The organism is Bacillus cereus group sp. BfR-BA-01316, from assembly GCF_022664195.1.
Taxonomy (GTDB): Bacteria; Bacillota; Bacilli; order Bacillales; family Bacillaceae_G; genus Bacillus_A.
This window is the reverse complement of sequence record NZ_JAKUGX010000022.1, coordinates 1-57,671: the sequence shown is the minus strand read 5'-3', so window position 1 is coordinate 57,671 and position 57,671 is coordinate 1. Positions and strand designations below refer to the sequence as shown.

The following is a 57,671-nucleotide window of genomic DNA, read 5'->3' as shown; positions in this document are numbered from 1 at the left end:
TCTTAACTACGTATTCCAAAATGATAAACAAAATTACACATGGAAAGATTTAGGGGTAGATTATAAAGAGAAGGATATTGTCGACAATATCTTTAAAGAACAAGAAGGGAACGTAATGAATCGTTACAACATGCGTAAGCAAGCTGAAAACGGTGAAGTAAAACGTGACTATAAATTAACACCACAATTAAATACAACAACTTATGAAACCTTTATAAAGGATAAATATAATGAAACATTAAAAAATCCTGTCAACGCCGAATTAAGTGTTGAAGGCTCTACAGTAAATATTAGCCAAAGTCAAAATGGGGAAAAAATTGATAAAGGAAAATTAACCGATTTAACGAAACAGGCTATTACTTCTGGCACATCCGATGTTGCATTACCAGTTACACTAATAAAACCTGAACGTTCTACAGAAGATATACAACAAATGGGGATTAAAGAAGTGATTGCTGAATACTCTACCCCAATGGCTGGCCGTAATGGAAATCAGTCCTATAACGTAAATAAGTCAGCTAATACTTTAAGTGGAGTTATTGTAGCACCTGATGAAACGTTTAGTTTTAATGGCCGTGTTGGCGTAACTGATGCTGCACATGGTTATAAATCCGCAGCAGTATATTCACAAGGTAAAATTATACAAAGTGCAGGCGGAGGCGTTTGCCAAGTAAGTAGTACTTTATACAGCGCAGCTTTAAGGGCAGATTTAGGAATTGTTTCTCGAAGCAATCATTCTATGCCCGTAAATTATTTACCACTTGGGCAAGATGCAGCAGTGGCAGATTATGGTCCGGATTTAAAATTTAAAAACAATACAGGTAAGCATATTTACATTCAAGCATTTTCAAATGGCGGTAGTATTACTACACGTATTTTCGGTACAAATACTGGTAAAAATGTTGAAGTTTCTTCTCAAGTAATTAGTAATACTGGTGATAAAATAACAGCGGTTACGTATAAAAAAGTAACACAAAACGGTGAAGTACTCTCAAATGGACAAATTTCAAAAAGCGTATATAAAAGTGCCCCAAAACAATGAGGTAATATCAAACGGACAAATTTCAAAAAGTGTATACAAAAAGGCGTGATCTACTCACGCCTTTTTCTTTTGCAATAATAGTAAAAAAATTTCCAGATGATCTTTCGTTTCTTCTAAAGACCACACACGATTTCCTTGCTTCGCAGCTAATACGCACGCTTCTTCCCACGCGCTCTTTTTCTTCATATTTACTAATTCATCGCGTAATTTCAAAACAATTTCTTCGTCTTCTTGCTCTATAAACTCTTCCATCACGCTTACTATTTCATCCTCATGAACACTTAACGTACAGTACGATTTAAGAAAGTATTGTAATGTCGTATACATATATACTCCCCCCTTTATTTATCTGATGGATAAGAAGTAATAATCTTAAATCCTAGATCTCCTGATTTATCTCTCGCTAAAACAGTAACAGTCTTTACTAGTTTGTCTTTTACATTCATATTTTTCTTTATTACCGTTTTTCCAACTGGGAATGAATGAGTTGTATTCAATACAAGGCGAGCCTCTTTAGAGTTTTTCAACCAATCCTGAATTTCTTTATCATGTTGTTTTAAACTATCTTTCACAGCCTTTGTCGCTGTTTCCTTATCATAGTATGTACTTGCCGCTGAAACTTTATCTGTCTTCAAACGATTCTTCAAATCCTCTTCTGATTTGCCTACATGCCTTTCAATCGTATGACCATTTTTAGGTGGCCCTTCCATTTCATCTAAAATATTATCACTAATTTTTTCTACTGATGTAGAATGATCCTCTTTTGGTTTTTCTGTTTTTTGTTCTTTTCCTGCACATCCACTTAAAATCAGCATTAGTGCCAATAAACCACTCAAGAAAAGACTACTTAGTCGTTTCATCGTATCACCTCTTCCATGATTATTATCGTAACTCCACTAAAAGTCAATTTCACAAAGAAAAAGTGTATACAGTTTTAAAATCCCTCATTCATTTTGCTATATTTGCCAATCCACTTTCATCAAACCACTGTTTTTCGCCTGCATTAAAATATACCCCCATGTTTTTCGGATTATTTCCCAGATAAAAACGCCAACTAAAACACTCCATAAACCCTTTAAATATAGGATTAATGGAGTGTTTTTTAAACAAACTAAATATACCCCTGATTTTATATACCAAATACCCATAAAGGGTATTGGGTATCGTTCGTATCGACAAATATCTATATTATGTAAATTTACACTTGCCTATACAATTGAAATATGATGTAATTCAAAAAAAGATAAAGGATTTTACACTATGACAGAAACCATTCAAAATTTCTTAACGGAATATTACTCAATCGCAATACCACTTAGTATCTTGATCAATATTGTTATTAGTCTATTAGGTGTTATTCCTAGCATCTTTTTGACGGCCATTAATATACAGCTCTTCGGTGTAACAAATGGCACAATCATTTCGATCGCAGGTGAAGCATTAGGGGCTATTATCTCGTTTTATATTTATCGCATAGGCCTTCAAAAATTCACTCACGACAAAGTAAATAAGTACCCAAAGGTAGAGCGTCTCCTGTACGTAGAAGGCAAAGAAGCCTTTCTACTCGTTCTATCTTTTCGTTTTATCCCTTTCATTCCATCAAGTATCGTTACTTTGTTTGCAGCTCTAGGCAAAATGTCATTACTCTCCTTCAGTATTGCCAGTACAATAGGTAAAATACCGGCCTTATCGATTGAAGTATATTCGGCATACCAAGTTATGAACGGAACAAATGAAGCGAAATGGATTGTAACAATCGCAGGTTGTATCGGATTATTTTATTTGTGGAAAAAATGGAGAAAAAAATAAAGAAGGAGCATATGCTCCTTCTTTATTTTTGAGGTATTTTATTAATAACTATCCTTTAAAGCTTTAGTTTACACCAACAGCACTAAATGATTGCTTAACTGCTGTTACTTCAGCAGAACTCGCACCATATAAATCAGCAGCAGCTTGTACTGCGCCAGCACGAGCTTGACTAAATGTAGTAGATTGCGTGAAATACTGTGTATTTGCACGGTAGTAAATCGCACCCAATTTATCTTTACTGATACCAGCTACAGTCACACCAGAATGCGTACCACCATTTGCTAATAGATAAGCTTGTTTGTTAATAATACCACTGTTTGTATGAACGCCACCGTTATCACTTGAACCAGTGTAACGCTTAGAATAATGATCTGGATCACCATACTTCGCAGGATCACTCATAGAACGAAGTGCATCTCCTGCTTGTCCAGGTGTATAAATATCTTCACCAATCTCCCAATCTGGGTTACGGTTATCATAGAATTCTACTAAAGTACCAAAGATATCAGAAATTGCTTCATTTAATGCTCCTGATTCATTTTGATAAATTAAATCCGAGCTATTTTCCGTAACAGCATGTGTTAATTCGTGTCCAATTACATCAATTCCACCAGATAATGAAGTGAATGTTACACCATCACCATCTCCGTATACCATTTGTGAGCCATTCCAGAATGCATTATTATACTTACTTCCGTAATGAACTGTTGATTTTAATGGCGCTCCTGCATCATTGATAGAGTTTCTGTTAAATGTAGCTTTATAATAATCATATGTTTTACCTGCATAGTAATGAGCATCAACTGCCGCTGCATCATATGCTGCATTAAAAACATTATCTGCATCTGCCCATAATGTTCCTGGTAACGTCGAACGATTTTTCGCATCATATGTGAAAATCGTTGCTCCACGTGTATTATCTTGCAAGTAGTAAGATGATCCCGATAACGTTGTATTAAGCGATTTCGTATCTCCTAATACACCTTTACCAGTTCCCACTTTATTCGTTCCTGTTACAGGCTTTACAACCGCTTTTGCATCCTGTTTAGGAGCATCTTGCTTAACTGGTGACTTATCATCATTCGTTACATGATCAAGTTTATTATATTTATTTAACACTTTACCGCTTTCCGCCTCAATGAAATAATAATAGTTTCCTGGATTTGGCTCTAAGAAGTTTAAATTCACAACATATGCATATGTTGTTTCTTCACCGTTTTGATATACATATAAGTCCGCTTTTGGTTCTACCTCATATTTAGGTGTTACTCCTAAATCTTGCTGCGCGATTTCAATCGCTTTTGCGCCTTCAATCTTATTTTTATTTTTCAACTTTTCCTTTTTGTCTAAATCAGGTGCAACTGTTCCAGACAATACTTTTAAAGAACCATCTTTACTTACGTGAGCTACTTGAGTAGAACCCCATACAGGCACTCCCTCGTAAACTTGTTGCATACGCACTACCGTTGAATCAGTTACTGCATCTTTCTTCACTTGTTTCACTTTGAAAGAATCTTGCGCACTCTTTTCCCCTAGCTTATAATCACCTTTTGCCGCGTTTAAGTAATCAAACACAACAGATTCCGCTTTCTTGCCAGTTGCTCCAGTTAGATCACCAGAAATAAATTCAGGTGACTGCACCGTCTCATTGTACTTCTTCGTAGAGAGTACATTTTTAGAATCCGCAAACGCAGAGCCTGTCCCTCCAAACGTTGTAACTGCCATTCCTGTCGCTAAAACTAATGCTAAACTCTTCCTTTTCATATAACCTTCCCCCTAATAAAAAATTTTTGAAAAAGAGTAATTTTATATTAGCATTATGTTTCCACTATTAATATACTAAAAATTCAAATAATTAATTTCTCAAGTTTTGTAGAATTTTGAGGAACAAATATTGAAAAAACCCCTTTCCGATTGGAAAGGGGTTTTTACTAAGAGTTTACTACTTCAACTACCTTCTCTCCTTGGCCATAGATATCCGATGTCCAAGCATATTGTGGCTCCAATACCACTAATACAGCTACCAAAGCCAAAGCACCAATAATTATTTTTTTCATATTATTTTCCTCCCTTTTCTTCTAATAAATTAATTGCTAATTTATAATAGCTATTACTTTCTCGAAACTCTAATAATTCTTCATGATACTCTGCTAGTTCTAAATACACCCTTTTTAATTCCTTTTTATTCTCTTCGCCTCTAAAAAATGGGATTGCTTCAACTTCTAAAAACTTTTTATAAACATCTTTAGTTTCAAAGTATTTATTCTTAAGCATTAAAAGTATATACAGCATACTTTTATACTTTTCATCCCTCTTCGCGACACCTATCCCTTTACTAATCCAATCTTTCGCTTCTTCAAACTCTTTTAATTCAATACATTGTAAAGCAATCTCATATACTGCATCAATATAATTTAAATCCTCTTCCTTCTTATACTGTAAGCATTGCAAATAATAATCTTTAGCTTTTGCATAATCTTTTAAGTTATAGTACAAGAATCCTAAGTTATTTAAAGCAATAGCTGTTATGCTTTCTTTATCAGCAAAAGAATTCGCTTCTCTCAAAATATTATTATAAATAGATAGCGCTTCATTATATTGTTTTTTTTGTATATAACTCAGTGCAATGAGTAATTGGCAATTTATCACATAACGGAACTTATATTCGTTCTTAAACCCTTCCATTGCCACATTAGCAAAATGTAAAGTCATATGTTCAACTTCTAATTCATTATAAACAAGAGCTAAATTGAAATATATCCCATTTTCATGATACCCTTGTTCCTTCGCCATTATTTCTGTTCGAGCTAAGTACTCTAATGCCTTCTTATATTTATGTTGTAAAAAATAATATAACCCTTTGCTATACGTATATAATAATTTCTGAAATGGTGAATACTTTTTGTACATCTTCTTTAAGCTCTCTAACTCTTCTTCAACAGCAGGAAAATCCCTTTTCATAATTAAATACCGCGTATAAAGTAGTTTATAATAATTTATGATTTCAAAATCTAAAACATGTTTCATTTCACCTTGTAACTCTTCATATATGCGTTCTACCTGTTGCTTGTCCAAATGAATTAATGCATTCAACCACTCGTCCAACTTCACTTTCACATCTTCTTCTACATCTCTCAAATCCGTCACAGCAATTTCTAGTCTTGTGCAGAGCAATTGTAGAATCTCTTCTGATGCTTCTATCTTCCCATTTTCGATCTTACTTAAGTATGAGACAGAACAAATGCCCTGACATAATTCTTCTTGTGTCATTTTTTGCTGTAGCCGCTTATAAAAAACTTGCTTGCCTATTTTTTCTAATGTTTGTTGCATTGTCCTCCTCCATTCTCATTACCCCCATTACTCTAATAATACATAAAATCTGGAGAAATATAAATTGATAAATGTAAATTTTCTAAAAAATATGCATTATTTCATTTTTTTCTCTCTTGACTTCAATCCTCTATTACTTCTTTGCTACGAAGGGTGGAAAATTGGTATACTATAACCAAATTACGGAGGTGTTTTCGCAATGAATCATTATAAAGACGATAGTTATGCCTTACATACAGATTTATATCAAATCAACATGGCTTATACATATTGGAAAGATGGTATTCATACTCGCCGTTCTGTTTTTGATCTATACTTTCGAAAGCTTCCGTTTGAAAATGGCTATGCTATTTTTGCTGGTCTTGAGAAAATTGTAGAGTACATAGAAAATTTCAGCTTTACTGAAAGTGATCTCGCTTATTTAGCAGAGCTGCAATTTGAAGAAGACTTCCTTCATTATTTACAAAACATGAAATTCACTGGCACGATTCGCAGTATGCAAGAAGGTGAAGTTGTTTTTAATAATGAGCCTTTATTACGTGTTGACGCACCACTCGGCGAGGCACAAATAATTGAAACCGCCCTCTTAAATATTGTAAATTACCAAACATTAATTGCTACAAAAGCTGCACGTATGAAGCACGCTGCAAATAATGATAAGCTTTTAGAGTTCGGTACAAGACGTGCTCATGAGTTTGATGCTGCCCTTTGGGGCACACGCGCTGCCTTTATTGGTGGGTTTTCATCTACAAGTAACGTTCGCGCAGGGAAACGTTTTGGCATCCCTGTAGCTGGCACACATGCCCACTCTTTCGTTCAAGCATATCGCGATGAATATGTTGCATTTAAAAAATATGCTGAAACACATAAAAAATGTGTATTTCTTGTCGATACATACGACACATTAAAATCTGGTGTTCCAAATGCGATTCGTGTTGCAAAAGAGTTCGGGGATCGTATCGATTTTTATGGCATTCGTCTGGATAGTGGTGATATGGCATATTTATCAAAGGAAGCAAGAAAACAACTTGATGAAGCTGGATTTACAAACACAAAAATTATCGCTTCTAGCGATTTAGATGAATATACGATTATGCACTTGAAATCTCAAGGGGCAAAAATTGATGTATGGGGTGTTGGCACAAAGCTGATTACATCCTTTGAGCAGCCAGCATTAGGTGCTGTCTATAAACTAGTTGCTATTGAAGATACCGACGGAAAATTAAATGATACGATTAAAATCTCATCTAACCCTGAAAAAATTACAACCCCAGGACTTAAACGAATTTATCGTATTATTAACCGTGTTAACGATCATGCAGAAGGCGATTATATTGCTTTAGAGTCTGAAGAACCTGGTAAAGAAGAACGTCTAAAAATGTTCCATCCTGTTCATACATATATAAGTAAATTCGTAACAAACTTTGAAGCACGCGAACTGCATCAAGATATTTTCGTTAACGGTAAAAGAACGTATGAATTACCTAATATATTAGACATTCAAAAATATAACGAACACAGCCTCTCACTATTTTGGGAAGAATATATGCGAACTTTAAATCCTGAAGAGTACCCTGTAGATTTAAGCCAAGAATGTTGGGATCATAAAATGAATTACATTCAAACTGTTCGAGAAAAGGTTGCGAAAAACACACAAAAATAAACAGAGAAGTTTCTCCTTCTCTGTTTATTTTCAATATTATGTTACCAACAGTCACCCTCAATAACACGGTAAAATAATAAAAATAAGCGAGGGCGTAATCGCGCCCTCGCTTATTTTTATAAATCTTTCACTCTCAGTACACGCATTGCATTTAAAACTGCAAGTAGTGTCACACCAACATCTGAGAAGACTGCTTCCCACATTGTTGCAATACCAAAGGCGCCGAGTAATAACACTAACCCTTTTACCCCTAATGCAAATATAATATTTTGCCATACGATGCTACGTGTACGTTTTGCAATTTTTACTGCCGTTGCAATTTTTGAAGGCTCATCAGTCATAATAACGATATCAGCAGCTTCAATTGCTGCATCTGACCCTAAGCCGCCCATCGCAATACCAACGTCTGCTCGCGCTAATACTGGTGTATCATTAATACCATCACCGACGAATGCAATCTTTTCTTTACCGCGTTTTGCTGCATCAATTTTTTCGATTTCTTCTACTTTTTGGTGTGGTAATAATTCGGCATGAACTTCATCTAAACCTAATTCTTTACCAACAGCTTCACCAACTGATTTTGCATCACCAGTTAACATGACTGCCTTCTTAATACCTAGTTCTTTTAACTTTTGAATTGCTTGTTTTGAATCCTCTTTTACCTCATCAGAGATAACAATATAACCCGCATATTTACCATCTACAGCAACATGAACTAGTGTACCTACTGTATTTGGTTGCTTAAATGTAATGTTTTCTTTGCTCATTAATTTAGCATTACCTGCGAAAATTTCTTTTCCTTGTACTTTTACAACCGTACCATGACCAGAAATTTCACTATAGTCTTCAATAACATTTTCATCGATTGATTTTCCATATGCATTTCGAATAGATTGTGCAATCGGATGATTAGAATATACTTCTGCAAATGCGGCATATTCTAATAGCTCTTCAGCTGTAATACCTTTACTAGGCTCCATCTTCGTAACTTTAAAGACACCTTTTGTTAATGTTCCTGTTTTATCAAAAACGATATATTTCACATCATTCAATGCTTCTAAATAGTTACTTCCTTTTACTAAAATACCACTTTTAGATGCCCCACCAATACCGCCAAAGAATCCAAGAGGAATCGATACAACGAGCGCACATGGACAAGAGATTACTAAGAACACTAAAGCTCTATAAATCCAATCGGAGAATGTAGCACCATCTAAAATAAGTGGTGGAATAAATGCCATTATTGCTGCTGTTATAACTACAACAGGAGTATAATAACGTGCAAACTTCGTAATAAAGTTTTCTGTTGGCGCTTTTTTGCTACTTGCATTTTGTACTAAGTCTAAAATTTTCGATACAGTCGATTCACCGAACTCTTTTGTAACTTCAACAATTAATACACCATTTTGGTTTACAAAACCACTTAATACGTCATTACCAACTTCTACTTCTCGCGGTACAGACTCACCTGTTAACGCTGAAGTATCCATCATTGATGTTCCCTCAACTACTTTTCCGTCTAACGGTACTTTTTCACCTGGTTTTACGATAATATACTCACCAATTTGCACATCTTCTGGTGATACTTGTTTCGTTTCGTTTCCAACTTTCACATTCGCATAGTCAGGACGAATATCCATTAATGACGTAATTGATTTTCGAGAACGATTTACTGCAATACTTTGGAACAATTCCCCTACTTGATAAAATAGCATAACTGCTACCGCTTCTGGATATTGTTGAATCGCGAAAGCTCCTAAAGTTGCAATTGCCATTAAAAAGTTTTCATCAAACACTTGGCCGCGAGTTATGTTTCTTACCGCTCTCCAAACAATATCTCCACCAATTAATAAATACGCAAGGACGAATAATGGAATTGTTATCATTTGCGGTAATCCGGCTAACGCAGCAATCCCTGTCAAAATTCCGCCGACTACTAATCGTCCTATCATCTTTTTCACATTTCCATCACCATGATCATGGCCGTGGTCGTGTCCTTTTTCCTCTTCACGAACAACTTTTACATCAGGCTCTAGCTTTTGAACAACATTTTTTATATTTTGTATAGTCGATTCAAGTTCTCGTTTATTTGCAACTTCTACTCGTAATTTCTTTGATACGAAATCAACAGTCGCTTCTGAAACGGCCGGCATTTCCTTTACCTTATTTTCAATCTTCATTGCACAATTTGCACAGTCTAAGCCTTCTAATACAAATACTTCTTTTATTGATTTTGTTTTTTGCTCTTCTTGCACTTTAATATGCGGCTCTAATTTTGTAACAAGTTGCTTCGCTTCCGTAACAACTTGATTTTCTTTATTTTGCGGTGTTTCTAAAAGCATCGTTTTTGTTGCAAAGTTTACGGAACAAGATGTTACTCCTTCTATATTCCCAACACCTTTTTCAATTTTCATTGCACAATTTGCACAATCTAAACCTTCTAGCATAAGTTTCTTTTTCACTAATGCTTCTGCCATCATTCTCCCTCCTCGCCTTTTTATTCTTCCTCGTTTACGTGTTCAAACGCTTGCTCGAAGATATGAATTACGTGTTGATCAGCTAATGAATAATAAACTACCTTTCCTTCTTTACGGTTCTTTACAAGCTTTGCTTGCTTTAATACACGAAGCTGATGTGAGATTGAAGATTGCGTCATTCCTAATAAATAAGCTAAATCACAAACACACATTTCAGCTTCAAATAATGCATGCAATATTCTCGTACGTGTACGGTCACCTAATACTTTAAATAATTCTGCTACTTTACTTAAACTTTCATCAGTCGGAATTGTTTGTTTTACTTGATCCACGATTTCCTCGTGAATTACCGTTTGAGAACATGCTTCCTGTTGCGTTTCTACTTTATTTTCAGCCATCACAGCTCACCTCTTCATTTGAACATATGAACAATCATTCATATATCTTATACCTTTATTATATGAGCGTCTATTCATATGTGTCAATGAATTCTCATACATTTTTCCGAAAATTTCGTTCACATTTCAAAATGCACCTGTAAATATTCTCAGCATCTATCATGATCTTCATACAAAAAGGATGCACGAAAGCTATCGTGCATCCTTTTCTTATTTATTAACTTTCACTGCATCCACAATTAACGAAGCGAATCCTAACTTTCCATCTTGATTTCTATGGTCAAAGCGCTTCGAGCGATAAATAAAACCTCCTTGCTCATTCCAATCATTATACTGAAATTCTCCATTTTCATCGCAATACTCTAGCAACTTTACTTGAAAACCCGCTACTTCAAACATAGATACAATCGTTTTATAGTTATGTACAATTTTATGACTTGCAGCCGGATGATCTAATGGACCTGGCCCTCCTACTTGCACACCTTGCTGATATTCTTCATTTGGAAAAAATGCATCTGGTACCGCACAACGAATGTAACCATCATCTTGTAAAAATTCATAGCATATTTTAGCTGCTTCTATACCTTCTTCATACGATAAATGTTCCCATACGTGTTCAGCTAAAATTACCGATAAAGAATTAGGCTGAAATTTATTAAGCCACGTTTCTCTTTTTAATAAATTTAATTCTTCTTCATTCGTATGTAACCAACCTGGGTTATTATTATATCCCTCTGCTCCAACGACAACTTTCGTCTCCATCTTTCCACCCCTTCGTATATTCCGACATAAAAATTCGACAACATAACATTGGTCTCCTTTATTTCCCCAAAAGAAAAAGCCTTGCGCGCTCCCTAGACGCACAAGGCTTACTAACTTTATATCCCTTTAATTAGCTTTTTCTAAACTATCTTGCGAACTTCCATCGTCTTTTAAATGACTATGTTTTTTCGAATAAACAAAGTATACAACCACTCCGATTGCTAACCAAACACCGAAGTAAATCCATGTTGTTAATGGTAAATTTACCATTAAGAATAGACAGCTTGCAACTGAAATAATCGGTAAGATTGGTACAAGTGGTACCATAAATCCACGTTGTAATTTCGGATGCGTTTTACGAAGAATGATGACAGTTACACCAACCATCGCAAATGTTAATAACGCTCCAATATTCGCTAAATTCGACAATTCTTTTAAATCGATAAATCCGGCAATTAAAGCACTACCAATTCCTGTTAACCAAACTGAAAATGTTGGTGCTTCTGTCTTCTTGTTAATTTTCGCGAAAGATTTTGGCAATAAACCGTCACGGCTCATAGCGAAGAATACACGTGTCGTAGCGTAGATGTATGCGAAAATTACAGCCATAATACCAATTACAGCTCCAATAGCGATTACACCAGCCACTTTATCTTGTCCTACAACTTCTAATACGTAGGCCATCGCTTCAGGTACATCTAATTCCTTATAAGAAACCATACCTGTCATAACGAGACAAACTACAACATAAATGATTGTACAAATGACTAACGAAGCAATAATCCCAATCGGTAGATCACGTTGCGGATTTTTTACTTCTTCAGCAGAAGTTGCTAATGCATCAAATCCTAAGAAAGCGAAGAATACTGCTGCCCCTCCGGCAAAGACTCCACTTAAGCCGTACGGTGCAAATGGTATCCAGTTTTCTGGTTTCACGTAGAATACACCAACTGCAATGAATAAAACAACAATACCAATTTTAATTAATACCATTATGTTATTCACACGCTTACTTTCTTTTGTACCTCGTGATAATAACCAAGTTATCACCAACGTAACGATAACTGCGGGTAAGTTCACCATACCACCTTGCGATGGAATCGTTAACAATGCTTTTGGAATTTCAAGTCCCAATCCACTCACTAAATTATTGAAATAACCTGTCCATCCGCCAGCTACTGCGGCAGTCGTTACGACATATACGGATAGCAATGTCCATCCCATTAAATGGGCAACAAACTCACCAATTGTTGCATATGAATATGTGTACACACTACCTGAAACAGGAAGTGCAGATGCAACCTCTGCATAACATAAAGCTGCAAATCCACAAACAATTGCTGCAATCATAAATGAAAAAATAACTGCTGGACCAGCATCTCTTGCTGCTACTAATCCCGTTAATACTAGAACTCCTGTACCAATTATCGCACCAATCCCTAGCATTGTTAGGTCAAATGCCCCTAGCGTTTTCGTCAAAGTTTTACTTTTACTTTCCCCTAACAATTGCGTAACGGATTTCTTTTTGAATAGGTTGGCCACGATGAATGCCCCCTTTTACTAAGAAGAGCTAAGAGGTATTATCTCTTAGCTCTTATCATGTTGTATTATATATTGTTCGATTTTTTTTGTATAATGCTGCTATTAGCAAGATACTGTTTCTGCTTCTAATAATTCTTTTGCACCTTTGTACTCTACACCGTGAGCTTCTGCAACTGCTTCGAATGTTACATAACCTTCTAATGTATTAATACCTTTTAATAATGCAGTGTTGCCTAGGCAAGCTTCTTTGTAGCCTTTGTTAGCAATTTGTACTGCATATGGTACTGTTACGTTTGTTAATGCAAGAGTTGATGTACGTGGAACCGCACCTGGCATATTTGCAACTGCATAATGCACAACGCCGTGTTTTTCATAAGTTGGGTTATCATGAGTTGTAATACGGTCAGTTGTTTCGAAAATACCACCTTGGTCAATCGCGATATCTACAACAACAGAACCTTGTTCCATTGATTTAATCATTTCTTCTGTTACAAGTTTTGGCGCTTTTGCACCTGGGATTAACACTGCACCGATTACAAGATCAGATTCTTTTACAGCTTCTGCAATATTGTAAGGATTAGACATTAAAGTTTTTACTTGGTTTCCGAAAATGTCATCTAATTGACGAAGACGTTCTGCACTTAAGTCGATGATTGTTACATCCGCACCTAGTCCAACTGCAATTTTAGCAGCATTTGTACCAGCTTGTCCACCACCGATAATTGTTACTTTACCACGTTTAACTCCTGGAACACCTGCAAGTAAGATACCTTTACCGCCTTTGTTTTTCTCAAGGAATTGCGCACCGATTTGTGCAGCCATACGACCAGCTACTTCACTCATAGGTGCAAGTAATGGTAATGAACGGTTTTCTAATTGTACTGTTTCATATGCGATAGCAACAACTTTCTTTTCAATTAACGCTTTTGTTAATTCTGGCTCTGGAGCTAAGTGTAAGTATGTGAATAAGATTAAACCTTCACTGAAGTGTTTGTATTCGCTTTCAACTGGTTCCTTAACTTTCATAACCATTTCCATGTTCCAAGCTTCTTCAGCTGTATCAACAATTTTTGCTCCCGCTTCAACATACTGAGCATCTGTGAAACCAGATCCTACACCTGCATCCTTTTGAATGAATACTTCGTGATTGTTACGAACTAAATGTACAACACCTGCTGGTGTCATTGCCACACGGTTTTCGTTGTTTTTAATTTCTGCTGGTACCCCAATACGCATAATGAAATGCCCCCTTATAATTAACAGAAAAAAGGAATTCTTTTTTCTTTTTTTAATAATTAATAACTTATGTCCTTATTCTAGCATAACTTAAAAATTATGAAAACGCTAACATACTATTTTTTTAAAGTTTATATATTTAGAATAGTGTAAATATACTAAACATTGATTTTATTGGGTTCTTCGTACCATTTCATCATCTATCACTCTATTTCTATTATATCCATTCAAAATGCATAGTAATTATTTATTATTTGACAATAATGTAACAATGTAAAAAAACTAAGCAATGACGTATACATATACACTTATTACTTTGTACAATACTTTGGAAATATACTCTTTTCATAAAAAAACAGCTACTAGCATTTAGCCAGCAGCTGGATAGATCATAAATAACTTTGAAAATAAATCTTCTGTCGTTTCAGTAATTTTATCAAATATATCACTTTCACGATCTTCTTGCTCTTTTAACATCTTAATTGTTTCACGCGCGTCTTCAGGGTAATCGGTAATGATACCATCCACGTTCAACTTATAATATGCCTTTAAACTTTCCATATCATTTACTGTCCACACGTAAATTGGTTTATTTAGCTTTCGCGCTTCTTTCACTAGGCGTTTATTTAACATATATTCTTCTGCTACATAGAAATCCGCCTGTACATTCTTTAAATTAGCCCTGCTTGCAAACAATACATACCCTACTTTTATATCCGGATTTGCACGCTTAAACTCTTTAATAAGCGGGTAATGTAACGTTTGAATTACACATTGTTTCTCAAAATCGTTCTCTTTAATTGTTTTTAGTACTTTCTGTACGAAATCCTTCTCATTACCGTGAAGTTTCACTTCTATATTAAGTTTTACTTTGCCTTTTGCAAGCTTAATGATCTCATCAAGTGTACTTATTTGTCCCGAGAATCCATCTTGACTAAGAGTAAGCTCCCTTAGCTCATCCATCGTCAAATCTGATACATGCACATTCGCATTCGCAAGACGTTTCAACTTCAAATCATGTATGACCGCTAGTTCGCCATCTTTCGTTTGCAAGACATCTATTTCAGCATAGTCTGCTTTTGCATCAATGGCACCTTGTACTGCTTCTTTCGTATTCTCTACACCTTTTGATATATATCCACGGTGCGCCATAATAATTGGTTCTTTATATGTGTTTGAAATAAAGGTCACAATGAAGGCAACGACCATTCCAGCAGTAATAATCCCCACGATATATACACCAATAAATTTCCAACGGTGTTTTTTGAAGAAACATTTATCTGCTTTTGTTTTTGAATAATCTAATCCTTCTTCTAATAAAACATCTTCAACCGAAACTTTCTGTAAGTATAATCTTGTTAACGCCATAATATAAAACGGCGTCATAATGAAGCTAAATAAATACAATGTACTCGTTAAGAAGACCGAAATCGTCGACTCCGCTAACAGCGCAAATGTCCCTTCTGGGTTTGTAAATTCGTATACTCCCCATAAACAGAGTAAATACACTCCTATAAACAAAAGAAAGACCATTCCTACAGAGATGAAAACTCCTACTAAAAAGAACAACACTTTAAAAAAGCTTTCTTTTACTAAGTTCGCACTTTTACGTGCTGCTATGCGGAATGGTTTTTCTTCTAAAACAATAATAGGTAAAACAAAAATCCAGCGAAGATTTAAATAAGCAACTACAGCAAAGAAAGCATAATAACCAACCTGACCCATTGTCGTCTTAAATAGTTCACCTGTAATAAAATTAGGAATTTGAATTTCAGGAATCAATGCAGATTTATATCCCATACTTAATAGCGGTAATAACACAACTGCATACAACACAAATCCTGGTAAGCAATATGTAAAAAGAGAAGGTAAATACGTTACTGTTTTATACAAAATCGGACGTAATCTTACCTTTTGCCTTTTATGAGCGAAATACGAAATAATAATAAGCACTGCAAATTCTGTAAAAATAAGAAACAATGCTAGTATCGATAAAATTACAATCGCCAAAATCCCATATGGTGTTTTCAAAAATGCTACTAATTCATCATTTGTCGCATTTGCATAACCACCAAAGTACAATAACTTATTGAAAACAATACCTAAGAGGGGGATAAACACAATTGCAGCTAACAATTTATAGACGAGCTGAAATGTTAACACATTCCAAAAAGCAAATTGTACTGTTTGAAAGGAATGTCTCATTACTCCTGGTATAGATAGTCTTTTACGGTGTTGCATATATTCCTCCACATTCTAAAACTATATTTGAGATGGATTCCACATTTCCAATTTAAATCCATCTTTTTAATAATAATATATTCCGCTTAACATGAACACTCCTATACATATAATGAAAAAAGTGATGGCTAATCCCATCACTTTTTTCACTCACTCTATTTTTTCTCTAGTCCTTGGCCAAATGCTTTTAAGAAACTAAAACCGAATGTAATCGCCCTGTTGATATCTGGATCTTTTAATACCTTAAAGAAATCCATCACTTTTGTTTTCTTTCCGTTTTTCAGCTCATCCGTTGCAAATTGTAATCCATTGACTAAACTAGATGTTATTTGTTTCGTTATTTCTGGGTCCACTGAAGACAAAGCCTCTCCTGCCCCCATCATATTGTTTAATGCATTTTTTACTGGTTCACGATTTAATTGTTCAACAGCTATTTTTGAAACATCTTCTTTTGCAGCAAGCAAGCTAATCGCTGCATCTAAAATCCCAGCTTGTTGCAACTGCGCTAATAGCTGCATCGTCTCTTCTACTGCTTCCCGGTTTTTAGCTAGCTCAGTTAACAGTTCATCTGTTAATTGTTGTTTCTTTTCTTCTTCTGTTACAACCTTCTTTTGGATCAACGTAATTTCTTTTGCCACTATCTCCGCCCCCTAATTCTGGTCCACAAGTGATACGTATTGTTTTCTTTGCCACTTTTGCTGAATTTCAACACCATTTTGTGGATGACGTTTTTTATCTCTCGGGTTTGAAAATGGTAATGGGCGTTTTCCCTTTTCACGTAATACGCGCATTTTCACCATTGTTTGTTTATAAGCTGGTGTACACGTATAAATGTCTGTTGCTGTTCCTGTTAAAATATTAATTGCCTCTTCATTTACTGTCGCATGCATCGGTAAATATAACTCATTTCCTGTTACACGGTCTGTAACAAGCGCTTGCACTTTAATCTTTCCGTACGGTGATGCTAATTCTACAAGACCACCATCCTTCACATGGCGCTTCTCGGCAAGTTCAGGCGAAATTTCAACAAACACTTCAGAGATTTTAGATAAAATTCCAGCCGATTTATTCGTCATATTCCCTTCATGGAAATGCTCTAACATACGGCCGTTATTTAATAGTAAATCATACTCATCTGGTGCTACAACTGGCGGTACCCATTCATCTAATGATAAACGTGCTAGTTTGTCTGGGAAGTTAAATCCATCTACATATAATAACGGTGTGTCACTACCATCATGGCTACCCCAACATAAACTATTCCAGCCTTCTAAACGGTCATACGTTGCTTGTGAGTACAACGGGGCAAGCGATGCAATTTCATCCATAATTTCACTTGGACTTCCATAATTCCAATCTCCACCCAGTGCACGAGCTACTTTTTGTAAAATCCACCAATCTGGCTTAGAATCACCAAGTGGCTTCAATACTTCATACAATCTTTGAATACGACGTTCTGTATTCGTAAACGTTCCTTCTTTTTCTAAGCTTGGTGCTGCCGGTAAAATAACATCAGCAAAACGAGCTGTTTTCGATAAAAACATATCTTGAACAACGAGGAAGTCTAAATTCGATAAAATATGTTGCACATGGTTGGCATTCGAATCTACTAAAGCCATTTCTTCTCCCATAACATACATACCACGCAGTTTTCCTTCTTCCGCTGCAAGTAACATTGCGATATTATTTAATCCCGGTTCTTTCGGAATAGTAGTACCATATGCTTCTTCAAATTTCGCACGATGCACATCATCTGAAACTGCTTGATAACCCGGAAGCCAGTTCGGTAATGTTGCCATATCACAAGCGCCTTGTACGTTATTATGCCCGCGTAACGGATACGCACCAGCACCAGGACGACGATAGTTACCTGTAACGAGAAGCAAATTTGAAATTGCTGCTGACGTTGTACTTCCTCCTGTATTTTGAGTTACACCCATTCCCCAAAGTACACAAGTACCATCTGCTTCATATACCATACGAGCCATTTCTTTTAACTGAGCTTTAGAAATCCCTGTAATTCCCTCAGTATAATCAAGCGTATATTTTTCTAGCATTTTGCTATATTCATCAAAATTCTTTACATTTTCAGCTATGAACTTTTTATCGTGCCATTCTTGATCAATAATGTATTTCGTTATCCCAGCAAGCCATACATAATCCGTTCCTTGACTCGGATGAACAAATATATCAGCACGCTCCGCCATTTCATGTTTACGAAGGTCTGCGACAATCAGTTTTTGTTCATGTAATTTATGAGCACGTTTCACTCTAGTTGCAAGTACAGGATGTCCTTCTGTTGGATTTGCACCAACAATAATAACAAGACCTGCCTCAGCAATATCTTTCACTGTTCCAGCATCTCCGCCCATACCGACAGTTTTAAATAAACCATCTGTTGCTGGAGATTGACAATAACGGGAACAGTTATCTACATTATTTGTTCCATATATTTGACGAGCTAGTTTTTGCATAAGATAGTTTTCTTCATTTGTTACTTTTGAAGAAGAAATAAACCCAAACGCATCGCTACCATATTCTAATTTAATATGTTGCATATTAGATGCAACAACTTCAAGAGCCTCTTCCCATGAAGCCTCAACAAACATATCCCCTTGGCGAATTAACGGCTTTGTAATACGCTCTTCACTGTTCACAAAGTCCCATCCAAATTTTCCTTTTACACATGTGGAAATACCATTAACCGGTGCATCTGAAACAGGTTGCACTTTTAAAATTTGACGATCTTTCGTCCATACTTCAAATGAACAACCTACACCACAAAATGTACAAACTGTTTTTGTCTTATTAATTTTCGTCTTACGCATCGCGGACTCTACTTCTGAAACTGCTAAAATACTGCTATATCCAGGCTCTACATCTTTTACAAAATCAATCATTGGATTTAGCACATCTGGTTTTAAACCAGTCATAAATCCAGCTTCTCCTATCATCGTTTTTTCCATTAATGCATTACAAGGACAAACTGTTACACATTGCCCACAGCTAACACAAGACGAGTCATTTATACTCACACCATTGTCCCAAATAACACGTGGACGGTCTAAACTCCAATCAATCGATAAAGTTTCATTCACTTGTAAATTTTGACATACTTCTACACATTGTCCACAAGCAATACATTGATTGGGATCATAACGATAAAAAGGATGAGACGTATCTACTTCACACGCACTTACTTTCGGTTCATATGGATATTTCTGTTCCTCAATTTCCATCATATGTACTGTATTATGGACTTTACAGTTACCATTATTGTTATCACATACTGTACAATACAATAAATGATTCTCTAATATTCGATCCATTGCCTCGGTCTGTGCCTCTTTAGCACGCTGTGATTGTCTTTCAATATGCATGCCCTCTTCTAACCTTGTTGAACAAGCACGCATTAACTTCCCATCTACTTCTACAATACATGTATCACAAGTTTGAATAGGATCTACCTCTGGTACATGACAAATTTGAGGATGTTCTAAATCACTTTCGTTAAATAATTGAAGTATCGTCTTTTCACCTGATGCGAAAAACTCTTTACCATCAACGGTTACACGGACTGTCTGCTCTGTCATAGTTTCCCCTCTCCTTACAACCAACTGTACAACATAGTTATGAATCCGTTTTCAAAACTGCGTTGCTTTACATATTTTTGCAGTGCCATGTTGAAATACTCTTCTTTTGAAGTCGATTCTAGATGTTATAAGGTATAACTACGAAAGCTCGAAAATGTTACTATTCTACAGCTCTATTATATCGTACATATTCAATAATAACCAAAATAATCTGTTATCTTCCTGCTAGTAGATGCTTTTATTTTTTCGATGTTTTATGATAAATATGGAGAAAAATACATATAAAGGGGAATTTAATATGGGGCCTATTCAAGAAACGTATACAATTGTACGCTACCAGTCTGGTACATTTTCAAAACAAACTGATGAGGTTGTTACAGAATCTCCTATTACAATTAAATTAAATAGCGAAGAATACGTAACAGTTGTATGCACTCCTAATTACATTGAAGATATGGTAATCGGTTTTTTAATTTCTGAAGGAATTATTTCTTCTTATAAAGATATTGAAGAATTATGGATTCAAAAAGAAAACGGAATTGTTCATGTAAAATCATCAAAAATTAATCCGCTCTATCAAACTTTATATAATAAACGGTACGTAACTTCTTGTTGCGGGAAAAGTAGACAAGGTTTTGTTTTCGTCAACGATGCAGCAAAAGCAAAAAAGTTACATGATATACATATAACTATTACTCCGGAAGAATGTTTTCACCTAATGACTTCCTTACAACAATCTTCAACTACATTTCGCCAAACGGGTGGTGTGCATAATACCGCTCTATGTGATCGAAAGAACATTCTTTTAGCAAGAATGGATATCGGAAGACATAATGCGCTAGATAAAATATACGGTCATTGTTTACGAAACAATATATCTGTTCAAGGGAAAATCATTGCATTTAGTGGCCGTATCTCATCTGAAATTTTGTTGAAAGTTTCAAAAATTGGTTGCGAAATTGTTCTATCTAAATCAGCTCCAACTAAACTAGCTCTGCAACTCGCTCATGATTTAGGTATTACCGTAGTAGGCTTTATTCGAAATGAATCTTGCAATATTTATACACATCCAGAACGAATTGATGGATACAAAATAAACGATTAAATACGTAACATAAAAAAATGACTCCTTTACAAAGGGGTCATTTTAGTTATAAAAATGTAACATATTAAAAACTTGAATAGTTAATGAAGTTAATATATAATTTCATTACATAAATAAAATGAAAACGTAGTAGCATAATCTTTTCATTCTTTTACAAATTAAGAAAGAATACTCACAGAATATATTTATAAAGTCAAACTACGCTTAATCTTATAACGTTAATAGATTAAATTTGGATTAACCAAGGAGGTTACAACTATGGAAATTCGCTTATTAACAACAGAGGATGCAGAAATATATTTAAAAATTTGTATGGACGGCTTAACGAAAAATCCTGAAGCTTTTAGCTCTTCTTACGAAGATGTTTTGAAACATGAAAACCCTGTCGCTGCCATGGCAAAACGATTAAGCAATCCGGATAAGTATACTCTAGGTGTCTTCAAAGATAATGATTTAGTCGGTATTGCTACTTTAGAAACAAAACCATTTATTAAACAAGAACATAAAGCGAAAATCGGTTCCGTTTTTGTTTCTCCAAAAGCGCGTGGCCTTGGTGCAGGACGAGCTTTAATTAAAGCAATTATTGAAAATGCCGATAAATTACATGTAGAACAGCTCATGCTCGATGTTGTTGCTGGAAACACTGCTGCCAAAAAATTATATGAGTCCCTTGGCTTCCAAACTTACGGCGTACAAGAACGTTCCTTAAAGCATAACGGCCAATATTGGGACGAAGAACATATGGTTTTATTCTTAAATAATTAACAATTCAATATAACTTTTCAAAAGCATCTTCTTATTAATAAAGATGCTTTTTTTTATTACAATAATGTAATTTTCATGTCACCTTTATCGATCGTTCCAATCCTTCCCATTCGTTATACTAAAAATATAAAGTGAAACTTTACTCAGGGAGGAGGAACCATCTCCCGTTGATTATTAAATGAACGTATAGCATGCAATTGATATGTAGAGGAGAATGTAACATGAAACAAAACAAACAAGCTATCTTTTTAATATTTGCTGCAGCAATTGTAACTTCTGGACTGGCAATTCTACCTTGGTTTATTATATAGAACACATTAAAAAAGCTTATTGCTTCTTAAGAAGCAATAAGCTTTTTTTCTATTATAAAATCCCGAAAAATTTATTTACACAACTTATCATAATAAGCATAGATACCGCAACACACATTACAATCGCATTACGATCTTGCTTTTCTTTTTGTAAAAGTTCTACTTTTTTACTCATGTGTACAATCCCCTTTATATTAAAAAAAGTGTGAGATAGGAAATTTTTCTTATCCGATGCGAGGTGAATACGAAAACCCTCTCTATCTCACATACACAATAGAATGGAATTGTCATTTTATAAATAAAATGACATGACGTTATGTCGCAACATAGGGTATTTGTGTCGCTACGTTTTCTATTATAAAAAATAGTTGTGCAAAACTAGTGCATTTTTTATGTCAATTGCCCTGATTGAAAAAATCAGCCATCCATTCAATCACATAAAAAGAGTTTTTTATTATTTTCATGTAAACTATACAAGTAGAATGAATAGTTTGGGGTGCACAAGATTATGGTGAAAATTTTATTAGTAGACGATGAAGAACGTATGTTACGATTATTAGATTTGTTCTTAAGCCCTCGTGGCTATTTTTGTATGAAAGCTACTTCTGGCCTTGAAGCGCTAGAATTAATCGAACAAAAGGACTTCGATATTATTTTACTAGATGTTATGATGCCGAATATGGATGGGTGGGATACTTGCTATCAAATCCGTCAAATTTCCAACGTTCCAATTATTATGCTAACAGCTCGCAACCAAAATTATGATATGGTCAAAGGCCTGACCATGGGAGCAGATGACTATATTACAAAACCATTCGATGAACATGTATTAGTCGCGCGAATCGAGGCTATATTACGTCGCACAAAGAAAGATGGCTTTGTTAGCTTCAATGGTATTGAGTGGGATAAAACAAAACATACTGTTATAGTTTATAATGAAAAAATCTCACTAACTCCTATTGAATTTTCGTTACTCGGACTATTTTTACAAAATACAAACCGTGCCTACAGCCGAGACGATTTAATCGAAAAGATTTGGGGCTATCAAACAGACATCGAATACAGAACTATCGATTCACATATTCGTAATATACGGGATAAGTTACGCAAAAAAGGATTTCCAGTTGAAGATTACTTAGAAACTGTCTATAAAGTCGGATATAAATGGAAAAATGAATAATTACTTTATATGAAATAAGGTATGGTGAGAAAATGAGCAAACTTTCCCTTAAAGTTGGGACATACTTTTTAATATTAGCTTTATGTATTGAGACAATCGCTTTCGTATCTTTTTATAAAAGTCTTTCAAAAATGCGTGTTGAAGAGGAAACCGTTGCTCTTTTAGAGAAAGGAAATCGCTATCGTGATACGATTGAACGGCGTGCAAAATGGAGCAAATACGGCAAATACGCTGAGAAAAAAAAACGTACTGAACATCTCAACCGTCCTGCCTCTTCCGGCTTCTCTATTGAAGATGCCGCTGAAGATTTAATGGAAACAGAAGCACTTACTAATTCTGATATAGCCATTGTTATAACTGACAGTAATGGAAAAATCACTTCGGCCTCAGAAACAGTAACAAAAGATATGCAAAAACAACTTCATTGTAAGCTCCCCCCCATTAAAAAGGGTGGATTAATCGTAGAAAAGAATTGGAAAAACTCAAAATTCATCTCAACAGTAACACCAATTGACACAAAAGACTTTCAAGGCAAATTACACATGTTCTTAAAAACATCCTTCTTAGAAAATATGCTCCTTAAACTCATGAATCAATTCATTATCGTGAGTATTTTAACACTTATTTTAACAACTATTTCTGTCTTTGTTTTTTCTCGAGTTATTACAGATCCTCTTATAAAGATGAAAAGAGCAACAGAAAAAATGTCAAAATTAAATAAACCAATTCAATTAGGGATTAAACGAAATGATGAACTTGGAAGTTTAGCCAAAACCATTGAAGAACTGTCTAGTGAGCTTACGTATATGAAAAAAGAGCGAAACGAATTTCTTGCCAGTGTAGCGCACGAGTTACTAACTCCACTAACTTATATGAAAGGTTATGCAAAAGTGGCAAAGAGGGATTCTTTAACGAAGGAAGAACGTGAAGAGTATTTACAAATCATCGAGGATGAAACCGATAGTGTAACTGATCTCGTACAAGATTTATTTATGCTCGTACAATTAGAGCAACATCAATTCGTTATTAAAAAACAAAAAATGCTCCTTAGGCCATTTTTAGAACGAATGGTTGAAAAAACAAAAACAACATTAACCAACAAACAAATAGAAATTCATGTATACTGTAAAAATGATTTAGAAGTTTGTATAGATGACAGGCGTATGGAACAAGTGTTGTTAAATTTATTGCACAACGCTTATCAACATTCACCAGAAAACACTTCTATAACAATACGTGTACTATCGAGTACGAATACTTTTACAATAAGTGTACAAGATGAAGGTGAAGGTATTCCTGAAGAAGATATCCCACATGTTTTCGATCGCTTTTACCGTGTCGATAAATCCAGAACACGAGCTACAGGAGGAAAAGGTATCGGACTGGCTGTTGCAAAAGAAATTGTAGAACTTCATAATGGTTCTATTGAAGTTAAAAGCGAATTAGAAGTCGGAACAGAATTTATAATTGAATTACCATTTGAATAATATATGCGTGAAATCACCAGTAGTAGTCAACACTACTGGTGATATTTTATTTATAAAACCAACTATTATAAGCTAAGCTTTTGAAATTATTCTTATTTCAATATAAAATATAAATACATTTGTCAAAGAATTGGAGGGTGATACAATTGGATATCCATGTATTAACAAAAGACGAAGCAGAAATTTACTTAGAACTTCGAGTAGAAGGATTAAAACAAAACCCGGAAGCTTTCAGTTCTTCTTATGAAGATATTATTAATAAAGAGTGTGCTATTGAATATAAAGCCCAAAAATTAGCACAAGATGAGAACTATACACTAGGTGCATTTAAAGATGGAAAATTAATCGGAGTTGCAACACTGGAAACGAAACCATATGTAAAACAAGAACATAAAGCGAAAATTGGTTCAGTATACGTTTCTCCAAAAGCACGCGGACTTGGAGCGGGAAAAGCACTTATTAAAGAATGTCTTGAGCTTGCTAAATCTTTAGAAGTAGAGCAAGTTATGCTTGATGTTGTTGTCGGAAACGATGGTGCAAAAAAACTTTATGAGTCATTAGGATTTAAAACATTTGGTGTGCAAGAACGCTCATTAAAATATAACGGACAATATTGGGATGAAGAGCATATGGTTCTTTTCCTAGATGAAGAAAAATAACAAAAAAACATCCTCCATTTATGAGGATGTTTTTTACTTTCTTGTAAACCATGCTGTATATAATAATTGAATGGCCTCTTCAATTTCTTCCTCTAATAAAGTCGCAAATCCAAGTAATACTGTACTTTTTGGAGAAGTCCCTTCCTTATAATACATCGAAACAGGATACACTTTAATACTCCTTTCAGCTGCAGCTTCCATTAATTCTTTCTCTTCCATCCCATTATGCACTTTTAATAAAATATGTAGGCCGGAATCTTCCCCTATTACTTCAATGCGATTAGAAAAATATTTTTCTATTACCGAAACAAGACGGTCTCTCTTCTTTCGGTACACAACACGCATTTTATGAATATGCTTTTCCCAATGCCCGTCATTTAAAAATTTCTTAATGATCTCTTGATCCATTCTTGAAACGCTTTGTGTGTAAAATAAATATTGCTCTTGATACTGTTTAATGAGCTGTTTTGGCAACACCATATAACTCATCCGTAATGATGGCAATAGCGCTTTAGAGAGCGTCCCCATATAAATTACTTTCCCATCTCTATCTAACCCTTGCAGCGCCGGAATCGGCTTTCCTGAATAGCGGAATTCACTATCATAATCATCTTCAATAATATATCTTCCTTCTTCTTTTTTCGCCCATTGTAAAAGCTGCATTCTTCTCGTAATTGGCATAATCATCCCGCAAGGAAACTGATGCGAAGGTGTAACAAATACAACATTTGCATGGCTATCAGTTAACTGTGACATACAAATTCCATCTCCATCTAAAGATAACATTTGGACATTTTGTTCCCCTTGCTCAAAAACAACCATTTTCCGATGGTACCCAGGATTCTCAACCGCATAACGACTTCCCTTTAACAGCTGAAATAACATTTTTACTAATATTTGCGTACCCGCTCCTATTACAATTTGACTAGCTACGCATCGTACACCTCTAGATTCATACAAATAGCTCGCGATTGCTTCTCGTAAACTTACCTCCCCTTGCGGATGTCCAATAAAAAGTAAATCTTTATTTTCAAATTGCCATACCTCGTTCATAATTTTTCGATATACACGAAACGGAAAAGTATTAGTATCAACACCCGTTTGAGTGAAATCAAATTTATACTTCTTATCTTGAAAAGGCGCTTCTCCTATTACCTCTTCACTGCCTTCCACATGAATCATTTGCTCGACTTCACATACAAAATAACCTTTTCTAGAAATCGACTCAATATATCCTTCGGCAAGAAGTTGCTCATAAGCAGCTTCAACTGTATTTTTACTCACTTGTAAATATGTCGCCAGCTTCCTCTTAGCCGGTAATTTCGTAAAGGCTGGAATCGTTCCATCTTTAATCTCTTTTTTTATATACTCATACAATTGTACATACAATGCTGTCTTACTATTTGCATTCAAATTAGGCGTTAGTTCTAACACAACATCTGACCCCTCCTAAAAACACATAACTGATACTTTTTACAGTATCAGAAGTTCTATATAATTCCTTTTATCATGTAACACATTAATAATCAAATACTAGAGAGGAGATGCATGATAATGAACAATGGTAGACGCCTTGGACTTATGATGATTATTACAGGAGCTACCCTATGGGGATTATCTGGTCCCATGATTCAGTGGCTATTTCAACATACTAACGTATCATCAATTGATTTTTTAACAATTCGCCTGTTACTCGCAGGAATATTCATTTTATCTTTCTTGCTTATTAAAAACCAAAACATATTTCACATTTGGAAACATCCTAAACACTTTATACATCTTATAATTTTCTCTATTCTTGGCATGCTTGGTGCGCAGTACGCTTTTATCGAAACAGTTCATATTAGTAATGCCGTAACGGCAACACTATTTCAATTTCTAGGTCCTGTTCTTATTACTATTTACGTTGCGTTTGAGCAAAAGAAATTCCCTGCTTCTATGCAAATACTCGCAATTATAACTGCTCTAACAGGGACATACTTTATTATTACAAACGGTTCAATTGAAAATATTATTTTATCTAAAGCAGCTATTACTTTCGGCCTATTAACAGCGATTGGCTTTGCGTTTTATACCCTTCATCCGGCTTCTCTTATTAAAGACTGTGGAACAACTATAGTAATAGGCTGGGGGATGTTAATTGGAGGGATTGCACTGCTTATTTGTAATCGTCCTTTTGGATGGAATCAGATTTCACAGACTTTCACACTTCAAACTTTTTCTATGCTTATTCTTATCATTATAAGTGGCACTCTTTCTTTCCTTCTTTATATCGGGAGTCTTAAATATTTAGCAGCAACAGAAACAAGTATTTTATCTAGCATTGAACCACTTGTAGCTGCCATCGTTTCAATCGCTTGGCTTAATGAATCTTTTGGAGCATATCAATTATTAGGCGGAGTATGTATCGTTCTTTCTGTTATTTTCTTAACAATGCCTCAAAAAGAGAGAGAACCAACCTTTTCAACTGAACAAATATAGAAAATGTCAAAAGAGGTCGTACAAAACTTACGACCTCTTTTTATGATTTAAAGGAATTGTCTCGTCTTCTAGCAAATACAATTACACTAACAATAAAAATTAGGAGTGTGGCACCATGAAAAAAATCGGAACTATGCTACTTTTCTCCTTCCTCATTACTGGCTGCGCGCAAGTGCAGCCAGATTCAAATGTACCTAAAAAAGAAGTACTAGAAACGTCATCCTCTCAAATTAACGCACCTTCCTTTTTTCATCTTAGTGTCTTAAAAGATGTAAATTGGGAAGAAGCGCCATCATTCGTAGAAGGAAAAATACCGTTAAAAGGCATTGAAGGAAAAATTGCAATGGCTGATAGCTCTATTATCGCAAATGAACAAAATGAAATAATGTGGTTCTTCCTAGATCCTGAAATGCCAACTGGAAAACTATCTATTATCGCGTTAAAACAAGGAACTACAACTCCAACACCAGTACTCTTTCAAAAAGAAAATTCCAAACAAATTTGGACTACTTCAAATACAGTCGATACAATCATAAAGGAACTCCCTCTCGTAATGTCACTACCTTCATCTGGATTATGGGTATTAAACTTATATGTGAATGAAAGATATTATGATCAATTTGTAATCAATGCCGAGTAAATACACTTCTTCATTATTTTGATTTCTTATCTCCAAAAAAGCAGTGCCTTAAAGGCACTGCTTTTGACTATTTATAACTTGGCATTTTCGTAATTTGCGCCACCCCTGATTCAATGGCTGCTTTTGCTACTGCTTCTGCAACACTTGGAACAACTCTTTTATCTAATGGATTTGGAATTACATAATTCGCATTACGCTCTTCGTCCGTAATGATGTTAGCGATTCCATATGCTGCCGCTAATTTCATCTCTTCTGTAATATCTGTCGCACGTACATCTAACGCACCTCGGAATATACCAGGGAACGCCAATACATTATTTACTTGATTCGAATAATCAGAACGCCCAGTTCCTACTACAGCCGCCCCTGCTTCTAATGCATCCTCTGGAAATATTTCTGGAATTGGATTCGCCATTGCAAACACAATTGGTTTCTCATTCATCGTCTGTACAAGTTCTTTCGTTAATACGTTAGGGGCAGATACACCAATGAAAATATCAGCCTGATGAATCGCTTCCTTTAATGTTCCACGTACGTATTCTCGATTTGTCTTCTTTGAAACCTCGATTTGTGCTTCGTTCATCCATGTTTCACCTTCACAAACAATACCTTCTAAGCTAACTAACGTAATATGTTTTGCACCAGCTTTTAATAATAATTTTCCAATTGCAATTCCTGCCGAACCCGCACCGTTAATACCAATTTTCACATCATCTATTTGTTTACTTACGACTTTTAATGCATTAATAACGGCTGCTAAAACGACAATAGCCGTCCCATGTTGATCATCATGGAATATAGGAATATTCGTTTCTTCTTTTAAGCGCTTTTCAATTTCAAAGCAACGTGGTGCTGCAATATCTTCTAAATTAATTCCTGCAAATGTAGGTTCTAAATTTTTCACAAGGGTAACGATTTCATCCACATCCGTCGTCCCTAAACATAACGGGAAAGCATCTACATTCGCAAACTTCTTAAATAAAATACTTTTCCCTTCCATAACAGGCATAGCCGCTTTCGGTCCAATATTCCCTAAACCAAGTACTGCTGTTCCATCTGAAACAACTGCAACCATATTTCCTCTTGCTGTATAGTCATACGCTGTTTCTTCATCTGCCGCAATTGCTTTGCAAGACTCAGCTACCCCTGGTGTATAAGTCAGGCTTAAATCATCCGCTGAATTTACTTCTACTTTACTTGTAATCTCAATTTTCCCCACTAATTCTTTATGCAATAATAATGATCTTTCATTAATTTGACTTTCTAACATACTTATAATCTCCCCTTAATTTGACAAGCTAGCTATACGAATATAGCTAGCTTGTTTGATCATGAAAACATTTTCAATAAAATTGTTGCTGTTACGACCACTGCTGCCCCGCCTAAACGCGTTGAAATTTGCGCAAACGGCATTAATTCCATACGATTTGAAGCTGATAAAATAGCAACATCGCCAGTTCCACCTAAACCACTATGACACCCAGTTACAATCGCTGATTCAACTGGATACATTTTCATCACTTTCCCTACAAGAAAACCTGATGCTACCATTGTAAGAACAACTGATGCACAAACAACAACATATCCTACAGAAAGAACTGCTGCTACGTCTTTTAACGGAATATATAGCAATCCTAAACCGACCATTAATGGCCAAGTGAAGTTCTTTGAAATAAATTTATATAAGTGGAATGCTCCTTGCTCCATTTTTGCTGGCATTAATTTAAAGTATTTCACAAGTGCTGCTGAAAAAATCATAATGATTGCTCCTGGAATACCAATAAACTTAGAAGCGAATCCTCCGAAAATAAAGAATGTACATGCAATCAATAACCCTGCTCCCATTAATGAGAAATCAATTGGTTTTTCTACATTTTGCCCTTTTAATAACTCTGCTTGATTATCTGTTTTTACTAATACACCATTCCCACTAAGTTCAGGTCTCTTCTCCCCTAAACGTTTCATATAGCCTGCGCTTACGATCGCAAACATATTCCCGATAATAGCCGCAGGAATAAGCTGTGATACAAATGTTGCTGATGATTCGTTTAAAATATCACCGTAAGCTAGCGACAATGGTAAAATTCCTTCTCCAATACCACCACTCACAATTGGTACGATGATAAAGAAGAATGTCTGCTTCATTTCAAACCCAAATAGTGAACCTACTAATAAGCCTACTGCGATAGAAGCTAATGTTCCTACTACTAAAGGAATAAACATGCGAACGAAACCTTGTACTAGCACTTTACGATTCATTCCCAAAATACTTCCTACTACTAAACAAGAAATATATAAATATAAAAAATTCGATTTTTTCATTAACATAGTCGCAGCTTCCATTGAAGCTGGATTCATCCAGTTGAAAAATACAAGTAACGATGGAATAAATAATGAAAGAATTGCTGGGCCACCGATGTTTTTTAGAATTGGAATTCTCATCCCAATGTCACCTAAGAAAATACCCATAATCATAATAACTGCAAATCCACCAATCATATCTGCTGGTAATTTATTATATACAGATGCCCCATAAATAATAGCAGCCAATACTACATATAACGGTAAAGGTATTACACCGATTTTTACATTCATAATTTTAGAAGCGAACGATTCTCTTTGTACCTCATTCCCCTCAGAAAATGATACCGCTTCCACATTCTTTTGAATTCCCATATGGCACCTCCTTGTTTTCTTAATAACAATATTAAAACGCTTTCAATAGTAAAAATAGTTTTTGTAAGTTTTGTAACTACTTTTGTAATTAAAAAAAGTATAAGCGACCTATAATAAGTCGCTTATACGTAAAAGTCTATTTTGTTTTGGTCAATACACCTTAATTTACTTACAGGCCTTCCAACATGCTGATACACCATTTCATTCTCTAACACTCCAATTTCAGTCAAAAACATTACATATTTTCGAATAGAAACTCTTGAAACCCCTACTAATTTCGCCATTTCATCTGTTGTAAATGCTTGTCCATGAAGCGATTTGATTTGCTGCCAAATTAGTTGCAGCGTTTGCTTTGTTAATCCTTTCGGAAGCTCTTTATAGACAGAGGACTCTCTTTTTTCTTTTTGTAAAATTAGCGAATCTAATTCCGATTGACTAATTTTTTGTTGATCTTTCATAAAAGTAAGTTTTTCTCGATATACAGTTAATGCCTCTTTAAAGCGTTCAAATGTAAATGGTTTAATTAGATAGTCTACAACTCCATATTGTAATGCTTTTTTGATACTTCCCATATCATGCACAGCTGAAATCATCATAATATCAATTTCTTTTTCTTGATTCCGAATATACATTAAAAGCTCAAATCCAGTCTCCTCAGGCATAAAAATATCAAGTAATATGAAATCTACTCGTGACTTCTCTAATACTTCTATCGCCGATTTTACTGAGTTAACTGCATGGACAAGTTCAAACCCTCCCACTTGCTCTAAATAATGCGTATTTAACATCGCAACCATCGGATCATCTTCTACAATCAAAACTTTGATCATCTTATCTCTCATCCCTACTTTTAGGTATTTCAATCGTTATTGTCGTTCCCGTTCCTAACAATGAATGAACATAAATTCCCCCATTTATTCGCTGTATGCTTTCCTTTACGAGATGCAAACCATACCCCCGATTATCACCCTTTGTGGAATAACCTTTTATAAATAATGCATCAATTTCATCTTCTTTTATGCCTTTCCCTGTATCTTGTACTGTAATAATTAATGTATCCCCATATTGTATTCCAACTTCAACCTGTTTCTTCTCACAATTCGTCACTGCATCTAATGCATTATTAATTAAATTTCCGACAATGGTGATCAGTTCATGAATGATACGTTCATCATATATTTCTGGTAAGTAAGAATCTTCTTTTATAATTAACTTTATATTCTTCTCTCTAGCATAACTAAGTTTACCTAGTAAAAATCCAGCAAATACTGGGCTTTTAATTTTTTTCATAACCCCCCCAATTTCATATTGATGCTCTGATACCATACTACTTACATATTTCTGCAATTCTTCATACTGTTTCATATGTGTTAACCCTAATACGACATGCATTTTATTCATAAATTCATGAGATTGAGCCCGTAATGCTTCCGCATATAGCCTAATACCAGTTAATTCTTCTGCTAATTTTCTAATTTCTGTTTTATCACGAAATGTTGCAATCGCGCCAACTATTTCTCCTTTTACATATAAAGGAACACGATTAGTAACAATCGTAATTCCATAAATATTTTGTTCTTCGTTTAATTGTACCTCTCCTGTTTGCAACACTTCTTTTATACGTGAATTTGGCATATACAATTCAACATCTTTACCAATAAAATCTTCTTCAAGTCCACTTTTCTTAAATAATCGTTTTGCCTCATTATTTATTAAAGTTACATTCGCCTCTTTATCTACAGCAATAATACCTTCTTTCACCGAAAGCAACATCGTATTTCTTTCTTCAAGAATTTTTGCTATCCTATGCGGCTCAAGACCAAATAAACTTTTCTTTATATGTCTAGCTAGCAATATCGCCCCTATAATGCCAACTAATACTCCAACTCCAACACCGATATACATAATATATCTACTTTCCTTAACTCGCTCTTTTACATTATCTGCTGAAATTCCAACCGCAACCGCTCCAAGTTGTTCCCCTGTTTCAGAAAAAACCGGCACAAATACTCTCATAGAGATCCCTAAAGTTCCTTCTGCTAGCGACACATGTTCCTTTCCCTTCAATGCCGTTCCTTCATCTCCTCCAATGAAATGTTGCCCTATTTTTTGAGGATTGGGGTGAGATTTCCGGATTCCATTCATATCCATAACTACAATAAATTGAACATCTGTACTCTTTAATAGCTTATTTGTATACACCTGAATCAAGGAGGTATCTACCTTCCCCGCCAACCCATCAATTACAATAGAATCATTCGCCACAATACGTGCAATCGTTTTTGCCTTCTCAGCCTGACTATCTTCTGTCGCCCGTTCAACATTATGGCTAATTAAAATATCTGTTACGAGTAAAGAAAAAATTACAACTGTACACACTAATAATGTAATCGTTTTCCATAAATTCCATAGTTTTTTTCTTTTTCTCATTCCTTCAATTGCTCCCCTAGTTATTAAATAGAAAAATAAGTAAGGTGGTATCATTTTCACCTTACTTATTTGCTGTTATTATACTTTAAATTTACAGTCATTTCTTATAGTTCTTTTCTTCTTCCATCAAATTAACTTATTCTTCTACAGCCGCTGCACTCTTCGTTATTTCACCAACTTAGGAAACAATATATAATAATAACATGTATTATTTTGCTCAATTATGCATTTCTGCATATTTAGTTATTTTTAAAAAGATTAACTTACAGAATAAGAGAACCCCATATAGAAGTTCTCTCGTTTCATATCACTTTCGCTTCTTAAAAACACCTTTTACAAAACTTTCTTTATGATCCATGTACTTCTTTATCCCGACTGAATGCTTCTTAGCATAATCTAATTTTAAATTTTTGTACTCCACTTTCGCTTCCTCATTGGCATTCAAATAATCTCTGAAGAAGATTAAATCATTCCAAATCCCTTTTTCATACTCTACTAAATGGATATAATGTGTGCGTTTTTGAAAAGTAGAATCAGTAAACTTTTCAAAGACAATTTCACCAGGTCGTTCCACCTTTAATTGTAAAAATCCTATAGATTTAAAACCATCCGTAATACACTTTTCTACTGCATTAAAATCCTCTACAGCTACTAATATGTCTATAACTGGCTTGGATACCATACCTTCAATAACTGTACTACCAATGTGTTCTATACGATTCGCCTCTATATGCATATTTTCTTGTATTTCATGTTTCACTTTAGAAAATTCTTTTTTTCCATTCATCTGTATAAGTCACTATTTTAATTTCGTCACCCGTTATGCCTAATTTATTTTGAGCTTTTCACATAACTAATCGCTTGGCTCCCCATTTGTACCCACGCCTTTTCAAAATCCGCTCTCGATACACTAATATTCGGGCGTTCATTAAGTGGATCTTGAATATATACAGACTCCTTATCATATCCAACAAGAACAACACAATGTTCATTATAAGTAATAGAAACATCCCCACTATTTGTTTCCCATATAGTAAATTCATCCTCATCTAATGGGGCATATGTTGCATTCGTAATCATTACTACCGGTTGCCCATTATTTACACTCTTATAAAGTTCTCCTATACTCTTCCCTGTTAAGTCCACAGCTTCACTCGGTAAATATTTTTTCGCTAATTGAAAAAGTGGTCCATGATATACACCATATCCCGATTCAGAAAACGTATAAATGTTCCCAACAAATCCTTCATTCGGATTTCCTCTTACACCATCGTCTAAAAAATCAACTTTTTTTATTTCATTTGCCAATTTCATCTTATCTACAGAAACACCTGCGTATTGTAACATCATCGTTAAACTTGTTACTTCGCAGCCTCTATCTAGCTCTGGTAATTGCTGAATTAAAGGCACATTTGATAACATGACTTTTTCATCTTTATTAATAAACTCTATTCGTTTTTGACTTTGTATACTTGAGAATAGTAATCCCTTTATTTTCTCCACATACGCTGTAATCCCATTTGTATATGCACCCCATATTCCTATACATAGGACGGCCATACATATATACCACTTCCATTTTCGTATCACTCTCACGCCCTTTTTAATTCGTTAAATACGAATAAAATGCATCGGCATCTGTTTGAACCATAGGAACAAACTTAAGCTCTTTTCCCTTTTCAGGTTGTTCAAGATTTATCTTCTCCGCTAAATCTTGAATATTCAAATTCGCTCTATCCATACCAAGCTCATCTGCTATTTCTATTACCTTTTGCTCATTTATTTCTCTTAATACTTGATATATATCTTTGCCATATAAATCAATATGATATTTTTTTGCTTCTTCCTGCACTTTTTGTTCGTACACTTCTTGTGCTAACTCTTCCATATCTTTTCCTTGTTGAGCAATACCTAGCTTTTCTGCTTCTTCTCTAACTTTCGTTCCGTAGATTTCTTCCTCAATCTCTTCTATTTCTTTTCCTTCAGTTGAAACACCAAGCTTTTCTGCTTCATTATTAATTTTAATCTTATTAATTTGATCAATTAAACTTACAATCGACGTATTCTCTATAGATATTCCTAATTTCAATGCTTCTTGCCTCACTTTTGTTTCATAAATTTCTTCTGAAAGAATTCCAACATCTTTTCCTTCTGCCGAGATACCTAATTGATCAGCTTCTCTTCCTACTTCCGTCTCATGAATTTCTTTTTCTAACGTAATTTGTTCTTTACCATCCGTTTCAATGCCTAACTTTTCCGCCTTTTCTTCTGTATGCATTGCATGTATTTTCCCATCATTTAATTGTTCTTTACTACGCTGCGTGTAATCTGTCTTTCCTTTTGTCATTCCAGAAGGAGAGGCACCCCCTAATATACTTAAACTCATTACTCCAATAGCGAATACCGTCATCATTTTCTTTTTCAAGACTTCTTCCTCCCTCTCACGCTTTCTTTTTCCATCTTCACCATAATTTTTCCAATACTATACATCAACTTCATCACTGTTAGAAATAACAGTATGATTCATCTAATTCATTCAAAAAACATCTACTCCAGCGTCTCTTTCTATTACAAGTTTCCATGATGTAATACATGCTACAAGTTATTCCTTAACTTTCCCTTAAAAAAGACGACCTTGTAAAAACAAGATCGTCTTCTCACTTATAATCTTTGATTTTTTGGGAAAATCACTTCAAAACAAGTTCCTTCTCCCCATTTGCTCTCTGCCGATATTTTCCCATAATGCTTTTCTACAATCCAATTAGCGATTGAAAGACCTAATCCCGCTCCTTCTGATGGACTTCTCGCTTTATCTCCTTGATAAAAACGATCAAATAACTTTGGAATATCCCCTTCTTTAACTCCTATCCCGTTATCTTTCACTTGTATGCGAATTGAACTACTCGTTTGCATACAATTAATTTGAATATGTCCACCTTCATTCGTATACTTCATCGCATTATCTAGCAATATAACCATCAATTGATGGATTCTCTCTCTATCGCCAATAAACGATATGTCACGTTCTACTTTTAATAGCATCTCTTTTTCTTGATAAGAAGCAATTTCTTTATATGGATCTATTATTTCTTCTAACAATTTATCCAATTCAAATATTTTCTTATCCATCTCGATTTGATTAGAATCCGAACGTGCTAACAATAATAAATTAGCTACGAGCTTCGATAACCGTCTACACTCCTTTGAAATCGTAGAAATATCCATCGCTTTTTCTTCTATCGTAGCGGATGGTGATTGGAATAACACATCCGTTTTTGATTGAATAACTGCAAGCGGTGTTCTTAATTCATGTGATGCATCTGAAACGAATTGTTGCTGTTTTTCCCATGAATTTTGAATAGGTATGAGCGCTCTACCAGCTAGGAAAAAACCGATACCAATTGCACATAGACTTCCTATGCTACAGCCAATAACGAGAATTAAAAATAAAGTATTTAGCATCTCTTCTTCAGCTGTTGTATCACGTACGATTTGAACTATTTTCCCATCTTTTTGAAACGAAAATGTTCTAAAATATTTGCCTTGCACTTCGATATCTTGTACGGATTCTAACTTTTTGGGATAAAACTTCTCTAAATGTTCTTCAAAAGTGGGACGAAGTTTACGATTATCAACATCTACTTCTACCGTTTTTCCAATCCAAGTTAACTGGACTACCCGCGGATCTCCAACCGGATTTTTTTCCATAAATTTCCTACGAGGAATTTTATCATCTAATCTTTCTCTATATTGAACCGTTTTTTCTATAGATCTATTTACTTCATTATAAGTACGTTTATATGTGTATGCATAAATAATACTGCCTAAAACTCCTATTAATAGGATAAACACTAACGAATTTAATATAGTCAGACGAATGCGTGTTTTTTGAAACATACTTCCTTTTTTCATTGTTCTTTTAATATATATCCAATACCTCGAACGGTTTGAATATCTTTCTGATAACCGAATGGTTCTAATTTTTTACGTAAATGATGCACATACACTTCTACAATCGCTACTGTCGTATCTGAATCAAATCCCCAAACACGATCAAAAATTTGTTCACGCATTAAAATCTTACCGCTATTCTGAATGAGGTACTCTAGAAGTTCATACTGTTTTAAAGTCAACTTAATTGCTTGTCCATCTACTTGTGCATCTTTATCTTTTCCAAACAGTTCGATCCCTTTATAACGAATTGTCTGCTTTGTTGTTAAACTACCACTTCGTCGTAATAAAGCACGAATTCTCGCTTTTAATTCCGGTGCTTGAAATGGCTTAACGAGATAGTCGTCTCCACCAAAATCCAATCCTTTCACCCGGTCTTCCAAAGAATCCCTCGCTGTCAAAAACAGGACTGGCGTTTCAATCTTTTCATCACGTATTTTTTGAATCACTTCAAATCCGTCCATTTCTGGCATCATCACATCAAGTAGGATTGCATCATAAATGTTTTGCAGTGCTAAAAATAATCCATCTTCTCCATTCAACGCTGTATCTACTTCAAACTCATCACGTAAGATTTGGACAATAGACTCTAATAAAGAAGCATTATCTTCTACTACAAGTAAGCGCATATTCTCACCTTCCACAATCTATTTCAACTCTATTTATTATTACATTTCTTCTCTTCATAACGAAAGAATGTAATCATATTATGTAATTTTATTTTCGAATATTTCCTTCTAAGGTTTTGCTTGATATAGAATTTTGAACCTTTATTATAAAAGCTCTTTCTTAAATTTTGCTTAATAAAAAATTGAAAGAAATAAGATTTCCCTTATCTCTTTCAATTTTTTACTACATACACCTTTTTACTCGGCAACTCCAAACAATTTAACTGCCCACCATACACAGACCCGCCATCAATTCCAATAATACGATTACTACCAAAATATACTCCGCAATTTCCATTACCATGAAGCGTCTTCGTTTCCGTATGGCCAAATACAACAACCTTTTCGCCACTATATCCACTATGAAACTCATTACGGATCCACATTAACGTGTACGGTTCAGATTCAGAAACTCGTTTCATCGGCTCAACACCAGCATGTACAAATATATACTCTTCTGTTTCAATGTAATGATCTAGTTCTTGAATAAACTTTACATGTTCTTCTAATACATGAGATTGTAAAACCGGCTTTTGGAAGTCCTCCTCATTAACCGCAATATCTTCTTCTAGGAATCCATAGCTATATAATGTTTTATCGCCACCATTTCTTTTTACCCAATGATTCCATGAACGTTCCTCATCTGTCGTTAACGCTTTAATCATCATATCCTCATGATTTCCCTTTAAAACGAAAGCTCCCTCTTTTTTTAACTCTTTCACCTTTTCAATTACAGCACATGCATTTGGACCCCGGTCCACATAATCCCCTAATAAAATGAGCTGATCCTGTTTCGCGTCGTATTGAGCTTCTTTCAATAATTTCTCGAACTTTTCTATTTCTCCATGAATATCACTAATAACAAGTATTCTCCTCATTTCTTCCCCTTCTTTCTAAACCACTCTCTTTCTAATTATAGATCAAACCAGCAGAAATTTCTGAATCCTAATCCGAAATATCATTTCTTACAAATAAAGCTATTACCCTTACAACAATGTAAGTCTCTTGTCATCCAATTCGATAGTTGTAATTACTACATTTCCTTATACTTAAGGTAAGAAATGAAACAAAAAACAAGGAGAGATGAGATATGAAAAAAGTGATGGAAGTTGTAGTAGCGGTGGCAGAGGTTTTCGTAAATGGCAAACAAGTTGCAATGGAGTTAAACAAATAATGAAAAAGACAAGATTCATTCTAGACCCTTTACTCATATAAAAGAGATAAGAGTTCCTCATTTCTTTGATCCCTTATCTCCCTGTAAAGAAAGCCGTATCCTTTTTAAGGATACGGCTTTCTTTTATTTTTGACTTGTACGAGTTGAAATACTAATTGCTCTATCTGTTGCTTTTGCAGCTTCATCTAATGCTTCTTTACTATTTTTCCCGTCATACATTGCTTCTAATGCTTTTACAACGGCATCTCGTGATTCTGGAAATACACTAATTAATGCCCCTTGAGTTGCTGGAGATTGCTTCGTCGCTTGTAGTTGTTCTACCGTTACTTTTAGCTGTGGATATTTTTCGTATTGCTCTTTTACTAACGGCTCATTATATGCATCTGGATTAATTGAGAAATACCCTGTTGCTGTATGCCATTTCGCTTGTACGTCTGGTTTCGTTAAATATTTCATAAAGTCCCAAGCACCTTGCTGCGTTTCTTCTGAAACCATATTCGTCATCCATAATGATGCTCCGCCAATTACAACACCATTTTGTTTCGTATCTTCTGGATATGGAATATATGCAACACCAACATTAAACTTAGATGCATCAATTAAATCACGAACACCAGCTGAAGAATCTAAATACATAGCAACTTGTCCAGATTGGAATGCGGCACGAATATCATCCCAACTTGCTCCATACTTTCCGAGTGTACCGGCCTTATTCAATTCATCTAACATCCCAAATACTTTTTGACCTTCTTTTCCGTTAAATACTGCTTTCGTAGCTGCATCTTTACGTCCATTCTCTTTATCTACATATAGACCGCCTTGTGTCGCCAATAATTCTTCAAAGAACCAACCATAGTTCAGCATAGAGAATCCATATTGTTTTACATTTCCGCCCTCTTTAATCGTTAACTTCTTCGCTGCTTCTTTTAATTCTGCATATGTTTTTGGAGCTTTCTCCGGATCTAACCCAGCCTTTGCGAAAGCATCTTTATTATAAATTAATACTGGTGTAGATGAATTAAATGGCATAGAGTACATTTTTCCATCAACTGAATAATAATTCGTAATTGCTTTTTCTAATTTTGATGTATCGTACTTATCTTTTTTAATCCAGTTATCAATAGGCGTAATCTTTTTGCTATCAATCATATATTTCGTTGTAATTTCACTTGATTGAACAAGAGCTGGTGCTTCTTTCGTTGCAGCTATCGTTTTGAACTTCGTTAAAGACTCTTCGTATGTTCCTTGAAACTCTGCCTTTATCTCGTATTTATTCTGTGACTTATTATAGTCTGCAACAAGCCCATCTAGCACACCTTGTGTTTTTCCACCCATCGCATGCCAGAAGCGAATTACAGTTTTATCACCATTTTTTTCAACAGGAGCTACTTTTTCCTGTGCTTCAGATTTCCCCTCTGTTTTACTACTTGAACAAGCTGCCCCAGTTAACGCCATTGTGGCTGCCATCAAAAGAACAGCACTTTTTTTCAATAAACTCATCTCAATCCCACCTTTTTCCTATGTATGCTTATTTAATTGCACCTTTTGTTAATCCTTGTTGCAATTGCTTTTGTCCTAAAAATAATAAAATCAATGTTGGAATGACGATAACAGTAACACCAGCCATTACACTTCCCCAATCAGTTGCAACTTCTTGAGACTGGAGCTGCTTCACACCAATTTGAACTGTTCTTACTTTTTCATCAGTGGTCACTAAAAGCGGCCATAAATACATATTCCATGTTGTTAAAAAGCTATATACTCCAAGCGTAATAAAACTCGTTTTACAATACGGAATTACAACACTGAATAAAAATCTTACATTTCCAATCCCTTCAATAAAAGCAGCTTCTTTCAGTTCATTTGGAAGTGTCATAAAATGCTGACGTAGTAAAAAAATACCGAAAGCTGTTGCAAAAAATGGCACTGTCATCCCAGCAAAGCTATTGATCCATCCGAAGTTTTGAATCGTTAAAAAGTTTGGTACCATCGTCGCTTCCCACGGAATGAGCATCGTTGAAATAAACAAGAAGAAAATAAAGTTCCTTCCTTTAAACTGAAGAAAGACAAAAGCATAAGCTGCTAAGCTTGATACGATAAGTTGTCCAAACATAACAACTGTCGATACAATTAAACTGTTATATAAATATGTAAAAAGCGGTACTTTTTGAAAAATATTAATGAAATTATCAAAAGTAAATTGAGTTGGAAATAACCTTCTCATTTGAATATCGTCTGGTGTCATAAAGCTTATTAAAAACGCGTAGAGTACAGGAAAAAATACCATCATCGCACTAATGATGAGCAACATATATAAAAGAAAATTTTGTTTCCATTTTTTCACGATCATTTATAATGCACCTTTCTCTCTGCAAACTTGAATTGAAGTAATGTAGCAATGAAAATGAAAACAAATAATACCATTGCTTGTGCACTTGCCGTTCCAAATTGATGATTCACAAATGCCTCTTTATAAATCGAGTACACAATTAAATTCGTTGCATCATTCGGTCCACCATGTGTTAAAATATCAATTTGCCCAAAGCTTTGAAATGCACTAATCAACGTTACTGTCACGATAAAAAATAAAGTTGGTGATAGCATCGGTAATGTAACGCAGCGAAGCTTATATAAATAACTAGCACCATCTATAGATGCACTCTCATATAAAGACGTATCAATATTTTGTAAACCGCCTAATATAACTAAAAATGCAAATCCTGTATTCACCCAAACAGTTGTAACCGATACAGAAAATAATGCCCAGTCTGGACTCGTTAACCATGCAATTGCAGGGAGATTCATAGAGGCTAATATATTATTAAATAACCCTACGCTTGGATGGAATAAAAATAACCAAATCACTGCACTAGCAGCTACCGATATCCCCATCGTTGAAGAAAAGAGCACCCGGAACAATCCAATACCTTTTACTTTCTCATTTGCAATTAATGCAAGAAATAAAGCAAATACAATACTAGTAGGCACTGTATATACAACAAATAATAAAGTTGACTTTACGCTCTTGTAGAAAGCAGGATCAGAAAATAAATATTGATAATTTTCTAAGCCAACAAAAAGGTTAGCTTCCCCGTGTATATCTGTTAAATAAAAACTATAATAAATCGTCCTAAACAATGGATAGAAAAGAAAAATCGAAAACAATAAAATAGATGGTGCTAAAAATAATAATCCTATTCTTAAATCTTTCGTTCTTCCCCATAATGCCTTCTTTTTTGAAACTTTTGTTTGAGTTGGTAATTTCCCTACCTCAATCATTATTTCGCCACCACTTTCAGCTCTTCTTCAGCTACCACTTTTAATCTTTCATTCGTATTCTGGTGAAAGAAGCATAGTTTTTCTTGCGAGAATAATAATTTTACTTTGTCACCTTTGTTCAGGAGTAATTGTCCGATGACTTTCGCACTCCAAGTTGTTCCATTTACCGCAAAGTTTAATATAGATTCATTCCCTAATACTTCTACAGATTGCAGCGTCACTTCTTGTCCTTCCTCAGACAATGCAATATGCTCAGGACGCATGCCTATTCGAATAGTTCCTTCTGGTAATTGCTTTAGCTGTCCAATAGATAATGGGATTTGCAATTGCCCTATATGTAATATGCCTTTTTCTTTATCCACTTCCCCATCATTCATATTCATAGACGGAGAACCTATAAAACTTGCAACAAATTCGTTTGCTGGTTCGTTATATATGTCAAGCGGTGTTCCAACTTGTTGTATACTTCCTTTATTTAAGACCATGATACGATCTCCCATAGTCATTGCTTCTATTTGATCGTGAGTAACGTAAATCATCGTAATTCCTAATCGTTGCTGAATTTCTCTAATTTCAATCCTCATCTGTGCACGTAATTTCGCATCTAAATTCGAAAGTGGTTCATCCATTAAACAAATCGGTGCTTGACTCACAATCGCCCTAGCAAGCGCAACACGCTGTCTTTGTCCACCTGATAATTGCCCCGGTTTCATTTTCACATACTCTTTCAGTCCTACCATTTCAACAGCTTCCATTAATCGTTTTTGCCGCTCTTCTTTCTGTACTTTTCTTACCTTAAGTCCGAATAAAATATTTTCTTCTACAGATAAGTGCGGATATAACGCATAGTTTTGAAATACCATTGATAGATTACGATCTTTTGGCTCTAAATCATTTGCAACACGTTCATTAATAATTAAATCTCCCGAAGAAATTTCTTCTAAACCAGCCAGCATTCGTAATAATGTACTTTTTCCACATCCCGAAGGTCCAACTAAAACAAAAAATTCTCCTCTTTTAATATGAACTGATACGTCTTTAACTGCTGTCTCTTCCGCATTTTTATATACCTTTGAAACATTTTTCAATTCAATCACAAGGTTGCACTCCTTTTTTCTTCTTGTATCCACACTTCATAATGGCTCGTTGAAATTGCACTTGCTCCTGCACGAATTGCAATTTCCGCATCTTCTCTCGTTTGAATTAGTCCGCCTGCAATAATAGGAAATTCTATTTCCTCTGCTAGCTGTTTAATAATAGAAGGCATAATACCAGGCATAATCTCTACTGCATTCGGTTTAGTCGTTTTACAATTTTCAATTGATTTTGTAAGAGATAAAGTATCAACGATAAAAATACGTTGAATCGTTTTCAATCCAATTTTATTGGCATTTCGAATTGTCGATCCCTTTGTCGAAATAATACCTTGTGCTCCGATAACATCTTGAATATATAAAAGTGCTTCCTCTGTGTTCGTATTTAAGCCTTGTATAAAATCACAATGAAGAAATACATCATGTCCATGTTTCTGTAATTCATATACACGCTCTGGTAACTCCAGCATTGAACCAGTCATAAGAAAAACTGTTTTAGGTAATTTTTTGTATGTTTTATACCCTTTCCAATTTTTTATCATCGCGATATAAGGTTATTTAAACATTGATTCCACCTAGCTTTTCTATTTTTATCCAAACTAAAAACACCTACTTACATAGAACACCTTTCTCCTTATTTGAACTCTAGGGAATAGAGCACACCTAAGAAAGTGGCACGTTATATGTAAGCGGGTGTTCTCAAATGTTCTCTACCCTAGTTATTTTGTTACCTTTACTATATTACGTATTTATTAAGTCAGTTTTGATAAATTGTTAATTAGGTGTTAACCGAATGTTAATATTCAACATATTCCTTTTACAATAATCTAGATATAAGAATAACCCCACACAGAAAACAACTATGCTTAAAGCTCAAGTGATATGTAAATTCATTCCATAGTTAATAAGTTTTAGTTCTCTTGCCACTGCTTGTGAAGCAAAATTATCCCAAGCCGTACTATACAGTGGAATGTGTTTTTCTTCTTGTATTGATATCGCCCAGGCCGTAACAACATCCGAACCATACCCTTTCCCTTGAAACTCCGCTAACGTTTCCACACTCGCTCCAGCAGCCACTCCTGTACTTCTTGCACTGCAACATATAGAAACTACTTGTTCATTTTCAACAATTGCAAAATAAGGTTGCCTCCATTCCATATTACTGGGTATATAGCCCCCATATAGCAAAACTCCATACAAAAAGATTCATACTCTATTCCTCTTTTCTAAAACAAAAATCCCATTTAGATAAACATCACTGAGTCCATCCTATCGAATGATTTCCTCGTTCTGTCTATCTAAATGGGATAATTTCGCGACCGTTATTTTCTTAGTCTCTTATCGTACTCTTGTATTATTCTATAGGTTGCTGCTGCATAACTTCATTTGCCCCAGCTTGCCTCAACATATTTGCAATATCTTTAAAACCTCTTTTTTCAGCATATTGCAGCGGCGTAGTCCCCTCACTGTTAGCCGTATTTACGTCAGCTCCATGCTCAATAAGCATTTGAATTACCTTTTTATGATTTTCGCTACCATTTCCTAATACAATCGCTTCTAATAATGCTGTTCCACCACGATTATTTTTGTAATTCACATCAATATCTGTTTGCTCTAGTAATTCTTTTACGACCTCTACATGACCACGCTCAGATGCAGAAGTTAATGCTGTTCCACCTGACCGAGTAGTTTCTTTCGTATTAACTCCTGCATTAATTAATAGTTTTACGATATCCTTGTAGCCTTCTCTACTAGCGTAAAGGAATGGATTACTTTGTTTCTCATCTTGAATTTCAATATCAGCTCCCGCATCAATTAACGCTTTAACTGTCTCTACATGATTCTGATACGTTGCTGCAAGGACAGGTGTTTCTCCGTTATCACCTTCTACGTTAATATTCGCTCCGTCTTTAATCAACTTCATAGCCGTTTCTGTATCACCTAGGGTCGCAGAAAGCAATAATTGCTTATCCATTAAATTTATACCAGTCTCTTCTTTATCTTTTTCCTTTTCTTTATGCTTTTCTTGCTTTTTTTCGTTTTTCACGTGAACCGGTTTCGATTCAGGTTCTTCTTGCTTATCACAAGCCACTACCATCATTAAAAGTCCTAATAATGTACATAATAAAATTTTTTGTTTTCTCACAACTACAGCTCCTATGAAAGATAATGTTTTCTTAACCATTCCTCCATCACATGCAATAACTCTTCTTCAATAGATTTATCCATAAGTACCTTATATTCCTTCTTCAATTGTCATAGTATACTTATGCTCATGTTTTCTCAACATATAATTCATGTTTGGAATGATATGCCACCCAGCTCCATCATTAATATTATGGAGCAATTAGTTTAGCATGTTTCAGCGATACTTGTACATCTTTGTTACCCTTAATTACTCAAATACACATAGTAATCACTCTGAATATGTCACTATATTATATTGTAACTGTTCTTCTAACTATTTTACACCTTTTATCTTTCCGTTTTTCATCTCATCAGCCAAAGAAAAGGACAACCTTAGATGGTTGTCCTTTATGTAACTACTTTTTCGGATTAATGAGAATGTCCTCCGCTATTCCCTTTTTGCGGTTTCCCCATCATCTCTTTATTCATTTCCCACTTATGCTCTGATAATTCTTTGTCGGAAAGGACCTTCCCCTTATATTTAGATACAAAACTTTCCGCATCTTTTTTATCTTTAAACGAGATCACGTTATAAGCCATAGGTGTTGTTATTGTTTTATCATATACGTAAGTTGCGTCCTGTAATGGAACCCAATCTTTCGTATTATAGTCTCGTACAAACTTTTCTTTCGTCTTCTCATTTTTATTGTTATCCATCCATTTATACATACAGCCAATATCATCAAACTTTAAGGCTTTTCCATTATCTAAAATAATTTCTGTTGCAAATTGATTATCCATTACCCCTATTTGACAAATATCACACTTATCATTTTTCTCATCAACCGCAATAGCTTCTATGTCCCTTTTCCCACATCCTACTATTGTAAATACGAAGCATAAACATATAACAAGCACAGCATACTTTACTCTCATCCCTATTTCCTCCCTATTAATGACAATACATTACTCCTAAAAATTTATTCATTGTACTCAACTAGGAGAATATCAAAAAGTTGTGTGAGATTTGTGAAAAAACATTGTTCTTTTTGTAATATATGGAAAAAAAGAGATGTGCAGTTATTTCTACACATCTCTCATCATTCACAACCAGTAATTAACAAATCATCTTCTATCTTAACTAATAATGTATCCGCACTAATTTCCTGTCCAACTTCTACATTTACTAATCTTATATTTCCACTGATCCCAACCCCGATTTTTTCAAGCTCACCATCGTGCTTTCGGATCATCATTAATTTTTCCCATTCATATACGTAAGAGGATTCATTAATAAAAATCTCTTCTACTCTTCCTTTACACGAACTATAAATCTCTTCTATTCTTGTTTCCATTCAAAATCTACTCCCTACTTCACGCGCTTCTCGTTTTCACCTTATTCTACCATTCTTGTGCGAAGTAAATTATCTTTTTAAAAATTCAAAATTACCTTCATGAACAAAATGATCAAAATAAAAATTATGCTTCTAATGATGTTATTTTTCAAATTATTTACCATTTGAATGAATGCTTTTATTATAAACAAAAAACCTTTTTCTGAATTTTTATTCTATTTCGAAAGCGCAATCATTCTTTTGAGGGGGAGATTACATGTTAGCACTACTTGGATTTACGATGGTATTTGTCTTTATGTTTTTAATTATGACTAAACGTATGTCAGCATTAGTAGCATTAATATTAATTCCAATTACTTTCGCATTAATTGGTGGCTTTTATGCAAATATGGGACCTATGATGCTAGAGGGGATTAAAAAGCTAGCACCTACCGGTATTATGCTTATGTTCGCCATTTTGTATTTTGGAATTATGATTGATAGTGGTTTATTCGACCCTGTCATTAGCAAAATTTTGAAATTTGTAAAAGGTGATCCTTTAAAAATTGTTGTTGGTACGGCTATTCTTACTATTATCGTTTCATTAGATGGGGACGGAACAACAACGTATATGATTACTGTTTCCGCAATGTATCCACTATATAAACGTCTTGGAATGAATCCACTTATATTAGCTGGGGTTGTCATGTTAGGAGCTGGGGTGACAAATCTTACACCTTGGGGTGGACCAACCGCTCGGGTTATGAGTGCACTTGGGCTTGAAGCTTCCGAACTATTTACACCACTTATTCCCGGAATGATTGCTGGTGCAATTTGGGTAGTTTTCGTTGCCTACTATCTTGGAAAAAAAGAAAGAAAACGTTTAGGAATTATGGATGTACAATATTTAAAACAAATGCAAACAATGGATGAGCAAGCTGCGACAGTTGAAGCTGAAATACATAAACGCCCGAAACTACTATGGATTAACTTTTTATTAACTGCTTCCCTCCTCGTTTGTCTCATACTAGAGATTATGCCGTTACCTGTTTTATTTACAGTCGCTTTTGCTATTGCTGTTATGATTAACTACCCTAACTTAGAACAACAGAAAGAGCGTATTGCGTCTCACGCTGGAAACGTATTAGCGGTTGTTTCTCTCGTCTTTGCTGCTGGAATTTTTACAGGTATTCTATCTGGAACAAAAATGGTAGATGCGATGGCTCAAAGTGTTGTTACTCTTATACCAGATGCACTTGGCCCCCAGCTTCCAATTATTACAGCTTTACTAAGTATGCCGTTCACATTTTTCATGTCTAATGATGCTTTTTACTTCGGCGTATTACCTATATTAACGAAAGCTGCTGCCGCTTACGGAATTAGTGCAGCAGAAATGGGACGTGCCTCGTTACTCGGTCAACCTGTTCACTTACTGAGTCCCCTCGTTGCTTCCACTTATTTATTAGTCGGAATGGCCAAGGTTGATTTTGGTGAACACCAACGATTCACTTTACTTTGGGCTGTTGGAACGACAATGGTTATGTTGATTACTGGAATTGCAATTGGAATTATTCCAATATAAGATAAAACTAGGAAAAACAGTAGAGGAAATGTAATAATCCTCTACTGTTTTTATTGTTGTAAAAATCCCCTATGAAGAAACGCGGAAATACCTTCTTTCTGGCCTTCCCACACTTCCGTATATAAGCTCCGCATGCACTTTCTTTCCAGAAATCAAATACTCTAAATAGCGTCTCGCAGTTGATCGGCTTACACCTACCATTGAACTTAGCATCTCTGCAGTAATTCCCTCTTCATTAATAGTTAGCATATGCTTTTTTATTTTTGCTAACGTTAATGGGTCTATCCCTTTCGGGGCGTATTCTATATGATTTGCCTGCACTCCTCTTTGAGACCATAGATGTTCAATTTGTTCCGGGGATAATTGAGCGCTTTTCTTTAATTGCGTAATCTTTTTTTGATAATTTTCTAAACTTGTTTTAAATCGATCGAATGTAAGTGGTTTTACGATATAATCTGTTACTCCGCCTCGTAAAGCATGTCGTACTACATCTGTTTCCGACGCAGCTGTAATCATAATAATGTCTGTATCATGTAAATGATGCCTAATATATGTGACAAGTTCCGTTCCTTGCATATCAGGTAAGTACACATCTAATAAAACAAGCTGTGGCTTCACAAATTCTAACCATTCCTTCGCCTGTTCTCCGGTCGTTGCCGTCCCAATCACTTTAAATCCCTCAATTTTTTCAGTAAAACGCCGATGAATCTCTGCAATCCGGATATCATCTTCTACAATCAATACTTCAATCCCCTCAGTCATTACAATTCGCCTCTCTCTTTCGGTAATGCAATGATAAATAACGCACCACCTAAATCCCCTTTTTCGATTGCAATACTTCCATTTAAATCTTCCACTAGCTCTTTCACTTTTGCTAATCCATATCCACGTTTTCCTCCCTCTTTCGTCGAAAAACCTTTATAGAATATGCTAGTAATTATTTCATCATGAATCCCGTGTCCTGAATCTTCCACTTCAATTAATATTTCTTCACCAATATCCGTTACAAACATTCTAACTCTCTTGTCATACTCTTGATTTTTTTCAATTGCTTCAAATGCATTCGTAATTAAATTTCCCAGTATAGAAACAACATAATTACTATCAATATGCGGACTTAACTTTTCTAAACTACTTTCTCGATCTAACACAAAATCAATCTTCAACTCTCGTGCTCTATTGTAAAATCCAATTAAAATTCCACCTAACCATGGATTTTGAATTCGTTTCATAATAAATTGAACGAAATCTTGATAGACTGCCGTTTCCTTATGAATAAGCTCTAAAGCATCTTCATATGACTCTAACTGAATAAGACCTGAAAGCGTATACAATAAGTTGTTATATTCATGTGTTTGTGCCCGTAACGCCTCTGTATATTGCTTCGTCTGAGACAATTCTGCTGTTAACTGATCCATTTCAGATTTCAAACGTAAACTAGATACGACGCCAGTTACTTTATTGTTAACTTTAATAGGTAAACGATTGGCAATAACGGCCTGTCCCTTTATATTTAATTGCCGATCAAACTGTTCCTCACCGTTTTGAAGTACCTCGAGTATCGATGAATTAGGGATAACATTTAAAATAAATTCTCCAATGATACTTCGCTGTTTATTTAAAGAAAGAATATCGTATGCCGCTTGATTGACTAAACTAACCATTCCATTTTTATCAATTACGATAATCCCTTCACGTACAGATTGAATCACAGTACTATGTTCTTCGTATAAGGAAGAAATTTCTTCTGGTTCCATTCCAAACATCATCCGCTTAATACTTTTTGCTAAATATACAGAGCCAATTATCCCAATTAACAGACCTGTTATTGTAATCCAAAACACACGCTTTCCATACACTTCTATCGCTCCATGAATATCATCCATTGAAAAACCAACAGATACTACGCCAATAATTTCATTATCCTGATTACGGATTGGAACTTTTCCGCGTAAGGACGGTCCTAATGATCCCGTTGCTTTCGAAACGTAAGATTTCCCTTCTAATAGAACTCCTTTGTTATCTCCACCAACCATTGCTTCTCCTATTTTATCTTTCTTAGGATGTGCATAACGAATACCATCTTTATTTCCAACTACAATAAAGTCAGCATCTGTTTCGATTCGAATTTTTTCTGCAATTGGCTGAATAATAGAAGCCGGATTTTCTTTTTGAAAAGCTTCCCCGATTTCTGGTATAGCAGCAACTGTTTTCGCAACATGCAACGCCCTTTTTCCAATTTGCTCTTCTACTGTTTCAGATAATATATAGTAAAATAAATAACTCGTTAACAGCAGTACAGCAAGAATAAGTGTACTAATAGTTAATGTAATTCTCGGTTGCAGTTTCAATTTCTTCAATTTCAAAATCATTCCCCTAACATTACTGAAGATAGAATTAAAAGAATATACAGACTTTTCAACTTAATCATACCACATTTATTTCTTTACTTTTATATCATTATTCACTACTCTGTCGGGGTGTTAGCAGAGAGGCCTATAAACACACAAAAGCCCCTCTAGTATCTATTTACTAGAGGGGCTTTTCACCTTACTATTCCTTATCTTTCTCTACTTCTTTTTTCTCACCTTCTACTACAGATACGACAGGTTTATCGTTGGATAGTTGCTGCACGGCACCTTTTCCAGCGAATCCTTCTAGTAATTCTTTTAAATCAATACCAGAAGAGGCTTTTAAAGTTTCTTGCATTGTTGCCATTAAATCTGTCGCATACCCTGCAACTTTCCCGGCGCCGCTATTCTTTCCGCCACCGCCTGTATCAACGACTGTAATTTTATCAATGTTACTAAGTGGACCCGCAATTTCTTTCGCATAACTTGGAAGCATTTTAAGAACCATATCCATAATTGCCGCTTGCCCATATAATTCAAATGCTTCTGCAATTTTTTGTTTCGCTTCTGCTTCTGCTAAACCTTTTAACCTGATAACATCTGCTTCCGCTGTACCTTGTGCCTTTTGTACTTCTGCCTTTGCCTGACCTTGTGCTTTTTCAATTTCTGCTTTTGCTAAACCTTCTACACGAACTTCTTCTGCACGTGCTCTTGCTTCTGCTTCAATTTTATATTGATCCGCATCTGCTTTTTTCATTTGTTTTACTTTTTCCGCTTCGGCTGATTGTTCAACAGCATAGCGATCTGCATCTGCCTTTTTCTTTACTTCTGCATCGTATTGCTTTTCACGACGCGCAATCTCTTTTTCTTCTAACTCAATTTGCTTTTCACGCTCAATGATTTTAACTCGCATTTGCTCTTCTGTAACACCTTGTTGCGCTTTCGCTTGTTGTAATTCGTAAGAAAGATCTGCATCTGCACGAGCTTGTTCTTGGTCTCTCTTATAAGATTGTACTTTTAATTCCTTATGTTTTTCAGCTTCAGCGATTTGTGCATCACGTTGATATTCTGCTTCTTTCGCTTCTTTCTCAGCACGAGCTTTTTCAATTCGTGCCTCTTTTTCACGCTCTGCATTCGCAACTGTTGCATCACGCTTAACCATTGCAATTTGCGGCTGACCAAGTGCATCTAAGTAGCCGTTTTTATCCATTATTTCTTTAATTGTAAAGGAAACGATACGAAGACCCATCTTCTTCAAATCAGTAGAAGCTACTTCATGTACCTTTTGTGCGAATTGCTCTCTATTACTATAAGCATCTTCTACTGTCATAGAAGATAATATAGCACGTAGATGCCCTTCTAAAACTTCTTTTGCTTCTACTTTTAACTCTTCCGTTTCTTTTCCTAAATATTGTTCAGCTGCTGTAGAAACTTCTTCAATTGTCGATCCTACTTTAATAATAGAAACACCGTTTACTGTAATCGGTACACCTTGTTTCGTATACGTATCACGTGTTCCAACTTCTAATTTGTAGTTTAATAAGCTAAGAAGTTCTGCTCGTTGCATAATTGGCACAACGAAAGTACCACCACCGCGGATAATCTTAATCTTCTTTCCATCATCAGTGGTAACAACATTCTTTCCACCACCAAGCCAGTTCCCTGTTACAATTAATGCTTCATCTGGACCAACTGTACGATACTTCGTAATGAATACTAAAATGAGTAGAATTAAAATTGCGAGTAAAACTCCACCGATAATTAATGGAATCGTCATGTAAATTCCCCCTTATAATTTTGGTTTCTTTAAAGAATAAGCGATGTTTTGTACAAGCAAAACACCATCTTGAACTCCCTCAATAATAACCTCGGTTCCTTGTGAAATATCTTTTTTCCCAATTGTTTTCGCTGGTATTGCATTACTTCCAAATTGGGAGGAGATTAACACTTCACCAAATCCTTCTGTAGGAATTGTCGTAATGACTTCTCCCTTGCAACCAACAAATTCATCCATACGTTGCACAGTGTTTTGTTCTGCTTCTGCAATCGGTTTTAAAATTAATATTTTCATAATAAATACACCAATAAAAGATATAGCGAATGAGGCCCCGAAAATAACGAGACTATTATAGGAATATAAATACTCTCCTATATAACTAAGTCCACATAACATGGCGAAGAAACTAAGTAGTAAAGTAACAACGGATACAGATCCGCCCCCAAAACTAAATATTGATTCAAATATATCTCCAAAGAAAATATAAATAACAGTGAGTATAGTAGCGATAATAAATCCATATAAATAAATTGTTTCAAGTGGATAACCAAACAAGACCATTTCTTATCCCCCTTTCTTAAACAATCCCTTTTTTTGTTATATGTATGCCCCACCTCTTTCAAAGATTATCGTTCTTAATTTTCAGTTATTTACCTTTTAAAGAAAAGCCTGTAAGACAGGCCTCTAAAAAAGAACAGGAGAAACCTATTGTGACAGGCTCCTCCTAGTAAATAACCGATATATTGTATATCTATATAATATACTATTTTCCACAAAAAGTAAAGTTAAACATACATTGGAAGAACACTTATTTTACTGATAATGCGTACGCTCCATCACCATTATCATATTTATATACATACAAGTAATACTTACCTGGTTTTGCATTAAATTTTGCTTCTATATGATTTCCATTAGCTTGACCGTAAGCTGCGTAATTTTGCATATCTGATTCATGGTGAAGTACCCATGTCATCCCGATTCCATGCTCATTTAAAACAGAAATATCGATATATTTCGCTGATGCCACATTAAATGTATAAACATCGGTGTGATCCACGCCAATAAGGCTACCTTTTATAGTAGTATTTAGCCCGATACGATTTGATTCCTCTGGACGATTATTTGGTTCAGATTCTGTTAAACTTCCATCTTTAATCGTAACAGTTGTTTCATTTCTACTCTCTTTACCTTTATCATCTCTTACTCTTAACGCTACTTTATAAGTTCCTTCTCTTTCATATGCATGTACTGGATTAACTTCTGTACTTGTACTTCCATCCCCGAAGTCCCATAAATAAGAAACGATTTTTCCATCTTCATCGTTTGATCCATCACTTTTGAATGGAATTCCTTCTTTTACAAGCCCATTATAAGGACCATTTATATTAACAATTGGAGCTTTATTTTCTTTATCATCTTTTGCGACACCATGGAAGACTACATCATATTCATATTCATTTGATGCATTAATACGGTAATTCACGAAGTATGCCGTAACAGTTTTGTATCCACTCCATTCCTTTGTCGCTAATTGTTCTAAAGCTTCATTTACTTGTTTACTCATTGCTTTCCAGTCTTCTGATTCACCTTTTGTTACACTACCTGTATACGTACCTTCTAGTGTAAATGTATTAAAGAATTGAGATGTGTGCTTTGTTATTGTTGCATCTTTCATATGCAACGTATCGTTAATTTCTTTCTTTACTTCTGTTAATGATTTTGATGCATGTTCAGTTAAATAATCATCTGCTACTTCCGGCACATTATACTTATCTTGATTATCAATTAACTGCTGCATATAAGCTTGGTACTCCTTATTTAACTTCGGATCTTTACTTAAAGTTTCACGATATGTATCATAATTTTTCACGTCATTCGCACGAATTAAATCTTGAATTTTATCAAACGTTTCAAATTGATGAGTATATAAGTACGACTGCAATGCAAACGAGTAGTTATAGAAATCCCAAGAGCCATATTTAGCAAATAGTGTACGCTCTGCCGTATAGCGGCTTGCAGGATCAGATGATAATCCACTAATTATGCTCTTTCTCGGTACAACGTTATTCGTACGAGTAGATCCTGCGAAAAATTCTGCATTCCCTTCTTGGAACCAAGTTAATCTTTCATTTTGATACATATCTCCTCTTCCAAATAAACCTGGAACTTCATATCTCCCTTGAAGATAATGAGTAAACTCATGACGGAATAACTCTTCTAAACTATAAATACTTTGCTCTGGCGTACGCTCATATGTAAAGAATGTGCCTGTCTCTTCAATATAAATCCCACCGTTGTTTGTCTCATATCCGTACAGTTGTCTATTTAATTGATATTCATCTGGAGTGTTATAGATTACTATCGTTAATACATCGTCTGCATTACCTTGTTCTAAAGCTTTATCATTACCGATTACACGGTGATATTGCGCCTTTACTTCTTTCGCTGCCCAATACAATCTCTTAATTTTTTCCTCTGATACTTTGTCCCCTGTTTTAAACACAATGGATCCATCGTCAAATCTGTACGTTTTTGGTAAGTATTGCTCTTTTCCTTCTTTACGTATCTTCTCTAAGTCTACCGTATTCCCGCTATAATCTTTCCCGTTATAGTTTGTTGTAATTTGTTCTACTGCAACAAAATACGATTCACTTAAACGTGGATACATATGCATCGCTTGTGTAACAACCTCTAATCCTTTATTTGGATTGCTATGAAACTTCCCTAAACGGCTAGCAAAGTAAATTCCATTATTAACGAGCCACTTATTTTCTGGCGTTACTTCATTTAGAAGAGCAATACGATTAATCTCATTAATAAATCCATCTACTTTTCCATACCACATTGTATCTTTTGCCTCTTTACGAGTTTCAAATAAATAAGATTGCATATCATAATCAATACCTTGCATAAGATCGTATACAGCTTGTCCTTTCATACGATCGTCTACATATGCATTAAAATTATCATTATATTGTTTTAAAATATTGGCTGCGTATTGCACTGTTTCAACATCACTTGAAGCATTACTAATTAATTTACCGTATGCAGATACTACTGCATCTTGCTCATTTGTTCCAAGCTTAAAGTTTGGATTTTTTGCGATTGCTTTTAAAGCAGGTAAACATTTGTCCTGGAAACTTCTTTCATTTAAGGCGCCTAATTCATTATTATAAAATGCAAGATAAAAAGCTGAACGTAACACTTCAGTAAACGTTTGAATTCCTTTTGAATCATCTTTCGTAAATGTACTACCTCTATGAGCTAATTCGTCTATAATTACTTGCATTTTTCCGTTATCTTTATAAAAGGCTTTTGCATCTTCATTAAACTGGAATAAGTCTGTAATTTGATTCCACTTAATACTTCCTAACGTTTCAATCAATTCTGGATCATTCATTTTGTTTAAATCAGCCATTGAATAACTTTCTTTAACCTGTTTTACTTCTGAACTCTTCATAATAGATGCTGGTCGCTGTGAAAAATCTCCTACTTTTAAACGTTCTTGAAACGATAATGTTTCCTCGGCTTTAGAAACGTGTCCAATCTCATCTACTGATTTTTCAATTCCAACTGGTTTCGAATGCAATACATTATATGGTACTTTTTCTTCCGCTGACACATGAGTTTGAATTGCTCCTAACGATAGGGCCATTGTGCTAATACTAAGCATGACTTTATTGATCTTTGATTTCTTGTTCATATCATTTCCCCCTATGTAAATATTCCATTCACGAACTTAACATGTTATCCAAATGAAATGATATAAAATGCAATATTTCATATTATTTCTTCATACATTTTGAACATATAGTGAACGAAAAGGACTTACAATTTTTGCTACAGTCGCTCCATTATTGAAGCGATCGAAACATCCTCGTATTAATCCTTCCCCTATTCAAAAAGACCTGATCATAAGCATATTTCAACATGAAATTGCTATGACAAGGTCTTCTCAGAAACTCATATAATCATTTTATATAATAATAAGATAAAACGTTTTTTATTTCTTAAATAATCTCTTTCTAAATACAAACATACTCAATGCTGAAAGCACAAATGCTATACCTGCAAGTAATGCTGATGTATTAGCTTGTCCACCTGTTGCTGCTAGCGATTTTTCATTTTCTTCTTGCTTATTAACAACTGGTTTACTTTCTTTCATACTTTGATTCCCTACTACTTTCTCTTTCACAACCTGATTATTTATATTTTGTTCTTGAACTGCTGACTGATTTATTTCTTTTTTCGATTTTTCGATTTCTTGTGCTACTTCTTTTTCTTTTGGTCCTTCAACTTCTTTTGTCGGTTCTTTTACTTCTTCTTTTGCTCCCTCAACTTCTTTTGTTGGTTCTTTTATTTCTTCTTTCGATCCTTCAACTTCTTTTGTCGATTCTTTTACTTCTTCTTTTGATCCTTCAACTTCTTTTGCTGGTTCTTTTATTTCTTCTTTTGATCCTTCAACTTCTTTTGCTGGTTCTTTTACTTCTTCTTTCGATCCTTC

50 protein-coding genes and 2 pseudogenes (1 of these 52 running past the window's edge) are annotated in these 57,671 nt (G+C 35.0%); 11 read left to right on the top strand and 41 right to left on the bottom strand.

Annotated features, from left to right (window positions below):
• On the top strand, positions 1–1,042 hold the 3' portion of the coding sequence (locus tag MR071_RS16765) for a VanW family protein (protein WP_242237040.1). 221 nt of this gene lie to the left of the window's left edge; the window shows 1,042 of its 1,263 coding nt (coding positions 222–1,263); the start codon falls outside the window, past its left edge; it ends in the stop codon at positions 1,040–1,042.
• A 54-nt stretch (positions 1,043–1,096) separates the two neighbouring features.
• On the opposite strand, the gene MR071_RS16760 is transcribed toward MR071_RS16765, so the two are convergent.
• The 3 genes from MR071_RS16760 to MR071_RS16750 form a co-directional block, all read right to left on the bottom strand.
• Positions 1,097–1,369 (bottom strand): hypothetical protein, encoded by a 273-nt coding sequence (locus MR071_RS16760; protein ID WP_242237037.1) that lies wholly within the window; start codon positions 1,367–1,369, stop codon positions 1,097–1,099.
• A gap of 14 nt (positions 1,370–1,383) precedes the next feature.
• Positions 1,384–1,902 carry an RNase A-like domain-containing lipoprotein gene (locus MR071_RS16755; protein WP_105586146.1) on the bottom strand — a complete coding sequence of 173 codons (519 nt, stop codon included), beginning with the start codon at positions 1,900–1,902 and terminating at the stop codon, positions 1,384–1,386.
• Positions 1,903–1,990: 88 nt separating this feature from the next.
• Positions 1,991–2,152, bottom strand: coding sequence for a hypothetical protein (locus MR071_RS16750; RefSeq protein WP_242237035.1), 162 nt, complete (start codon positions 2,150–2,152; stop codon positions 1,991–1,993).
• A gap of 150 nt (positions 2,153–2,302) precedes the next feature.
• Here MR071_RS16750 and MR071_RS16745 point away from each other — a divergent pair, with 150 nt between their 5' ends.
• Entirely contained in the window at positions 2,303–2,851 is a 549-nt protein-coding gene (locus tag MR071_RS16745; protein ID WP_105586147.1) for a TVP38/TMEM64 family protein, read from the top strand.
• A 63-nt stretch (positions 2,852–2,914) separates the two neighbouring features.
• On the opposite strand, the gene MR071_RS16740 is transcribed toward MR071_RS16745, so the two are convergent.
• From MR071_RS16740 to MR071_RS16730, 3 genes are all read right to left on the bottom strand, one after another.
• A complete protein-coding gene (locus MR071_RS16740) occupies positions 2,915–4,615 on the bottom strand; it encodes a M4 family metallopeptidase (RefSeq protein ID WP_242237032.1) in 1,701 nt (566 codons plus the stop codon).
• Positions 4,616–4,782: 167 nt separating this feature from the next.
• Positions 4,783–4,908 (bottom strand): NprX family peptide pheromone, encoded by a 126-nt coding sequence (locus tag MR071_RS16735; protein WP_131798947.1) that lies wholly within the window; start codon positions 4,906–4,908, stop codon positions 4,783–4,785.
• A 1-nt stretch (position 4,909) separates the two neighbouring features.
• Complete coding sequence (locus tag MR071_RS16730) at positions 4,910–6,181, bottom strand: helix-turn-helix domain-containing protein (RefSeq protein ID WP_070140831.1); 1,272 nt, start codon at positions 6,179–6,181, stop codon at positions 4,910–4,912.
• Between the two features lie 199 nt (positions 6,182–6,380).
• Here MR071_RS16730 and MR071_RS16725 point away from each other — a divergent pair, with 199 nt between their 5' ends.
• Positions 6,381–7,844 carry a nicotinate phosphoribosyltransferase gene (locus MR071_RS16725; RefSeq protein WP_105586149.1) on the top strand — a complete coding sequence of 488 codons (1,464 nt, stop codon included), beginning with the start codon at positions 6,381–6,383 and terminating at the stop codon, positions 7,842–7,844.
• A gap of 116 nt (positions 7,845–7,960) precedes the next feature.
• On the opposite strand, the gene MR071_RS16720 is transcribed toward MR071_RS16725, so the two are convergent.
• The 8 genes from MR071_RS16720 to fdhF form a co-directional block, all read right to left on the bottom strand.
• Positions 7,961–10,321: a heavy metal translocating P-type ATPase gene (locus tag MR071_RS16720; RefSeq protein WP_242237029.1), complete on the bottom strand. Its 2,361-nt coding sequence runs from the start codon at positions 10,319–10,321 to the stop codon at positions 7,961–7,963.
• A 20-nt stretch (positions 10,322–10,341) separates the two neighbouring features.
• Positions 10,342–10,719: an ArsR/SmtB family transcription factor gene (locus tag MR071_RS16715; RefSeq protein WP_002010461.1), complete on the bottom strand. Its 378-nt coding sequence runs from the start codon at positions 10,717–10,719 to the stop codon at positions 10,342–10,344.
• 210 nt (positions 10,720–10,929) lie between these two features.
• On the bottom strand, positions 10,930–11,481 hold the full coding sequence (locus MR071_RS16710) for a class I SAM-dependent methyltransferase (protein WP_105586151.1): 552 nt from the start codon (positions 11,479–11,481) through the stop codon (positions 10,930–10,932).
• A gap of 126 nt (positions 11,482–11,607) precedes the next feature.
• Positions 11,608–13,023 carry an amino acid permease gene (locus MR071_RS16705; RefSeq protein WP_105586152.1) on the bottom strand — a complete coding sequence of 472 codons (1,416 nt, stop codon included), beginning with the start codon at positions 13,021–13,023 and terminating at the stop codon, positions 11,608–11,610.
• Positions 13,024–13,125: 102 nt separating this feature from the next.
• Positions 13,126–14,259 carry an alanine dehydrogenase gene (gene ald / locus MR071_RS16700; RefSeq protein WP_002010453.1) on the bottom strand — a complete coding sequence of 378 codons (1,134 nt, stop codon included), beginning with the start codon at positions 14,257–14,259 and terminating at the stop codon, positions 13,126–13,128.
• A 369-nt stretch (positions 14,260–14,628) separates the two neighbouring features.
• A complete protein-coding gene (locus tag MR071_RS16695; RefSeq protein ID WP_242237025.1) occupies positions 14,629–16,500 on the bottom strand; it encodes a glycerophosphoryl diester phosphodiesterase membrane domain-containing protein in 1,872 nt (623 codons plus the stop codon).
• A gap of 155 nt (positions 16,501–16,655) precedes the next feature.
• Positions 16,656–17,138, bottom strand: coding sequence for a helical membrane plugin domain-containing protein (locus MR071_RS16690; RefSeq protein ID WP_105586155.1), 483 nt, complete (start codon positions 17,136–17,138; stop codon positions 16,656–16,658).
• Between the two features lie 12 nt (positions 17,139–17,150).
• Positions 17,151–20,093, bottom strand: coding sequence for a formate dehydrogenase subunit alpha (gene fdhF / locus MR071_RS16685; protein WP_242237022.1), 2,943 nt, complete (start codon positions 20,091–20,093; stop codon positions 17,151–17,153).
• A 298-nt stretch (positions 20,094–20,391) separates the two neighbouring features.
• Between fdhF and fdhD the strand changes: the two genes are divergently transcribed.
• Positions 20,392–21,198 carry a formate dehydrogenase accessory sulfurtransferase FdhD gene (gene fdhD, locus MR071_RS16680; RefSeq protein WP_105586157.1) on the top strand — a complete coding sequence of 269 codons (807 nt, stop codon included), beginning with the start codon at positions 20,392–20,394 and terminating at the stop codon, positions 21,196–21,198.
• A 258-nt stretch (positions 21,199–21,456) separates the two neighbouring features.
• A complete protein-coding gene (locus MR071_RS16675) occupies positions 21,457–21,963 on the top strand; it encodes a GNAT family N-acetyltransferase (protein WP_242237020.1) in 507 nt (168 codons plus the stop codon).
• Positions 21,964–22,326: 363 nt separating this feature from the next.
• Here the strand turns inward: MR071_RS16675 and MR071_RS25495 are convergent, their stop codons facing one another.
• Positions 22,327–22,449 carry a hypothetical protein gene (locus tag MR071_RS25495; protein WP_002010441.1) on the bottom strand — a complete coding sequence of 41 codons (123 nt, stop codon included), beginning with the start codon at positions 22,447–22,449 and terminating at the stop codon, positions 22,327–22,329.
• Positions 22,450–22,782: 333 nt separating this feature from the next.
• Here MR071_RS25495 and MR071_RS16670 point away from each other — a divergent pair, with 333 nt between their 5' ends.
• From MR071_RS16670 to MR071_RS16660, 3 genes are all read left to right on the top strand, one after another.
• Positions 22,783–23,454 carry a response regulator transcription factor gene (locus MR071_RS16670; protein ID WP_242237017.1) on the top strand — a complete coding sequence of 224 codons (672 nt, stop codon included), beginning with the start codon at positions 22,783–22,785 and terminating at the stop codon, positions 23,452–23,454.
• 32 nt (positions 23,455–23,486) lie between these two features.
• Complete coding sequence (locus tag MR071_RS16665; RefSeq protein ID WP_242237014.1) at positions 23,487–24,941, top strand: HAMP domain-containing sensor histidine kinase; 1,455 nt, start codon at positions 23,487–23,489, stop codon at positions 24,939–24,941.
• A 146-nt stretch (positions 24,942–25,087) separates the two neighbouring features.
• Positions 25,088–25,600 carry a GNAT family N-acetyltransferase gene (locus MR071_RS16660; RefSeq protein ID WP_105586161.1) on the top strand — a complete coding sequence of 171 codons (513 nt, stop codon included), beginning with the start codon at positions 25,088–25,090 and terminating at the stop codon, positions 25,598–25,600.
• A 33-nt stretch (positions 25,601–25,633) separates the two neighbouring features.
• On the opposite strand, the gene pdxR is transcribed toward MR071_RS16660, so the two are convergent.
• The gene (gene pdxR, locus MR071_RS16655; RefSeq protein ID WP_242237012.1) at positions 25,634–27,034 is read right to left on the bottom strand and encodes a MocR-like pyridoxine biosynthesis transcription factor PdxR; all 1,401 of its coding nucleotides are present in this window, start codon (positions 27,032–27,034) and stop codon (positions 25,634–25,636) included.
• A gap of 120 nt (positions 27,035–27,154) precedes the next feature.
• On the opposite strand from pdxR, the gene MR071_RS16650 reads away from it, so the two are divergent.
• Entirely contained in the window at positions 27,155–28,081 is a 927-nt protein-coding gene (locus MR071_RS16650) for a DMT family transporter (protein ID WP_105586163.1), read from the top strand.
• Between the two features lie 115 nt (positions 28,082–28,196).
• Positions 28,197–28,721: a DUF4871 domain-containing protein gene (locus MR071_RS16645; protein WP_242237010.1), complete on the top strand. Its 525-nt coding sequence runs from the start codon at positions 28,197–28,199 to the stop codon at positions 28,719–28,721.
• 67 nt (positions 28,722–28,788) lie between these two features.
• Here the strand turns inward: MR071_RS16645 and MR071_RS16640 are convergent, their stop codons facing one another.
• From MR071_RS16640 to MR071_RS16550, 19 genes and pseudogenes are all read right to left on the bottom strand, one after another.
• Positions 28,789–29,991 (bottom strand): NAD(P)-dependent malic enzyme, encoded by a 1,203-nt coding sequence (locus MR071_RS16640; protein WP_242237008.1) that lies wholly within the window; start codon positions 29,989–29,991, stop codon positions 28,789–28,791.
• A gap of 59 nt (positions 29,992–30,050) precedes the next feature.
• Positions 30,051–31,397: a 2-hydroxycarboxylate transporter family protein gene (locus tag MR071_RS16635; protein ID WP_105586166.1), complete on the bottom strand. Its 1,347-nt coding sequence runs from the start codon at positions 31,395–31,397 to the stop codon at positions 30,051–30,053.
• Between the two features lie 122 nt (positions 31,398–31,519).
• Positions 31,520–32,227, bottom strand: a complete 708-nt coding sequence (locus MR071_RS16630) for a response regulator (RefSeq protein WP_242237006.1) — start codon at positions 32,225–32,227, stop codon at positions 31,520–31,522.
• Between the two features lies 1 nt (position 32,228).
• The gene (locus MR071_RS16625; protein WP_305037872.1) at positions 32,229–33,827 is read right to left on the bottom strand and encodes a sensor histidine kinase; all 1,599 of its coding nucleotides are present in this window, start codon (positions 33,825–33,827) and stop codon (positions 32,229–32,231) included.
• Positions 33,828–34,134: 307 nt separating this feature from the next.
• Positions 34,135–34,651 (bottom strand): annotated as a pseudogene (locus MR071_RS16620) (GrpB family protein).
• Positions 34,652–34,658: 7 nt separating this feature from the next.
• Positions 34,659–35,387, bottom strand: coding sequence for a C39 family peptidase (locus MR071_RS16615; RefSeq protein WP_242237003.1), 729 nt, complete (start codon positions 35,385–35,387; stop codon positions 34,659–34,661).
• Positions 35,388–35,430: 43 nt separating this feature from the next.
• Positions 35,431–36,252 (bottom strand): transporter, encoded by an 822-nt coding sequence (locus MR071_RS16610; protein ID WP_105586170.1) that lies wholly within the window; start codon positions 36,250–36,252, stop codon positions 35,431–35,433.
• Positions 36,253–36,488: 236 nt separating this feature from the next.
• Positions 36,489–37,739, bottom strand: a complete 1,251-nt coding sequence (locus tag MR071_RS16605) for a sensor histidine kinase (protein ID WP_242237001.1) — start codon at positions 37,737–37,739, stop codon at positions 36,489–36,491.
• The gene (locus MR071_RS16600) at positions 37,736–38,407 is read right to left on the bottom strand and encodes a response regulator transcription factor (protein WP_105586172.1); all 672 of its coding nucleotides are present in this window, start codon (positions 38,405–38,407) and stop codon (positions 37,736–37,738) included. Before MR071_RS16600 ends, MR071_RS16605 begins: the two co-directional genes overlap by 4 nt.
• Positions 38,408–38,619: 212 nt before the next feature.
• Positions 38,620–39,324, bottom strand: coding sequence for a metallophosphoesterase family protein (locus tag MR071_RS16595; RefSeq protein WP_105586173.1), 705 nt, complete (start codon positions 39,322–39,324; stop codon positions 38,620–38,622).
• Positions 39,325–39,743: 419 nt separating this feature from the next.
• The gene (locus MR071_RS16590) at positions 39,744–41,120 is read right to left on the bottom strand and encodes an ABC transporter substrate-binding protein (protein WP_242236999.1); all 1,377 of its coding nucleotides are present in this window, start codon (positions 41,118–41,120) and stop codon (positions 39,744–39,746) included.
• Between the two features lie 28 nt (positions 41,121–41,148).
• Positions 41,149–41,970: a carbohydrate ABC transporter permease gene (locus MR071_RS16585; protein WP_105586175.1), complete on the bottom strand. Its 822-nt coding sequence runs from the start codon at positions 41,968–41,970 to the stop codon at positions 41,149–41,151.
• Entirely contained in the window at positions 41,967–42,899 is a 933-nt protein-coding gene (locus MR071_RS16580; RefSeq protein WP_105586176.1) for a carbohydrate ABC transporter permease, read from the bottom strand. Before MR071_RS16580 ends, MR071_RS16585 begins: the two co-directional genes overlap by 4 nt.
• The gene (locus MR071_RS16575; protein WP_242236997.1) at positions 42,899–43,996 is read right to left on the bottom strand and encodes an ABC transporter ATP-binding protein; all 1,098 of its coding nucleotides are present in this window, start codon (positions 43,994–43,996) and stop codon (positions 42,899–42,901) included. Before MR071_RS16575 ends, MR071_RS16580 begins: the two co-directional genes overlap by 1 nt.
• Entirely contained in the window at positions 43,993–44,535 is a 543-nt protein-coding gene (locus MR071_RS16570) for a glycerol-3-phosphate responsive antiterminator (protein ID WP_242236994.1), read from the bottom strand. The genes MR071_RS16575 and MR071_RS16570 overlap by 4 nt, the downstream gene beginning before the upstream one ends.
• Positions 44,536–44,866: 331 nt before the next feature.
• A pseudogene (locus tag MR071_RS16565) lies at positions 44,867–45,151 on the bottom strand (GNAT family N-acetyltransferase); the annotation flags it as partial.
• A gap of 196 nt (positions 45,152–45,347) precedes the next feature.
• Positions 45,348–46,178 (bottom strand): ankyrin repeat domain-containing protein, encoded by an 831-nt coding sequence (locus tag MR071_RS16560; RefSeq protein WP_242236991.1) that lies wholly within the window; start codon positions 46,176–46,178, stop codon positions 45,348–45,350.
• A gap of 371 nt (positions 46,179–46,549) precedes the next feature.
• Entirely contained in the window at positions 46,550–47,056 is a 507-nt protein-coding gene (locus MR071_RS16555) for a nitrous oxide reductase accessory protein NosL (protein ID WP_105586179.1), read from the bottom strand.
• Positions 47,057–47,220: 164 nt separating this feature from the next.
• Positions 47,221–47,475, bottom strand: coding sequence for a hypothetical protein (locus MR071_RS16550; RefSeq protein ID WP_105586180.1), 255 nt, complete (start codon positions 47,473–47,475; stop codon positions 47,221–47,223).
• Positions 47,476–47,731: 256 nt separating this feature from the next.
• On the opposite strand from MR071_RS16550, the gene MR071_RS16545 reads away from it, so the two are divergent.
• Positions 47,732–49,036 carry a CitMHS family transporter gene (locus MR071_RS16545; protein WP_242236989.1) on the top strand — a complete coding sequence of 435 codons (1,305 nt, stop codon included), beginning with the start codon at positions 47,732–47,734 and terminating at the stop codon, positions 49,034–49,036.
• Between the two features lie 69 nt (positions 49,037–49,105).
• Here MR071_RS16545 and MR071_RS16540 read toward each other — a convergent pair whose 3' ends face one another.
• From MR071_RS16540 to MR071_RS16515, 6 genes are all read right to left on the bottom strand, one after another.
• Entirely contained in the window at positions 49,106–49,798 is a 693-nt protein-coding gene (locus MR071_RS16540) for a response regulator (RefSeq protein WP_242236986.1), read from the bottom strand.
• Entirely contained in the window at positions 49,798–51,408 is a 1,611-nt protein-coding gene (locus MR071_RS16535) for an ATP-binding protein (RefSeq protein ID WP_242236984.1), read from the bottom strand. The genes MR071_RS16540 and MR071_RS16535 overlap by 1 nt, the downstream gene beginning before the upstream one ends.
• A 181-nt stretch (positions 51,409–51,589) precedes the next feature.
• On the bottom strand, positions 51,590–53,164 hold the full coding sequence (locus tag MR071_RS16530) for a flotillin family protein (RefSeq protein WP_242236982.1): 1,575 nt from the start codon (positions 53,162–53,164) through the stop codon (positions 51,590–51,592).
• A 12-nt stretch (positions 53,165–53,176) separates the two neighbouring features.
• A complete protein-coding gene (locus MR071_RS16525) occupies positions 53,177–53,725 on the bottom strand; it encodes an NfeD family protein (protein ID WP_105586184.1) in 549 nt (182 codons plus the stop codon).
• Positions 53,726–53,972: 247 nt separating this feature from the next.
• Positions 53,973–56,870 carry a collagenase ColA gene (gene colA, locus MR071_RS16520; protein WP_242236980.1) on the bottom strand — a complete coding sequence of 966 codons (2,898 nt, stop codon included), beginning with the start codon at positions 56,868–56,870 and terminating at the stop codon, positions 53,973–53,975.
• 300 nt (positions 56,871–57,170) lie between these two features.
• Positions 57,171–57,671, bottom strand: a 501-nt coding sequence (locus MR071_RS16515; RefSeq protein WP_242236978.1) for an LPXTG cell wall anchor domain-containing protein, incomplete at its 5' end; no start/stop codon positions are given.

Coding starts and splice junctions, on each gene's coding strand:
- MR071_RS16740 (WP_242237032.1), bottom strand. CDS start 4,615: ATGAAAAGGAAGAGTTTAGCATTAGTTTTAGCGACAGGAATGGCAGTT.
- MR071_RS16585 (WP_105586175.1), bottom strand. CDS start 41,970: ATGATCGTGAAAAAATGGAAACAAAATTTTCTTTTATATATGTTGCTC.
- MR071_RS25495 (WP_002010441.1), bottom strand. CDS start 22,449: ATGAGTAAAAAAGTAGAACTTTTACAAAAAGAAAAGCAAGATCGTAAT.
- MR071_RS16580 (WP_105586176.1), bottom strand. CDS start 42,899: ATGATTGAGGTAGGGAAATTACCAACTCAAACAAAAGTTTCAAAAAAG.
- MR071_RS16670 (WP_242237017.1), top strand. CDS start 22,783: ATGGTGAAAATTTTATTAGTAGACGATGAAGAACGTATGTTACGATTA.
- MR071_RS16675 (WP_242237020.1), top strand. CDS start 21,457: ATGGAAATTCGCTTATTAACAACAGAGGATGCAGAAATATATTTAAAA.
- MR071_RS16605 (WP_242237001.1), bottom strand. CDS start 37,739: ATGAAAAAAGGAAGTATGTTTCAAAAAACACGCATTCGTCTGACTATA.
- MR071_RS16645 (WP_242237010.1), top strand. CDS start 28,197: ATGAAAAAAATCGGAACTATGCTACTTTTCTCCTTCCTCATTACTGGC.
- MR071_RS16650 (WP_105586163.1), top strand. CDS start 27,155: ATGAACAATGGTAGACGCCTTGGACTTATGATGATTATTACAGGAGCT.
- MR071_RS16725 (WP_105586149.1), top strand. CDS start 6,381: ATGAATCATTATAAAGACGATAGTTATGCCTTACATACAGATTTATAT.
- MR071_RS16695 (WP_242237025.1), bottom strand. CDS start 16,500: ATGCAACACCGTAAAAGACTATCTATACCAGGAGTAATGAGACATTCC.
- MR071_RS16535 (WP_242236984.1), bottom strand. CDS start 51,408: ATGATTTTGAAATTGAAGAAATTGAAACTGCAACCGAGAATTACATTA.
- MR071_RS16545 (WP_242236989.1), top strand. CDS start 47,732: ATGTTAGCACTACTTGGATTTACGATGGTATTTGTCTTTATGTTTTTA.
- MR071_RS16640 (WP_242237008.1), bottom strand. CDS start 29,991: ATGTTAGAAAGTCAAATTAATGAAAGATCATTATTATTGCATAAAGAA.
- MR071_RS16600 (WP_105586172.1), bottom strand. CDS start 38,407: ATGCGCTTACTTGTAGTAGAAGATAATGCTTCTTTATTAGAGTCTATT.
- ald (WP_002010453.1), bottom strand. CDS start 14,259: ATGCGTATTGGGGTACCAGCAGAAATTAAAAACAACGAAAACCGTGTG.
- MR071_RS16540 (WP_242236986.1), bottom strand. CDS start 49,798: ATGACTGAGGGGATTGAAGTATTGATTGTAGAAGATGATATCCGGATT.
- MR071_RS16710 (WP_105586151.1), bottom strand. CDS start 11,481: ATGGAGACGAAAGTTGTCGTTGGAGCAGAGGGATATAATAATAACCCA.
- MR071_RS16595 (WP_105586173.1), bottom strand. CDS start 39,324: ATGAGGAGAATACTTGTTATTAGTGATATTCATGGAGAAATAGAAAAG.
- MR071_RS16665 (WP_242237014.1), top strand. CDS start 23,487: ATGAGCAAACTTTCCCTTAAAGTTGGGACATACTTTTTAATATTAGCT.
- MR071_RS16760 (WP_242237037.1), bottom strand. CDS start 1,369: ATGTATACGACATTACAATACTTTCTTAAATCGTACTGTACGTTAAGT.
- colA (WP_242236980.1), bottom strand. CDS start 56,870: ATGAACAAGAAATCAAAGATCAATAAAGTCATGCTTAGTATTAGCACA.
- MR071_RS16720 (WP_242237029.1), bottom strand. CDS start 10,321: ATGGCAGAAGCATTAGTGAAAAAGAAACTTATGCTAGAAGGTTTAGAT.
- fdhD (WP_105586157.1), top strand. CDS start 20,392: ATGGGGCCTATTCAAGAAACGTATACAATTGTACGCTACCAGTCTGGT.
- MR071_RS16635 (WP_105586166.1), bottom strand. CDS start 31,397: ATGGGAATTCAAAAGAATGTGGAAGCGGTATCATTTTCTGAGGGGAAT.
- MR071_RS16590 (WP_242236999.1), bottom strand. CDS start 41,120: ATGAGTTTATTGAAAAAAAGTGCTGTTCTTTTGATGGCAGCCACAATG.
- MR071_RS16525 (WP_105586184.1), bottom strand. CDS start 53,725: ATGGTCTTGTTTGGTTATCCACTTGAAACAATTTATTTATATGGATTT.
- MR071_RS16615 (WP_242237003.1), bottom strand. CDS start 35,387: ATGGCCGTCCTATGTATAGGAATATGGGGTGCATATACAAATGGGATT.
- MR071_RS16715 (WP_002010461.1), bottom strand. CDS start 10,719: ATGGCTGAAAATAAAGTAGAAACGCAACAGGAAGCATGTTCTCAAACG.
- MR071_RS16530 (WP_242236982.1), bottom strand. CDS start 53,164: ATGACGATTCCATTAATTATCGGTGGAGTTTTACTCGCAATTTTAATT.
- MR071_RS16570 (WP_242236994.1), bottom strand. CDS start 44,535: ATGATAAAAAATTGGAAAGGGTATAAAACATACAAAAAATTACCTAAA.
- MR071_RS16555 (WP_105586179.1), bottom strand. CDS start 47,056: ATGAGAGTAAAGTATGCTGTGCTTGTTATATGTTTATGCTTCGTATTT.
- MR071_RS16755 (WP_105586146.1), bottom strand. CDS start 1,902: ATGAAACGACTAAGTAGTCTTTTCTTGAGTGGTTTATTGGCACTAATG.
- MR071_RS16745 (WP_105586147.1), top strand. CDS start 2,303: ATGACAGAAACCATTCAAAATTTCTTAACGGAATATTACTCAATCGCA.
- MR071_RS16730 (WP_070140831.1), bottom strand. CDS start 6,181: ATGCAACAAACATTAGAAAAAATAGGCAAGCAAGTTTTTTATAAGCGG.
- MR071_RS16625 (WP_305037872.1), bottom strand. CDS start 33,827: ATGAGAAAAAGAAAAAAACTATGGAATTTATGGAAAACGATTACATTA.
- MR071_RS16550 (WP_105586180.1), bottom strand. CDS start 47,475: ATGGAAACAAGAATAGAAGAGATTTATAGTTCGTGTAAAGGAAGAGTA.
- MR071_RS16560 (WP_242236991.1), bottom strand. CDS start 46,178: ATGGTTAAGAAAACATTATCTTTCATAGGAGCTGTAGTTGTGAGAAAA.
- fdhF (WP_242237022.1), bottom strand. CDS start 20,093: ATGACAGAGCAGACAGTCCGTGTAACCGTTGATGGTAAAGAGTTTTTC.
- MR071_RS16735 (WP_131798947.1), bottom strand. CDS start 4,908: ATGAAAAAAATAATTATTGGTGCTTTGGCTTTGGTAGCTGTATTAGTG.
- MR071_RS16630 (WP_242237006.1), bottom strand. CDS start 32,227: ATGATCAAAGTTTTGATTGTAGAAGATGATCCGATGGTTGCGATGTTA.